The organism is Microbacterium sp. 1.5R, from assembly GCF_007667425.1.
GTDB lineage: Bacteria > Actinomycetota > Actinomycetes > Actinomycetales > Microbacteriaceae > Microbacterium.
Map to the genome: position 1 here is coordinate 337390 of NZ_VDRC01000001.1, position 57439 is coordinate 394828.

The 57439-nt window shown below is 68.6% G+C and carries 54 protein-coding genes (2 of these 54 running past the window's edge); 10 read left to right on the top strand and 44 right to left on the bottom strand.

All coding sequences use genetic code 11. The features are described from left to right. From ctaD to FSY98_RS01720, 4 genes are all read right to left on the bottom strand, one after another. Positions 1–1135, bottom strand: the 5' portion of a protein-coding gene (gene ctaD, locus FSY98_RS01705; protein WP_186307518.1) for a cytochrome c oxidase subunit I. It extends 599 nt beyond the left edge of the window; 1135 of the gene's 1734 nt are visible here — the first part of the coding sequence; it begins with the start codon at positions 1133–1135; its stop codon lies beyond the left edge, outside the window. 3 nt (positions 1136–1138) lie between these two features. Continuing rightward, on the bottom strand, positions 1139–2041 hold the full coding sequence (gene coxB / locus FSY98_RS01710; RefSeq protein WP_144873290.1) for a cytochrome c oxidase subunit II: 903 nt from the start codon (positions 2039–2041) through the stop codon (positions 1139–1141). A 97-nt stretch (positions 2042–2138) separates the two neighbouring features. After that, the gene (gene erpA / locus FSY98_RS01715; RefSeq protein WP_144873293.1) at positions 2139–2504 is read right to left on the bottom strand and encodes an iron-sulfur cluster insertion protein ErpA; all 366 of its coding nucleotides are present in this window, start codon (positions 2502–2504) and stop codon (positions 2139–2141) included. A 108-nt stretch (positions 2505–2612) separates the two neighbouring features. Next, positions 2613–4034 (bottom strand): dipeptidase, encoded by a 1422-nt coding sequence (locus FSY98_RS01720; RefSeq protein ID WP_260857210.1) that lies wholly within the window; start codon positions 4032–4034, stop codon positions 2613–2615. Between the two features lie 47 nt (positions 4035–4081). Here FSY98_RS01720 and FSY98_RS01725 point away from each other — a divergent pair, with 47 nt between their 5' ends. After that, on the top strand, positions 4082–4669 hold the full coding sequence (locus FSY98_RS01725) for a DUF3043 domain-containing protein (RefSeq protein WP_144873296.1): 588 nt from the start codon (positions 4082–4084) through the stop codon (positions 4667–4669). A 63-nt stretch (positions 4670–4732) separates the two neighbouring features. Here FSY98_RS01725 and FSY98_RS01730 read toward each other — a convergent pair whose 3' ends face one another. From FSY98_RS01730 to FSY98_RS01850, 25 genes are all read right to left on the bottom strand, one after another. Continuing rightward, positions 4733–5761, bottom strand: a complete 1029-nt coding sequence (locus FSY98_RS01730; protein ID WP_144873299.1) for a quinone-dependent dihydroorotate dehydrogenase — start codon at positions 5759–5761, stop codon at positions 4733–4735. A gap of 10 nt (positions 5762–5771) precedes the next feature. After that, positions 5772–6242, bottom strand: a complete 471-nt coding sequence (gene nrdR / locus FSY98_RS01735; RefSeq protein WP_144873302.1) for a transcriptional regulator NrdR — start codon at positions 6240–6242, stop codon at positions 5772–5774. Between the two features lie 10 nt (positions 6243–6252). Next, the gene (gene hisD, locus FSY98_RS01740; protein ID WP_144873305.1) at positions 6253–7557 is read right to left on the bottom strand and encodes a histidinol dehydrogenase; all 1305 of its coding nucleotides are present in this window, start codon (positions 7555–7557) and stop codon (positions 6253–6255) included. Between the two features lie 2 nt (positions 7558–7559). Beyond that, positions 7560–8882, bottom strand: a complete 1323-nt coding sequence (locus FSY98_RS01745; RefSeq protein ID WP_144873308.1) for a hypothetical protein — start codon at positions 8880–8882, stop codon at positions 7560–7562. Positions 8883–8992: 110 nt separating this feature from the next. Further along, positions 8993–12511 (bottom strand): DNA polymerase III subunit alpha, encoded by a 3519-nt coding sequence (gene dnaE, locus FSY98_RS01750; RefSeq protein ID WP_144873311.1) that lies wholly within the window; start codon positions 12509–12511, stop codon positions 8993–8995. Between the two features lie 9 nt (positions 12512–12520). Continuing rightward, the gene (locus FSY98_RS01755) at positions 12521–13150 is read right to left on the bottom strand and encodes a GNAT family N-acetyltransferase (protein ID WP_144873314.1); all 630 of its coding nucleotides are present in this window, start codon (positions 13148–13150) and stop codon (positions 12521–12523) included. A 39-nt stretch (positions 13151–13189) separates the two neighbouring features. Next, the gene (locus FSY98_RS01760) at positions 13190–14110 is read right to left on the bottom strand and encodes an RluA family pseudouridine synthase (protein ID WP_144873317.1); all 921 of its coding nucleotides are present in this window, start codon (positions 14108–14110) and stop codon (positions 13190–13192) included. A 2-nt stretch (positions 14111–14112) separates the two neighbouring features. Beyond that, the gene (gene lspA / locus FSY98_RS01765) at positions 14113–14682 is read right to left on the bottom strand and encodes a signal peptidase II (RefSeq protein WP_396652310.1); all 570 of its coding nucleotides are present in this window, start codon (positions 14680–14682) and stop codon (positions 14113–14115) included. 96 nt (positions 14683–14778) lie between these two features. Beyond that, on the bottom strand, positions 14779–15381 hold the full coding sequence (locus FSY98_RS01770; protein WP_144873321.1) for a DivIVA domain-containing protein: 603 nt from the start codon (positions 15379–15381) through the stop codon (positions 14779–14781). A gap of 153 nt (positions 15382–15534) precedes the next feature. Then, positions 15535–15831: a YggT family protein gene (locus FSY98_RS01775; protein WP_144873324.1), complete on the bottom strand. Its 297-nt coding sequence runs from the start codon at positions 15829–15831 to the stop codon at positions 15535–15537. A 3-nt stretch (positions 15832–15834) separates the two neighbouring features. Next, positions 15835–16308 (bottom strand): cell division protein SepF, encoded by a 474-nt coding sequence (locus FSY98_RS01780; protein WP_144873326.1) that lies wholly within the window; start codon positions 16306–16308, stop codon positions 15835–15837. A 43-nt stretch (positions 16309–16351) separates the two neighbouring features. Beyond that, on the bottom strand, positions 16352–17032 hold the full coding sequence (locus FSY98_RS01785; protein ID WP_144873329.1) for a YggS family pyridoxal phosphate-dependent enzyme: 681 nt from the start codon (positions 17030–17032) through the stop codon (positions 16352–16354). Beyond that, positions 17029–18186: a cell division protein FtsZ gene (ftsZ, locus tag FSY98_RS01790; protein ID WP_144873333.1), complete on the bottom strand. Its 1158-nt coding sequence runs from the start codon at positions 18184–18186 to the stop codon at positions 17029–17031. Before ftsZ ends, FSY98_RS01785 begins: the two co-directional genes overlap by 4 nt. 177 nt (positions 18187–18363) lie before the next feature. Then, the gene (locus FSY98_RS01795) at positions 18364–19275 is read right to left on the bottom strand and encodes an FtsQ-type POTRA domain-containing protein (RefSeq protein WP_144873336.1); all 912 of its coding nucleotides are present in this window, start codon (positions 19273–19275) and stop codon (positions 18364–18366) included. Positions 19276–19278: 3 nt separating this feature from the next. Continuing rightward, on the bottom strand, positions 19279–20676 hold the full coding sequence (murC, locus tag FSY98_RS01800; protein WP_144873339.1) for a UDP-N-acetylmuramate--L-alanine ligase: 1398 nt from the start codon (positions 20674–20676) through the stop codon (positions 19279–19281). Positions 20677–20729: 53 nt separating this feature from the next. Next, the gene (locus FSY98_RS01805) at positions 20730–21806 is read right to left on the bottom strand and encodes a glycosyltransferase (RefSeq protein ID WP_144873342.1); all 1077 of its coding nucleotides are present in this window, start codon (positions 21804–21806) and stop codon (positions 20730–20732) included. Next, on the bottom strand, positions 21803–23035 hold the full coding sequence (gene ftsW / locus FSY98_RS01810) for a putative lipid II flippase FtsW (RefSeq protein WP_144873345.1): 1233 nt from the start codon (positions 23033–23035) through the stop codon (positions 21803–21805). The genes FSY98_RS01805 and ftsW overlap by 4 nt, the downstream gene beginning before the upstream one ends. Further along, a complete protein-coding gene (gene murD, locus FSY98_RS01815; protein WP_144873348.1) occupies positions 23004–24542 on the bottom strand; it encodes a UDP-N-acetylmuramoyl-L-alanine--D-glutamate ligase in 1539 nt (512 codons plus the stop codon). The genes ftsW and murD overlap by 32 nt, the downstream gene beginning before the upstream one ends. Next, positions 24532–25644, bottom strand: a complete 1113-nt coding sequence (gene mraY / locus FSY98_RS01820) for a phospho-N-acetylmuramoyl-pentapeptide-transferase (RefSeq protein ID WP_144873351.1) — start codon at positions 25642–25644, stop codon at positions 24532–24534. Before mraY ends, murD begins: the two co-directional genes overlap by 11 nt. Then, positions 25641–27053, bottom strand: coding sequence for a UDP-N-acetylmuramoyl-tripeptide--D-alanyl-D-alanine ligase (murF, locus tag FSY98_RS01825; protein WP_144873354.1), 1413 nt, complete (start codon positions 27051–27053; stop codon positions 25641–25643). Before murF ends, mraY begins: the two co-directional genes overlap by 4 nt. Positions 27054–27080: 27 nt before the next feature. Next, positions 27081–28868 carry a penicillin-binding protein 2 gene (locus FSY98_RS01830; protein WP_144873357.1) on the bottom strand — a complete coding sequence of 596 codons (1788 nt, stop codon included), beginning with the start codon at positions 28866–28868 and terminating at the stop codon, positions 27081–27083. 28 nt (positions 28869–28896) lie between these two features. After that, positions 28897–29469, bottom strand: a complete 573-nt coding sequence (locus tag FSY98_RS01835; protein WP_144873360.1) for a hypothetical protein — start codon at positions 29467–29469, stop codon at positions 28897–28899. Next, a complete protein-coding gene (gene rsmH, locus FSY98_RS01840) occupies positions 29466–30401 on the bottom strand; it encodes a 16S rRNA (cytosine(1402)-N(4))-methyltransferase RsmH (protein ID WP_144873363.1) in 936 nt (311 codons plus the stop codon). The genes FSY98_RS01835 and rsmH overlap by 4 nt, the downstream gene beginning before the upstream one ends. Positions 30402–30516: 115 nt before the next feature. Further along, positions 30517–30948 (bottom strand): division/cell wall cluster transcriptional repressor MraZ, encoded by a 432-nt coding sequence (gene mraZ / locus FSY98_RS01845; protein WP_144873366.1) that lies wholly within the window; start codon positions 30946–30948, stop codon positions 30517–30519. Between the two features lie 264 nt (positions 30949–31212). Next, positions 31213–31587, bottom strand: a complete 375-nt coding sequence (locus tag FSY98_RS01850) for a DUF3040 domain-containing protein (protein ID WP_144873369.1) — start codon at positions 31585–31587, stop codon at positions 31213–31215. A gap of 97 nt (positions 31588–31684) precedes the next feature. Between FSY98_RS01850 and FSY98_RS01855 the strand changes: the two genes are divergently transcribed. Then, positions 31685–32773 (top strand): polyprenyl synthetase family protein, encoded by a 1089-nt coding sequence (locus tag FSY98_RS01855; RefSeq protein ID WP_260857214.1) that lies wholly within the window; start codon positions 31685–31687, stop codon positions 32771–32773. A gap of 36 nt (positions 32774–32809) precedes the next feature. On the opposite strand, the gene FSY98_RS01860 is transcribed toward FSY98_RS01855, so the two are convergent. Next, positions 32810–33181 carry an Rv2175c family DNA-binding protein gene (locus tag FSY98_RS01860; RefSeq protein WP_396652313.1) on the bottom strand — a complete coding sequence of 124 codons (372 nt, stop codon included), beginning with the start codon at positions 33179–33181 and terminating at the stop codon, positions 32810–32812. Between the two features lie 133 nt (positions 33182–33314). On the opposite strand from FSY98_RS01860, the gene FSY98_RS01865 reads away from it, so the two are divergent. Then, on the top strand, positions 33315–34508 hold the full coding sequence (locus FSY98_RS01865; RefSeq protein WP_260857215.1) for a LysM peptidoglycan-binding domain-containing protein: 1194 nt from the start codon (positions 33315–33317) through the stop codon (positions 34506–34508). 79 nt (positions 34509–34587) lie between these two features. Then, positions 34588–36534, top strand: coding sequence for a Stk1 family PASTA domain-containing Ser/Thr kinase (pknB, locus tag FSY98_RS01870; RefSeq protein WP_144873383.1), 1947 nt, complete (start codon positions 34588–34590; stop codon positions 36532–36534). A gap of 78 nt (positions 36535–36612) precedes the next feature. Here the strand turns inward: pknB and FSY98_RS01875 are convergent, their stop codons facing one another. Together FSY98_RS01875 and FSY98_RS01880 are read right to left on the bottom strand one after the other, a co-directional pair. After that, complete coding sequence (locus FSY98_RS01875) at positions 36613–37953, bottom strand: class II 3-deoxy-7-phosphoheptulonate synthase (protein WP_144873385.1); 1341 nt, start codon at positions 37951–37953, stop codon at positions 36613–36615. A 38-nt stretch (positions 37954–37991) separates the two neighbouring features. Continuing rightward, positions 37992–38690: a 1-acyl-sn-glycerol-3-phosphate acyltransferase gene (locus FSY98_RS01880; protein ID WP_144873388.1), complete on the bottom strand. Its 699-nt coding sequence runs from the start codon at positions 38688–38690 to the stop codon at positions 37992–37994. A 227-nt stretch (positions 38691–38917) separates the two neighbouring features. Between FSY98_RS01880 and FSY98_RS01885 the strand changes: the two genes are divergently transcribed. Beyond that, positions 38918–40750, top strand: a complete 1833-nt coding sequence (locus FSY98_RS01885; protein ID WP_144873391.1) for a long-chain fatty acid--CoA ligase — start codon at positions 38918–38920, stop codon at positions 40748–40750. An 89-nt stretch (positions 40751–40839) separates the two neighbouring features. On the opposite strand, the gene def is transcribed toward FSY98_RS01885, so the two are convergent. The 3 genes from def to FSY98_RS01905 all read right to left on the bottom strand — a co-directional run bounded on the left by def (position 40840) and on the right by FSY98_RS01905 (position 46956). Continuing rightward, positions 40840–41331, bottom strand: coding sequence for a peptide deformylase (gene def, locus FSY98_RS01890; protein ID WP_144873394.1), 492 nt, complete (start codon positions 41329–41331; stop codon positions 40840–40842). Further along, a complete protein-coding gene (locus tag FSY98_RS01895) occupies positions 41331–43481 on the bottom strand; it encodes a MinD/ParA family protein (RefSeq protein ID WP_260857216.1) in 2151 nt (716 codons plus the stop codon). The genes def and FSY98_RS01895 overlap by 1 nt, the downstream gene beginning before the upstream one ends. Before the next feature lie 67 nt (positions 43482–43548). Next, positions 43549–46956, bottom strand: coding sequence for a pyruvate carboxylase (locus FSY98_RS01905; RefSeq protein WP_144873397.1), 3408 nt, complete (start codon positions 46954–46956; stop codon positions 43549–43551). A 93-nt stretch (positions 46957–47049) separates the two neighbouring features. Between FSY98_RS01905 and FSY98_RS01910 the strand changes: the two genes are divergently transcribed. After that, on the top strand, positions 47050–47862 hold the full coding sequence (locus tag FSY98_RS01910; RefSeq protein WP_144873400.1) for a ParA family protein: 813 nt from the start codon (positions 47050–47052) through the stop codon (positions 47860–47862). 80 nt (positions 47863–47942) lie between these two features. Here FSY98_RS01910 and FSY98_RS01915 read toward each other — a convergent pair whose 3' ends face one another. From FSY98_RS01915 to FSY98_RS01925, 3 genes are all read right to left on the bottom strand, one after another. After that, positions 47943–48488, bottom strand: coding sequence for a MerR family transcriptional regulator (locus tag FSY98_RS01915; protein WP_144873403.1), 546 nt, complete (start codon positions 48486–48488; stop codon positions 47943–47945). Between the two features lie 99 nt (positions 48489–48587). Continuing rightward, the gene (locus tag FSY98_RS01920) at positions 48588–49271 is read right to left on the bottom strand and encodes a MerR family transcriptional regulator (RefSeq protein ID WP_144873406.1); all 684 of its coding nucleotides are present in this window, start codon (positions 49269–49271) and stop codon (positions 48588–48590) included. Further along, the gene (locus FSY98_RS01925; protein WP_144873409.1) at positions 49271–49756 is read right to left on the bottom strand and encodes an FHA domain-containing protein; all 486 of its coding nucleotides are present in this window, start codon (positions 49754–49756) and stop codon (positions 49271–49273) included. Before FSY98_RS01925 ends, FSY98_RS01920 begins: the two co-directional genes overlap by 1 nt. 100 nt (positions 49757–49856) lie before the next feature. Between FSY98_RS01925 and FSY98_RS01930 the strand changes: the two genes are divergently transcribed. Together FSY98_RS01930 and lpdA are read left to right on the top strand one after the other, a co-directional pair. Further along, positions 49857–50543 carry a copper resistance CopC family protein gene (locus FSY98_RS01930; RefSeq protein ID WP_144873412.1) on the top strand — a complete coding sequence of 229 codons (687 nt, stop codon included), beginning with the start codon at positions 49857–49859 and terminating at the stop codon, positions 50541–50543. 9 nt (positions 50544–50552) lie between these two features. Then, a complete protein-coding gene (gene lpdA / locus FSY98_RS01935) occupies positions 50553–51950 on the top strand; it encodes a dihydrolipoyl dehydrogenase (protein WP_144873414.1) in 1398 nt (465 codons plus the stop codon). 57 nt (positions 51951–52007) lie between these two features. Here lpdA and FSY98_RS01940 read toward each other — a convergent pair whose 3' ends face one another. The 6 genes from FSY98_RS01940 to FSY98_RS01965 form a co-directional block, all read right to left on the bottom strand. Further along, positions 52008–52730 carry a methyltransferase domain-containing protein gene (locus FSY98_RS01940; protein WP_144873417.1) on the bottom strand — a complete coding sequence of 241 codons (723 nt, stop codon included), beginning with the start codon at positions 52728–52730 and terminating at the stop codon, positions 52008–52010. Continuing rightward, entirely contained in the window at positions 52727–53884 is a 1158-nt protein-coding gene (locus FSY98_RS01945; RefSeq protein ID WP_144873420.1) for a type III polyketide synthase, read from the bottom strand. Before FSY98_RS01945 ends, FSY98_RS01940 begins: the two co-directional genes overlap by 4 nt. Before the next feature lie 52 nt (positions 53885–53936). Further along, positions 53937–54572, bottom strand: coding sequence for a CYTH domain-containing protein (locus FSY98_RS01950; protein ID WP_144873423.1), 636 nt, complete (start codon positions 54570–54572; stop codon positions 53937–53939). Continuing rightward, positions 54565–54780 carry a response regulator gene (locus FSY98_RS01955; protein WP_144873426.1) on the bottom strand — a complete coding sequence of 72 codons (216 nt, stop codon included), beginning with the start codon at positions 54778–54780 and terminating at the stop codon, positions 54565–54567. Before FSY98_RS01955 ends, FSY98_RS01950 begins: the two co-directional genes overlap by 8 nt. Before the next feature lie 35 nt (positions 54781–54815). Then, positions 54816–55286 carry an A24 family peptidase gene (locus FSY98_RS01960; protein ID WP_144873429.1) on the bottom strand — a complete coding sequence of 157 codons (471 nt, stop codon included), beginning with the start codon at positions 55284–55286 and terminating at the stop codon, positions 54816–54818. A 64-nt stretch (positions 55287–55350) separates the two neighbouring features. Continuing rightward, on the bottom strand, positions 55351–55641 hold the full coding sequence (locus tag FSY98_RS01965; RefSeq protein ID WP_144873432.1) for a DUF1905 domain-containing protein: 291 nt from the start codon (positions 55639–55641) through the stop codon (positions 55351–55353). Between the two features lie 114 nt (positions 55642–55755). Here FSY98_RS01965 and FSY98_RS01970 point away from each other — a divergent pair, with 114 nt between their 5' ends. Continuing rightward, entirely contained in the window at positions 55756–56547 is a 792-nt protein-coding gene (locus FSY98_RS01970; protein WP_144873435.1) for a hypothetical protein, read from the top strand. Next, on the top strand, positions 56544–57439 hold the 5' portion of the coding sequence (locus FSY98_RS01975) for a DNA polymerase Y family protein (RefSeq protein WP_144873438.1). 643 nt of this gene lie beyond the right edge of the window; the window shows 896 of its 1539 coding nt (coding positions 1–896); the start codon lies at positions 56544–56546; the stop codon falls past the right edge of the window. The genes FSY98_RS01970 and FSY98_RS01975 overlap by 4 nt, the downstream gene beginning before the upstream one ends.

Here is a 57439-nt window from a genome sequence, read left to right on the forward strand (position 1 = left end):
GGAAGCCGAGGGCGAAGACCATCGGTGTCTCGAAAGTGACGGAGCCTCGCCAGAGCGTGCCGATCCAGTTGAAGATCTTCACACCCGTCGGCACCGCGATGAGCATGGTCATCAGTGCGAAGAACGGGAGGAGTACCGATCCGGTGACGTACATGTGGTGAGCCCACACGGCCACGGAAAGGGCCGCGATGGCGATCGTCGCGTACACGAGGGTCTTGTAGCCGAAGATCGGCTTACGGCTGAAGACCGGGAAGACCTCGGACACGATGCCGAAGAACGGCAGCGCGATGATGTACACCTCGGGGTGACCGAAGAACCAGAACAGGTGCTGCCACAGGAGCACACCGCCGTTCTGCGGGTCGTAGATGTGGGCCCCGAGGACTCGGTCGGCTCCGGCGGCGAAGATCGCGGCGGCGAGCACCGGGAACGCCATGAGGATCAGGAGGCTCGTGATGAGCGTGTTCCACGAGAAGATGGGCATGCGCCACATCGTCATACCGGGAGCGCGCATCGTGATGATGGTGGTGATGAAGTTCACCGCACCGAGGATCGTCCCGAAGCCGGAGATTCCCAGACCGAGCATCCAGAGGTTTCCGCCGGCGCCCGGCGAGAACGAGGCGCTCGCGAGGGGCTGGTACGCGAACCAGCCGAAGGATGCCGCGCCCTGCGGCGTGAGGAAGCCGGCGACGGCGATGGTCGAGCCGAACAGGAACAGCCAAAAGGCGAACGCGTTCAGACGCGGGAAGGCGACGTCCGGCGCACCGATCTGGAGCGGGAGGATCGCGTTGGCGAACCCGGCGAAGAGCGGCGTCGCGAACATCAGCAGCATGATCGTGCCGTGCATCGTGAAGAGCTGGTTGTACTGCTCCTTCGTCGGCACGATCTGCATGCCGGGGGCGAAGAGCTCGGCACGGATGACGAGGGCCATCACGCCGCCGAGGAGGAAGAACAGCACCGAGGCGATGAGGTACATGTACCCGATCGTCTTGTGGTCGGTGGAGGTGATCCACTTGACGACGATGTTGCCCTTCTGCTCGACGCGCGACGAGCTCATGAGAGCGGCCTGACGCGCGGGCAGAGTGGTGGGACGGGAGCGAGGGGCCTCGTCGGTGCGGGGTGCTTCAGTGGTCGACATGGCTTACTCCTCTCCTTCCTCGGAGTCGTTTTGGCCGGTGGTCCCGGGCAGGTTCGACAGACGGTCGTAGGCGTCCGTGATGTCGCCGGTGTTGCCTTCCTCCTCGAGTGACTGGAGGTAGGCGTCGTACTCGTCCTGCTCGACGACCTTCACGTTGAAGAGCATCATCGAGTGGTACTCGCCGCAGAGCTCGGCGCACTTGCCGGCGTACTCTCCGACTCGGGTCGGGATGAACGACCAGGAGTTGTCCTTGCCGATGTACATGTCCTTCTTGTACAGGAAGTCGATGATCCAGAAGGAGTGGATGACATCACGGGACTGCAGGTTGATGGTGACCTTCTGGTCGACCGGCAGGACCAGGGTCGGGAGCTGATCCTGATCGATGTTGCCCGCGGCGTCCGGCTGAGCCTGGATGCCCATGGTCCACACGGCGTCGGAGTTGTCCTCCTGCTCGCCGTCGTACTGGAAGTCCCACGCCCACTGCTTGGCGATCGCGGTGATCTCGACGTCGGGGTCGTCCCACTTCGTCTCGATCGCGGCCTGGTCACGGGCGGTGAAGAAGAACATGCCCAGGACGAGGATCAACGGCACGATCGTGTAGAAGATCTCGATCGGCATGTTGTAGCGCATCTGCACCGGCAGGCCGGACTGCCCCTTGCGACGACGGTAGGCGATCGCTGCCCAGGCCATGAGGGCCCAGGTGATCACGCCGACGGCGAGGAGGACGATCCACGAGTTGACCCAGAGGGACGAGACGCGCTCGGTCTGGTTGGTGACGGCCGGCTCACCCTCCACGAAGCCCGGGAGGTAGCCGTTCAGCTCGGTGGCAGTACATCCCGCCAAGGCCACGGCTGTCGCGACTCCCAGGGGGAGAGCGACCCAACGAAGGCGGCGTTTCGAGGGCACGATGCACCTTTCAGATTGCGGACAGGGCACACCCCAAGTCTAGGGCAACCTCACACCTGATTCATGCCAACCGTGCAGGTTGACGAGGTGGATCCGATCAGTGGAAGCTGTCGCCGCAGGCGCAGCTGCCGGCCGCGTTCGGGTTGTCGATCGTGAAGCCCTGCTCCGAGATCGTGTCCTTGAAGTCGATCGATGCGCCGTCGAGGTACGGCACGCTCATGTTGTCGACGATGACCTCGACGCCGTCGAACTCGACGGTCTCGTCGCCCTCGAGGAAACGCTCGTCGAAGTACAGCTGGTAGATGAGACCGGAGCATCCGCCGGGCTGCACGGCCACGCGCAGGCGCAGGTCGTCCCGGCCCTCCTGCTCGAGCAGGTTCTTGACCTTCGTCGCGGCGGCATCGGTCAGCTTCACGCCGTGCGCCTGGGTGGTCTCTGCGGGGGTGAGTACGGTGTCGCTCATGTCGCTCCTTGTGACGGGCCGTGCTCGCACACGGCTGGTGACTCGATTTTACCTTCGCCTCGGCCCGGGCGGGTCGGTTTCGCCGGGCCGTCGGCATCTCGCACCGGCTCAGATGACGATGTCGTTCATCCGCGACAGCAGGAGCGCCTCCGTCGCCACTGCGTGGCGGAACGTGTCGAGGTGCAAGGACTCGTTCGGGCTGTGCGCGCGCGAGTGCGGGTCTTCGACACCGGTGACGAGGATCTGCGCCTCGGGGAACTCCCGCACGAGATCTGCGATGAAGGGGATCGATCCACCGACGCCGAGGTCGATCGGGGCGACGCCGTAGCCATCGCGCATGGCATCCCGCGTGAGGGAGACGGCCCAGCCGCTCGTGTCGACGAGGAAGCCGTTGCCGAGGTCCACATCCGAGAACGTCAGCTCGGCGCCGTGCGGCACGTGCGCCCGTAGGTGCGCCTCGAGCGCGGCGTAGGCGTCCTCGGCGGACTGACCGGGCGCGACACGGGCGCTGATCACGACCGTGACTTCGGGCAACAGGGTGTTGGATGCTGCGGCGACGCTCGTCGCATCGATCCCGATGACCGTGACCGACGGCTTGTTCCAGATGCGGCCGAGGATCGAACCGTCGCCGACCGGCGTGGTGCCTGGCAGCAGACCCGCCTCGTCGCGCAGCGTCTCCTCGGTGTAATCCGGGGTGGGGGTGTCGCGCTCGGTCATCCCCTCGACCGCGACGGAGCCGTCCTCGTTCCAGAGGGTCGAGAGCATGGCGATCGTGGTCATCATGGCGTCGGGCACCGCTCCCCCGAACATTCCGGAGTGCGAGGCGTGGTCGAGGGTGCGGACCCGCACGGTGAATCGCGCGTTGCCTCGGAGCGAGACCGTCAGCCCGGGGGTCACGGAGTCCCAGTTGCCCGAATCGGCGACGACGATCGCATCGGCGCGCAGCGCCTCCTTGTTGTCGGAGAGGAACTGCGCGAAGGAGCGGGAGCCGTACTCCTCCTCGCCCTCGATGAACATGGCGATGCCCAGCTCGAGGTCGTCGCCGATCACATCGGCCACTGCGCGGATCGAGGCGATGTGGGCCATGATGCCCGCCTTGTCGTCGGCCGCGCCTCGTCCGTACAGGCGCCCGTCGCGGACGGTCGGCTCGAACGGGGGCGTCTCCCAGAGCGCGTCGTCGCCCGGGGGCTGCACGTCGTGGTGGGCGTAGAGGAGGATCGTCGGCTTGCCGCCTCGGGCGGCGCGCGTGGCGAGCACCGCGGGCTGGCCCACCTCGTCGGTTCCGGGGATCGCAGCCCTGAGGACCCGCACGTCGTCGAATATCCCCGTTCCTTCAGCGAGGGATGCGACGGCTTCGGCGCTGCGCTCGAGCTGGCTCTGATCGAAAGCGGGCCAGGCCATGCCGGGGATGCGGACGAGATGACCGAGGTCGCTCAACGCGGCCGGGAAGCCGATCGCCGCCGCCTCCAGGAGTGCAGGCTCGCGGTCGCTGGACAGGTTCTGATCGCCGGGCTGGGCAGGAGATGTCATGCGAGTAATCTTAAGGTGATCCGTTTTCACCCGAACCGAGGAATCTCGTGGCCATTTCCCCCGCATCCCCTCCGACGAACGACGACGCCGCCGACAGGACGAGCGCAGGCAAGGGACGCGCGACGCCGACCAGGGCGGAGCAGGAGGCTGCCCGACGGCGCCCGCTGGTGGCCAACACCAAGGAGGCGAAGGCCGCGGCTCGTGCCGAGCTCAACGAGCGCCGTGCCCGCGCGCAGGCCGGTCTCGCCGCCGGTGAGGAGAAGTTCCTTCCCGCTCGCGACCGGGGCCCGCAGCGCCGCTGGGTCCGCGATTACGTGGACGCCGGATGGCACCCCGCCGAGTTCGTGATGGGCGTCATGGTGCTCGTCATCCTTGTCTCGCTGCTTCCGGCCAACCTCGCGATCGGCGGGTTCGCGGTCGCCGGTTGGGCGTACCTCGTGATGATGGCGTACCTCGTCCTCGCCATCGGCGGCATGATCTTCCTCGCCGTCCGCGTCAAGCGCAAGGTGTCGGCGAAGTTCGGCGCGGAGCGGATGGAGCGCGGTCTCGGCTGGTACGCGGCCATGCGGTCGCTGCAGATGCGGTTCATGCGTCTGCCCAAGGCGCAGGTCAAGCGCGGCCAGTACCCCGCCTGACCGATCCACGACGTGATGAGGGCCTCCCGCCGATCGGCGGGAGGCCCTCATCGTCGACGGCGGTCAGCGGCGGGTGCGTTCGAGCCCTCTGTTGATCTCCCGCCCCCACAGAGGTCCGCGGTAGAGGAAGGCCGTATACCCCTGCACCAGCGTGGCTCCGGCGTCCAGGCGCTCCCGGACGTCGTCTGCGGTCTCCACTCCCCCCACAGCGATGACGCAGAAGTCCGACGGGACGACAGTGCGGATGAGTCGGAGCACCTCCAGCGAGCGTCCCTTGAGCGGTGCGCCGGAGAGTCCCCCCGCACCGGCGGCCTCGATCGTCGCCTCGTCCGTGACGAGGCCGTCGCGGCTGATGGTGGTGTTGTGCGCGATGATGCCGTCGAGGCCCTCCGCGACCGCCAACTCTGCGATGGCGGTGATCTCCTCATCGGGGAGGTCGGGGGCGATCTTGACGAGCAGCGGAGTGGCGTCCGAGGCGTCCCGCACCGCGCGGAGCAGAGGGGCGAGGGTCTCGATCGCCTGGAGACCGCGGAGACCGGGCGTGTTCGGCGACGAGACGTTCACCGTGAGATAGTCGGCGAGGGGCGCGAGGCGCTTCGCAGAGGCGACGTAGTCGTCGGTGGCGTTCTCGACGTCGACGACACGGCTCTTGCCGATGTTGACGCCGATCACCGTGTCGGGGGCGCCTCTGCGCAGTCGAGCGAGACGACGGGCCGCGGCATCCGCTCCCCTGTTGTTGAACCCCATGCGATTGATCACTGCGCGGTCGGCGACGAGGCGGAACAGGCGGGGCTTCGGATTGCCCTCCTGCGGGATGGCCGTCACCGTACCGACCTCCACGTGGCCGAAACCGAGAGCGGCGAGCCCCCGCACCCCGACGGCGTTCTTGTCGAACCCGGCGGCGACGCCGAACGGGGAGGGGAAGGTGAGCCCCAATGCCTCGACCCGCAATGACGGATCCGGCTTCGTCAGGGCACGCGTGATACCCGCGAGCGGCCTCGTACCGAGCACGCGGATCACCGCCATGCCGGCGTGGTGGGCGAACTCGGGATCGAAGCGCGTCAGGACGACGCGGAAGAGCAGCGGATACATCCCTGCCAGATTACCGGTCGACGGTCTGCCGCTCCGCGTGATCCGCACGGAGGTCGGTGATGGCGCTCTCGAAGTCGTCGAGAGAGTCGAAGGCCTGGTAGACGCTGGCGAAGCGCAGGTAGGCGACCTCGTCGAGGTCGCGGAGGGGCCCCAGGATGGCGAGGCCGATCTCATTGGTGTCGAGCTGCGAGACGCCGGTCTGTCGGACGGCCTCCTCGACACGCTGCGCGAGGATCGCCAGGTCGGCCTCTGTGACCGGTCGTCCCTGACATGCCTTGCGCACGCCTGAGATCACCTTCTCGCGGCTGAACGGCTCCATGACCCCGGACCGCTTGATGACGTTGAGGCTCGCGGTCTCGGTGGTCGTGAACCGGCCACCGCATTCCGGGCACTGGCGACGCCGTCGGATGGAGAGACCATCGTCGCTGGTGCGCGAATCGATGACTCGCGAGTCGGGGTGTCGACAGAAGGGGCAGTGCATCTGACCGATCCTACGCGGTGAAGCGCGCCTCGACGGCCTCACCGTGTGCGGGCAGCACCTCGGAGTTCGCGAGCGCGACGACACCCGACCGCACGGCCGCGAGGGCCTCGCGATCGTAGGTGATCACCTGCTGCGGACGAAGGAACGTATAGGCCCCGAGCCCGGGTGCGTAGCGCGCCTGTCCGCCGGTCGGCAGCACGTGGTTGCTGCCGGCCATGTAGTCGCCCAGACTCACCGGTGTCTGGTCTCCCACGAAGACGGCGCCCGCGCTGGTGAACGATGCCGCGGCCGCCTCGGCGTCCGTGAGATGCAGCTCCAGGTGCTCGGGCGCGTACGCATTGCTGAAGGCTGTGGCCATCGCACGGTCGTCGACCAGCACGATCGCGGACTGAGGGCCGGAGAGCGCGGCGGCGACCCTCGTCGCGTGGCGGGTCGCCGAAGCCTGTCGCTCGACTTCTCTCGCCACCGCTGCAGCGAGTTCGTCGGAGTCGGTGACGAGGACGGCGGATGCCTGTTCATCGTGCTCGGCCTGGCTGACGAGGTCGGCCGCGATGAGTCGCGCGTCCGCCGCGCCGTCGGCGACGACGAGGATCTCGGTGGCCCCCGCCTCGGAGTCGGTGCCGACCACGCCTGCCACTGCCCGCTTGGCGGACGCGACGTAGTTGTTCCCCGGTCCGGACACGACGTCGACGGGGTCGAGGGCGAGGTCGACGACGCCGTGGGCGAAGGCACCGATCGCGCCCGCGCCACCCACCGCATAGATCTCGGTCACGCCGAGGAGTCCTGCGGCGGCGAGGATCGTGGGGTGGATCCGGCCGCCCTGGTCAGCCTGAGGCGGCGACGCGAGGGCGATCTGCGCGACCCCCGCCACCTGTGCGGGGACGACGTTCATGATGACGCTCGACGGGTAGACGGCCTTGCCTCCCGGGATGTACACGCCCACTCGGTGCACGGGCTGCCATCGCTGCGTGATCGTCGCCCCCTCGCCGATCCGGGTCGTCCGAGACGCCGGCACCTGCGCCTCAGAGGCCAGACGCACGCGACCGATCGCCTCATCGAGCGCGGACCGCACCTCGGGCGCGAGGTCAGCGAGCGCTTCCTCGATGTGGGAGGCGGGCACGCGGATCTCGTGGCCGGTCACGCGGTCGAAGGTCTCGGCCTGCTGGCGCAGCGCCGCCTCGCCGCGCTCCCGCACGTCGTCGACGATGCGGGCCGCAGTGTCGAGGGCTTCCGCGCGCGCCTGGGTGGCTCGAGGGACGGCAGCGAGCATGTCGGCGGGCGAGAGCTCGCGCCCCCGCAGATCGATCGTGCGCACGGTCAGCCTTTCGTGATGTCGGAGATGTCGTGCAGGTAGCCGATCCGTCCGTCGTCGTGGCGGACGACGTATGCTCCCCCTCGGTCCTCGATCACGAGAGCCCAGGCGGACGGGCCGACGCGGAAGATCGGCTCGCCTCTCTCGTCATGGACGTCGCGCTCGGTGGGAGCCAATACCCAGAAGGGCTGCTGCACGGGATCCACGTCGCGGGGGTTCGTCGCGTCGAGATCCGGGTCGTCGATCGCCGGGAACGCCTGAGTCCGAGGCGCCGCGTCGACCTCCTGCGCCCGGGCACCGAGCATCGCCTCGATGCTGCCCGTGTCGGAGACGACCTCCGGCTCACGCTCCCAGGAGCTTCGGGCATACGAGGGCGTGTACGCCTCGTCGGCCGTGGCCTGCTCCGTTCCCGTGCCGCCACCCGAGGCGTGGGAGGAGAGAGGCACCTGGCTGGCGAGATCGAGTCGCGCGACCTCGTCGGTCGCCTGCTGACCCGACAATTCGGTGTCGAGCCCGTCGGCAGGCACGGTGATCTGCGAGTCGGAAGCCGATGGTGCGGAGTCGGACGGTGCGGAGGCGGACGGTGGCATCTGCGCATCGAACGCGGATGGCGCGGGCACGTGATCCGCAGGTGCTGCCCCCTGCTCGGTCGTCTGCTCAGCCGGCGAGTGGGCGGGCGTGTCGTCGGCGGGCGTCTCAGCGGGTCGCTCCGGCCGGGGGCGGGCGATGACAGGACGGACCGGGTTCGCGTTCCGGTGGGCGAGCGTCACGAGACGGCCGTGGAAATCCTCCTTGATCCCGGGGATCAGCGGAGCGAAGACAGTCAGCGCGACGAGGGCGAGAGCGACGACGAACTGGACCCAGGGCACCCAGACGATCGCGTCGAGGTCGGCGCGGATGACGAGCGCGACGTAGTCCCAGATGACCTGAGCCCACCACACCGCTGCGACCGAGAACGCCACCGACGCGAACTGATCGATGCCCAGAGAGCCGACACGGCGGATGCCGTCGGGCGACAGACGGCGGAGCACGATCAGGAACACGGCCACGGTGGGCACGCCGACGGGCAGGATCCACGAGATCCCCTGTGTCCACAGAGAAGGCGACCAGCCGAGAGGGAGGAAGGAGAGGACGAACAGGACCACCCACGCGCCGACGATGATCAGCTCGCGCAGGGTGAAGCCGAGGATGCCGTACTCCGGCGTCACGTCGTCGTCGTACAGCACGCCGTCCTCGTCGGTGAAGTCATCGTCGACGGAGGGGACGGCGGACGCCGGGGTGGCGGCATCCGCGGGATCACTGCTCAGGAAGGGGGATTCCGTGCTCATTGGCGGTCCTTTCGTCACGGTGCGGAGTTCGGACGCCTCGCACCCAACGGGTCATGATCCTACCCGGTGGGTCGGGGAGGAAAGCAGGGAGCGACGCTCGATGACGGCCGTCAGCCGAGGCAGGCCGGCCCGAGCAACGACTTGAGGTCACCGAAGAGGTCGGCCGACACCTTCACCGGCATCGGCACGTCGAAGACCTTGGCCGTACCTCCCCGATGCACGCGGAGCATCACCTCGGTCTCCCCGCTGTGACGTCGAAGGATGTCGGCGAGGTCCTGCATGACCCGTTCGGTCGCGCGCTGCTCGGCGAGCACGAGCGCGAGCGGCCCCGCCGCATCGAACGATCCGACATCGGGAGAGAACGCCGACTGGGCATGCAGGTTGAGTCCGTCGTCGCGCCGCGAGACGCGACCGCGGACCGCCAGTATGGAGTCCTGCTGCAGAGTGTGCTGGAACTCGGTGTAGGTCTTGCCCATGAACATGACCGTCACCTCGCCGTTGAAGTCTTCGACCGTGATCATGCCGTAGGGGTTTCCGCTGGCCTTGGCCACGCGGTGCTGCACGCTGGTCACGAGCCCGGCGACCGTCACCTGGTCGCCATCCTGCAGGTCCTCGGAGTTGTTGAGGTCGTGGATGGAGATGGAGGCATGCTTCGCGAGCGGAACTTCGAGACCTGCCAGCGGGTGGTCCGACACGTACAGCCCGAGCATCTCGCGCTCGAAGGCGAGCTTGTCCTTCTTGATCCACTCGGGGCGAGCGGGGACCTTCGCCGGCGCAGCTTCGTCCATGCCGTCGTAGAGACTGTCGAAGTCGAAGCCGATCGCACCCTGGGCTTCGTTGCGTTTCCGATCGACGGCCGCTTCGACGGCGTCCTCGTGGATCTCCATGAGAGCCCGCCGGGTGTCTCCCATCGAGTCGAAGGCCCCCGCTTTGATGAGCGACTCGACCGTGCGCTTGTTCGAGACGTGCAACGGCACGGTGTCGAGGAAGTGGTGGAACGAGGTGAAGCGCTCGTCCTTGCGGGACTGCACGATGCCGTCGACCACGTTGGTACCGACGTTGCGCACCGCCCCGAGACCGAATCGGATGTCGTCGCCGACGGCGGCGAAGTAGTTGATGGATTCGGACACATCCGGCGGGAGCACCTTGATGCCCATGCGACGGCACTCGTTGAGGTAGAGGGCCATCTTGTCCTTCGAGTCTCCGACGCTGGTGAGCAGCGCCGCCATGTACTCGGCCGGATAGTGCGCCTTGAGGTAGGCGGTCCAATAGGACACGACGCCGTACGCCGCGGAGTGCGCTTTGTTGAAGGCGTAGTCGGAGAACGGGAGCAGGATCTCCCAGAGCGCATTCACGGCTCCGTCGGAGTACCCATTGGCGTGCATGCCCGCCTGGAAGCCCTCGAACTGCTTGTCGAGCTCGGACTTCTTCTTCTTGCCCATCGCTCGGCGGAGGATGTCTGCCTGACCGAGCGAGAATCCGGCCACGCGCTGGGCGATGGCCATGACCTGCTCCTGGTAGATGATCAGACCGTACGACTCCTCGAGGATGTCCGCCAGTGACTCGGTGAACTCGGGGTGGATCGGCGTGATCGGCTGCATGCCGTTCTTGCGCAGCGCGTAGTTGGTGTGCGAGTTGGCGCCCATGGGGCCGGGACGGTACAGCGCGATGAGTGCCGAGATGTCACCGAAGTTGTCGGGTTTCATCAGGCGCATGAGCGAGCGCATCGGCCCGCCGTCGAGCTGGAAGACACCCAGGGACTCGCCACGGGCCAGCAGATCGTACGCACCGCGGTCGTCGAGCTCGAGGTGCTCGAGGTCGAGCTCCTCCCCCCGGTTCATGCGGATGTTGTCGAGTGCATCGGAGATGATGGTGAGGTTGCGAAGCCCGAGGAAGTCCATCTTGATGAGCCCGAGGGACTCGCACGACGGGTAATCGAACTGCGTGACGATCTGGCCGTCCTGCTCCCGGCGCATGATGGGGATGATGTCGATCAGCGGCTCGGACGACATGATGACGCCTGCCGCATGCACTCCCCACTGGCGCTTGAGGCCCTCGAGGCCGAGCGCTCGGTCGAACACCGTCTTGGCCTCGGGGTCGGTCTCGATGAGAGCGCGGAACTCGCTTGCCTCCTTGTAGCGCTTGTGCGCGGAGTCGAACATGCCGCCGAGTTCCATGTCCTTGCCCATCACGGGCGGCGGCATCGCCTTCGTGAGGCGCTCGCCCATGCTGAAGGGGAAGCCCAGCACCCGCCCGGCGTCCTTGAGCGCCTGCTTGGACTTGATCGTGCCGTAGGTGACGATCTGGGCCACGCGCTCCGACCCGTACTTCCGGGTCACGTACTCGATGACCTCTCCGCGTCGACGGTCGTCGAAGTCGACGTCGAAGTCGGGCATGGAGACGCGGTCGGGGTTGAGGAACCGCTCGAAGATCAAGCCGTGCTCGAGCGGGTCGAGGTCGGTGATCTTCATGGCGTACGCCACCATCGATCCGGCTCCGGAGCCTCGACCGGGACCCACGCGGATGCCGTTGTCCTTGGCCCAGTTGATGAAGTCGGCGACCACGAGGAAGTAGCCGGGGAAACCCATCTGCAGGATGATGCCGGTCTCGTACTCGGCCTGCTTGCGCACCTTGTCGGGGATCCCGCTCGGGTAGCGGTAGTGGAGTCCGGCCTCCACCTCTTTGACGAGCCAGCTGTCTTCGGTCTCGCCCTCCGGCACCGGGAAGCGCGGCATGTAGTTGGCTGCCGTGTTGAACTCTACCTCGCACCGTTCGGCGATGAGCAGCGTGTTGTCGCACGCCTCGGGGTGGTCGCGGAAGAGCTGACGCATCTCGGCGGCGGTCTTGATGTAGTAGCCGTCGCCGTCGAACTTGAAACGGTTGGGGTCGTCGAGGGTCGAGCCCGACTGCACGCACAGCAGCGCCTCGTGTGCATCGGCCTCGTGCTGGTGCGTGTAGTGGGAGTCGTTCGTGCCGACGAGCGGGATGCCCAGATCCTTGGCGAGACGGATCAGGTCGGTCATGACCCGACGCTCGATCGAGAGCCCGTGGTCCATGATCTCGGCGAAGTAGTTCTCCTTGCCGAACAGATCCTGGAACTCCGCCGCGGCGGCACGAGCCGCGTCGTACTGACCGAGCCGCAGTCGGGTCTGGATCTCACCCGACGGGCAGCCTGTCGTGGCGATCAGGCCCTTCCCGTAAGTCTGCAGGAGCTCGCGGTCCATGCGCGGTTTGAAGTAGTACCCCTCCATGCTCGACAGGGAGCTGAGGCGGAACAGGTTGTGCATGCCCTGGGTGGTCTCGCTCCACATGGTCATGTGCGTGTACGCCCCCGAGCCGGACACGTCGTCGCTCTTCTGATCCGGGGAGCCCCACTGCACGCGCGACTTGTCGCTGCGGTGCGTACCCGGCGTCACGTAGGCTTCGAGACCGATGATCGGCTTGATGCCCGCGGCGTTGGCCGCCTTGTAGAACTCGAAGGCCGCGAAGGTGTTGCCGTGATCTGTCACGGCGATCGCCGGCATCCCGTAATCGGCGGCGGCCTGGGTCATCGATGCGATCTTCGCCGCGCCGTCGAGCATCGAGTATTCGCTGTGCACGTGCAGGTGGGCGAAAGAGTCTGATGCCATGATCCGAGTCTACGTTCGCCCTCCGACATCGCGCGTCGGTGCGCCCCGTCCCGGAACGCCGCCGTCGCGCAGGTCGAGTCTCATCAGCACTCTCGGGAAGCCGTCCAGTACGGAGCCGGTCTCTGCGGCCTGCTCGAATCCGGCGTCCTCGAACAGTGCGCGCGTGCCGACGTACGCCATCGTCGGGTTCACCTTCTCGCCGCGGTTGTCGACCGGATAGCCCTCGATCGCGGGCGCACCGCGTTCCCTCGCATACGCCACGGCCCCGTTCACGAGAGCGTGCGATATCCCCTGCTTGCGGTACCCGGGGCGCACACGGAAGCACCACAGCGACCAGACGTCGAGGTCGTCGACGTTCGGGATGAGCCGATTGCGGGCGAAGCTCGTCTCGCTCCGCGGATGCAGCGCCGCCCACCCCACCGGCTCATCGCCGAGATACGCGATCACGCCGGGAGGCGGGTCCGAGTGGCACAGCTCGCGGACGCGCTCCGCCCTCGCCGAGCCCCGGAGCGCGACGTTCTCTTTATTGCCGATCCGATAGCTCAGGCAGAAGCACACGTTCGATGTCGGCTTCTTCGGGCCGACCAGCATCGCGACGTCGTCGAACTCGGTCGCGGGTCTCACCTCGATGACGCTCATGCGCACAGTCTGCCGCGAGCCGCCGACGTTCTCCCCCGACTACTCGGCGCGCAGGACGTCCAGAGCGTGACGGAAGTCCGCCGGATACGGCGAATCGAACTGCACCCACTCCCCCGTGGCCGGGTGCGAGAAGGCGAGCTGGTGCGCGTGCAGCCACTGCCGGGTGAGCCCCAGGCGAGCCGAGAGCGTCGGATCGGCGCCGTAGAGGGGGTCGCCGACGCACGGATGCCGATGCGCGGCCATATGCACGCGGATCTGATGTGTACGGCCGGTCTCGAGGTGGATCTCGAGCAGGGAGGCACCGGGGAACGCCTCGAGCGTCTCGTAGTGCGTCACGGACGGCTTGCCGTCGGGGACCACGGCGAACTTCCAGGAGTGGTTCGGGTGGCGCCCGATCGGCGCGTCGATGGTTCCCGCGAGCGGATCGGGATGCCCCTGCACCACGGCATGGTAGATCTTCTCGACCGTGCGCTCCTTGAACGCCCTCTTCAGCGCGGTGTAGGCCCGCTCGGTCTTCGCGACGACCATGAGGCCGCTCGTGCCGACGTCGAGGCGGTGCACGACACCCTGCCGCTCAGGCGCGCCGCTCGTGGCCACCCGGAAGCCGGCGGCCGCCAACGCCCCGACGACGGTCGGTCCTTCCCAACCGAGCGACGGGTGGGCCGCGACACCCGTGGGCTTGTCGACCACGACGATGTCGTCATCGTCGTAGACGATGCCGAGCTCGGGGACGGCGATCGGCACGATCCGAGGCTCCTCCTTGGGCTGCCACTCCACCTCGAGCCAGCCGCCTCCGCGCAGGCGATCCGACTTGTCAAGGGTGACGCCATCGAGACGCACTCCCCCGGCTGCCGCGACGTCAGCGGCGAACGTGCGCGAGAACCCGAGCATCTTCGCGAGTGCCGCGTCGACGCGCACGCCCTCCAGCCCGTCCGGCACGGGGAGGGTCCGGAACTCCACGGTCAGCGCCCGTCGGCGGTCGTGCTGCCGGAGGACGGCTCGACCGGCTCGTCCGACGGCGCGGCGACGGCGGTCGCGCGATCGTGCTCGGCGGCGTCGGCGATGGCAGCCGCCTCGGCTTCCTCTTCCGTCTCGACGACCGCGTGGTCTCGTTCCCGCGACCCGTCGAAGCGCAGACCGAAGACGACGAGCAGCGCCACCGAGATCATGCCGGTGACGATGAAGATGTCGGCGACGTTGAAGATGGCAGGCATCATCCACGGCATGGAGATCATGTCGACCACGTGCCCCATGGGGAAGCCGGGGTCACGGAAGAGCCGATCGGTGAGGTTGCCGAGCACGCCGCCCAGCAGCGCGCCGAGAACCACGGCCCACAGACGGGACCGCAGGCCGAAGGCCTTCCACACGATCACACCGGCGACCACGGCGAGTGCGATCGTGAAGATCCAGGTGACATCCGAGCCCAGCGAGAAAGCGGCACCGGGGTTGCGGACGTAGTACAGCTGAAGGAACTCGCCCAGGACCGGAACCGGCTGCTGAAGGGGCAGGTTCTCCGTGGTGAGGTACTTCACAAACTGATCGGCGGCCAGCACGACCACTGCGAGAATCGCAACGATCGCGCCGGCCGCCGACCGACGAAGAGGACGGCGTCCTGGCAAGAGGACGACCTACAGTCCGATCGCGGAGACCGGGGTCGAGTCCGTCGACGCCGACTTCTCATCGAGGTCGCGGAGCTGACCCTCGATGTAGCCGCGGAGCTGCGAGCGGTAGTCGCGCTCGAAGTTGCGGAGCTCGGTGATGCGGGCTTCGAGCGTGTTGCGCTCGCGCTCGAGACGAGCGGACTCCTCGCGCTGCTTGGCCTCGGCCTCGGTGCGAATGCGGTTGACCTCGCCCTCCGCCTCGGCGATGAGCTGGTCGCGCTTGGCTTCACCCTCGGCGACGTGCTCGTCGTGGAGACGCTGAGCGAGCTCGATGATGCCCGCAGTCGCGGTCGCGGATCCCGACGGCGTCGGCTCGGCAGCAGGGGCCTCGGCGGCGGGGGTCTCAGCGGGCGCCGCAGCCTCGGCGGCAGGTGCAGGGGCGGCGGCCGGGGTGGCACCCGACTCGTACGCGGCCAGCTTGGCCTTGAGCTCGGCGTTCTCCTCGAGGGCCTTGCGCCACTCGATGACGATCTCGTCGAGGAAGTCGTCGACCTCGTCCGGGTCGAAGCCGTCCTTGAAGCGGACGTGCTGGAACTGCTTGGTGACGACGTCATCCGGGGTAAGTGCCATGGTGGCTCCTTCGATGAGTTCGGTTGCCAGTTTCGAGAATGGCGCGGTCGTGATGTGGCGCGAACCCGGGGCGCGCACCTGGGAGCCAAGCATAGTCCCCGAGCCTGTCCGTCGCGACGCCGCGACACCCGTACCCGATGAACTGCCGGGGTGTCAGCGGAAGATGCCCACGATGTTCATGAGGATCAGCACGATGAGGATCGTGAGGGAGAATCCGAAGTCCAGCGACAGCGATCCGATCCGCAACGGCGGGATGATCCGCCGGAAGAACCGGACGGGAGGATCGGTGATCGTGTAGACGACCTCAGCAGCCACGAGGCCCGCCCCCTTGGGGCGCCATTCGCGATTGAACATCGGGATGTAGTCGAGGATCAACCGCGCGAACAGGACGAGCAGATACAGCAGCAGCGCCGTGTGGACGATGCTCGCTACGACGGAGACGAGCCCCACGGGTTACGACTGGTCGAAGCCCGCGGACTCTGCGTCCGCGTGCGCGATGCCGCCGTGACCCGAGATGTTGATGTTCTCCGGCGAGAGGAGGAACACCTTCGAGGTCACGCGCTCGATGCGACCGTACAGCCCCAGGGAGAGGCCGGAGGCGAAGTCGATCAGACGGCGTGCGTCCGCGTCGCTCATCTGCGACAGGTTGATGATGACCGGCACACCCTCGCGGAAGCTCTCGGCGATGAGCTGCGCATCGCGGTACTGCTTGGGGTGCACGGTGAGGATCTCGTTCACGGCCCCTCCTGCGGGCTGTCGCACCGCGACGGGACGACGCAGTGGGGTGATCGGGGCGGGAGCCGGCTCTTCGCGCTCGCGGTCGCGCTCCCGGTGGGCACGGGCCGGAGCCTGCTGCTCCTCCTCGTAGACCTCTTCCTCGTCGGCGAGGCCGAGATACACCATGGTCTTCTTCAGCGGGTTACCCATCGTGTCCTCCGGATCGAACGTGTCGGGCGGGTCTGGTTAGAGGTTAACCCCGGTCGGGGCGGGGCCCTGTGATTGCCGAGCCGATCCGAAGGTGTGTCGCACCTGCGGAGATCGCCTCGACGAAATCGCCGGTCATTCCGGCGGAGATCCAGGACGCGGCGGGGTCCACCGTGCGCACGTCCTCGGAGATCGCATGCAGCCGCGCGAAGGCGGCCGCGGGTTCCTCGTCGAGCGGGGCGACCGCCATCACTCCGCGCAGCCGCAGGCTGGGCAGGGTGAGCACGTGCTCGGCCAGCGCGCGCGCCGCATCGGGCGCGATTCCTCCGCGGCCCGGATCATCGGTGAGGTTCACCTGGACGAGAACGTCCAGGATGCGGTCGCTCTCCGCGGCCCGGTGCAGAGCATCCGCAAGACGGTCGCGGTCGACGGAGTGCACGGCATCCGCGCTCCGCCTGATCGCCGAGGCCTTGTTCGTCTGCGCCTGACCGATGAAGTGCCATCGCACGTCGAGGTCGTCGAGCTCGGCCGTCTTCGCCGAGATTTCCTGCTGACGGTTCTCCCCCACGTCTGTGACGCCGAGGGCCGCCAGCTGCCGCACGAGCGATGCGGGATGGAACTTCGTGACCACGATCCGCAGGATGTCCCGCGGATCGCGCCCGGCTGAGCGCGCGGCGTCGGCGATCCGCTCATCGATCGCCGACAGCCGTGCGGCCAGGTCGGTCACTTCAGGAATTCGGGGATGTCGATGTCGTCGTCGGCGAAGGCCGGCTCGATGCTCGTCGCGGTCACCCGCTGGGGTGCCGACTCGGTCTTCTGCGACGACTCGGGCGCCGCAGGCGCGGGCTGCTCGTCGGCCGGAAGAGCGACCTCCGGCAGCGTGCTGGCCGCGGCGGGGCGCGTGACGACCATCGGGTCGAGGCGCAGTGAGGGCTCTCCGCCGTCGAATCCGGCCGCGATCACGGTGACGCGCACCTCGTCGCCGAGGGTGTCGTCGATGACGGTTCCGAAGATGATGTTCGCCTCCGGGTGCGCCGCCTCCTTGACGAGGTCGGCGGCGTCGTGGATCTCGAAGATACCGAGATTCGACCCACCCTGGATCGAGAGCAGCACGCCGTGCGCCCCCTCGATGCTCGCCTCGAGCAGCGGCGACTCGACCGCCAGCTCGGCCGCCTTGATCGCCCGATCGGCCCCGCGGGCGGATCCGATGCCCATGAGCGCGGAACCCGCGCCCTGCATGACGGACTTGACGTCGGCGAAGTCGAGGTTGATGAGGCCCGGGGTGGTGATGAGGTCGGTGATGCCCTGCACACCGGCGAGCAGAACCTGGTCGGCCGTGGCGAAGGCTTCGATCATCGAGATACCGCGATCGCTGATCTCGAGCAGACGATCGTTGGGCACCACGATGAGGGTGTCGACTTCTTCCTTGAGCTTCGACACGCCGGCTTCCGCCTGGCTCTGGCGTCGGCGCCCCTCGAAGGAGAACGGCTTCGTCACGACACCGATGGTGAGCGCGCCGATCGACTTCGCGATCCGGGCCACGACGGGTGCACCGCCGGTGCCGGTACCACCGCCCTCGCCCGCGGTGACGAAGACCATGTCGGCGCCGGTGAGGGCCTGCTCGATCTCTTCGGCGTGGTCCTCTGCGGCACGGCGGCCGACCTCGGGATCCGCGCCGGCACCGAGTCCGCGCGTGAGCTCGCGGCCCACGTCGAGCTTGACGTCGGCGTCGCTCATGAGGAGCGCCTGGGCGTCGGTGTTGACGGCGATGAACTCGACGCCGCGGAGGCCGAGTTCGATCATGCGGTTCACGGCGTTGACGCCGCCACCGCCGACGCCGACGACCTTGATCACGGCGAGGTAGTTCTGGTTCTGGCTCATGGCCGGCCTCCGAAATTCGAGCCTGTCTGATGGAGAGTCACTTCGCCGGACTGAACCTTAAACCTCAACTAGAGGTGTAAAGTATTTCCCGGTATCGGTTTCTCTTGTTCGAAGGTAAGCGCCGCACGAGCGCGCACTCGCAGCGACACGGGCGTGTCGTGTGTTTGCCGAGAGAAGTCAGCCGACGACGACCGCGTGGGGCGAGGTGACGTCGATCGACGTCGCCCCCGGTGCCGAGATCAGCGTCTTCGCGAGCACCTCGCTCTTCATGGGAGAGTTCTCGGAATCGCCCCAGACGATCCGCAACCCCGTGTCGAGCGTCAGGGTCACGTCATCAGGTGTCGTCGCCGAGACCCCCACGAGGGCGGCGCGCACGTCGGCGGGGACGGAGCGCACGACGAGACCGGCGGTCTCGAAGGCGGCGGAGTCGGTGCCGCCCGCGATGTCGAGGACAGGCTGCCCTGCGGGCTGGTCCGAGGTCGTCGACAGCGCGACCCCCGCGGCATCCACCAGAGTGTAGCCCGCATCCGAGCGGATGACCCCGACCGGAGTGCGTTCGACGATGCGCACCGTGAGGTCGTGCGGCGGGTTGGCCTCGAGGGCATAGGTCTCGATCAGCGGAAACGCCAGCAGGGAGGCCTTCACCTCGCTCGAGTCCACGAGAGCCAGCGGCGTGCCCAGCTGGTCCGCCAGGGCGGTCTCGACCGAGGCTGCGTCGAGAGTCGTCGCACCGACGACGGTGATCTTCTCGACCGCGAACAACGGACTGTACGCCGCGGCGACGCTTCCGCCCACGAGGAGCACCGCCGCTCCGATCGCGCTCAGCCAGACGATCCTGCGGCGACGTGACCGCTGGGTGAATCGCCGGATCTCCGCCCGCAGCGCCTTGCGCCGCGCTCGCGCGGCGCGCCACACGTCGCGAGCCGACATCTCGCGGTCCGCGTCGCCGACGGCATCCACCACGGGCGATCCGGTCGCCGCGCTCGACTTCTCTCTGCCTCCACCGTCGCCCGGATCACGGCGACGCCGCGCGGGGGTGTCCTCCGCGGACTCGCCGGCGGGCGTCGGGAGCGGGGGCGGACGGCGCATGCCCTACTCCCCGGTGGTCCGCAGAGACTCGAGCACCTGCGGGATGATCTGGTACACGTTGCCGCACCCGAGGGTGACCACGTAATCGCCCTCACGAGCGACGGATGCCGTGTAGTCGGCCGCCTGCTGCCAATCGGCCACGAAGTGCACATGGGACGGGTCGCGGAACGCTCCGCTCACCAGCTCACCCGTGACCCCGGGAACCGGATCCTCGCGGGCGCCGTACACATCGAGCATCACCGTGTGGTCGGCGTAGGTCTCGAGCACGTCGGCGAACTCGCGGTACATGTGCTGAGTCCGCGAGTAGGTGTGGGGCTGCTGGATCGCGATGATCCGACCGCCGCCCGAGATCGAGCGCATCGCCTCGAGCGCCGCTCGTACCTCGGTGGGGTGATGCGAGTAGTCGTCGAACACCGCGACCCCGCGCTCGACCCCGTGCTTCTCCAGACGTCGGACCGTGCCTGCGAAACCCTCGACCGCTCGTGCGGATTCCTCGAGGCCGAAGCCCAGCGAGCGCAGCACGGCGACGGCACCGGCGGCGTTCACCGCGTTGTGCACGCCCGGTACGGCCAGCTGCAGCCGCACGCTGTCCGAGCCGTGCGTGAGCGTGGCGGCCACCGGGCCCTCGGCGACGATGTCGGTGATGCGGAGGTCGGCGTCGTCCGACTGGCCGAAGCTGATCACGTTCGGGTGCGACAGACCGGCTCCCACACGCAGGGCGCCCGCGTCGTCGCTGGAGATGACGACGGCTTCCGTCGCGGCGTCGGCGAAGCGCACGAACGCGTCGTGGAAGGCCTCGTCCGAGCCGTAGTGGTCGAGGTGGTCCGGGTCGACGTTCGTGATCAGGGCGATCGCCGTGTCGTAGAGCAGGAAGGTGCCGTCCGACTCGTCGGCCTCGATCACGAAGAGCTCGCCCGATCCCGTCGCGCTGGAGACGCCGAGCTGCTCGATCACGCCGCCGTTCACGAAGTGGGGGTCGGCACCGAGCGCCTGCAGAGCCGTCACGATCATGCCCGTCGACGTGGTCTTGCCGTGCGCGCCTGCGACCGACACGAGACGACGCGACCCGATGAGCCAATGCAGCGCCTGCGAACGGTGGATGACGTGCAGACCGCGCTCCTTGGCGGTGACGAACTCGGGGTTCTCCGGCCAGATCGCACCGGTGTGCACGACGGTGTCGGCGTCGCCCAGATGTGCGGCGTCGTGCCCGACGTGGACGGTCGCGCCGGCGGCGGCCAGGGCGCGGAGGTTGTCGCTGTCGGCCCGGTCGCTGCCCGAGACTCGGATGCCCGCGTCGAGGAACATGCGCGCGAGGCCGCTCATGCCGGAGCCGCCGATGCCGATGAAGTGCGCGGAGGAGATCGTCTCGGGGATCGGGAGGGAGAGGTCAGGTCTGATCATGTCTGGTTCAGTCTACTTTTTGGGTCGGACGGAACGGCGCAGCGCGACGCCGGTCACACGGAGGCGAGCGCGCGATCGACGAGGGCGATGACGTTCTCGGTGCCGCTGCGGGTGCCGACCTTCGACGCGGCGTCCGACATCGCCGCCAGTCGCTCGGGGTCGCCGAGCAGCGGAACCACGAGGCGGCGCACCGCGTCACCGTCGAAAGTGGCGTCGTCGAGGAGTCGTGCGGCCCCGGCGGCGACCGCTGTGGCGGCGTTGAGGCGCTGCTCGCCGTTGCCGACCGAGTAGGGCACGTACAGCGCCGGGATGCCGAGGGCGCTGACCTCGCTGACCGTCGCCGCGCCGGAGCGCGACACGATGAGATCGGCCAGCGCGAAGGCGAGGTCCATGCGGTCGACGTACCGCACGAGCGCGTAACCGGGAACGCCCGGGTCCGACAGGTCGCTGCGCTCCCCCGTGACGTGCAGCAGCTGCCACCCCGCGGCGAGCACGTCACCCCAGGAGTCGGCCAGTGCCTCGTTGAGACGCTGGGCTCCGAGCGATCCGCCGAAGACGAGGAGCACCGGTCGAGATGCGTCCAGGCCGAAGTGCTGGGCGGCCTCGTCACGGGCAGCGGCGCGGTCGAGCTCGATGACCTCACGGCGCAGGGGCATGCCGACCACCTCTCCCCCGCGCAGCGGCGTTCCGGCGAAGGCCAGACCGGTGGCGGCGGCCCTGCGAGCGCCGAGGACGTTCGCGAGACCCGGACGCGCGTTCGCCTCGTGCACGACGAACGGCACTCCCTCCCGGCGCGCAGCGACGTAGGCCGGGGCCGACGCGTAGCCGCCGAAGCCCACCACCACGTCCACGTCGTGCGCCCTGATGTGGTCACGCACCTGCGCCACGGCCCGCCGGAACCGCAGCGGGAACCGGGCGGCCTGCGCATCCGGTCGTCGGGGAAAGGGCACCTTGTCGACGATGAGCAGCTCGTATCCGCGCGCCGGTACCAGACGGGACTCCAGCCCCTCGGCCGTGCCGAGAACCAGGACTGCGGATTCGGCGTCGCGGGAGCGCAGTCCGTCGGCGACGGCGAGCAGGGGGTTGACGTGACCGGCGGTGCCACCGCCGGCGAGCAGGTACGTGGTCACCGTGCGACCCTACCCCGCCCCGTCGAGGGCGACCGCTCAGTCGACCGGGCCTCGGCGGCGGGGATGGTCCTGGCGAAGGCCAACAGCACGCCGCAGGCGATGAGCACGGCGAGCAGAGCCGTACCGCCCTGCGACATGAAGGGCAGCGGCACCCCCATGACCGGGAACACGCCGATGACGACGCCGATGTTCAACACGGCCTGTCCGGTGATCCACACCGTGACGCCGCCTGCGGCGATGCGGATGAACTGGTCCGAGGTCTTCCGGATGATATGGAAGGCGCCGACCGTGAACAGCGTGAACAGCGCGAGAACCACCACGCAGCCGATCAGCCCGAGTTCCTCGCCCACGATCGCGAAGATGAAGTCGTTGCCCGCCGCGGGCAGCCATCCGTACTTCTCCTGGGAGTTGCCGAGCCCGACTCCGAAGACCCCGCCCGACGCCATGCCCCAGATGCCGTGGATCGACTGATAGCAGTCGCCCGTGTACGCGGACATGTCGGTGCACGTCGCGGTGATGCGGCGCATCCGGTCGGGACTGGTCACGGCCAGCGCGATCACAGAAGCGACGCCGAGCAGCACCGGGAGGATGAACAATCGCAGCTTCACGCCGGAGAAGAAGAGGCAGCCGAGCAGCACCAGCACGAGGACCATGGCCGTACCCAGGTCTTTACCCGCGAGCACTGTGCCGATCGCGAGGGCGCCCACCGGCACGACGGGGATGAACACCTGGTGCCACGTGCCGAGCATGGTGTGCTTGCGCATCAGCACGTAGCCGATCCAGAGGGCGAGCGCGAGCTTGAGGAACTCCGAGGGCTGCAGGGTGAACCCGGCGATCTTGATCCAGTTCCGGTTTCCCCCGTCCTCGATACCGAGGGGCGTGAAGACCAGCAACTGCAGCGCGACCGCTCCGAAGAGGGCGGGCCACGCCATGCGCTTGAGGAAGCGGATCGGGACCCGTGAGATCAGGAACATCAACGGGATGCCCAGCACGGCGAACACGCCCTGGCGCAGCGCGCCGTCCATGGGGTTCTCGCCCCGCGAGACGGCGGTCGCGCTGGTGGCGGACAGCACCATGACGAGGCCGAAGATCGTCAGCAGCAGTGCCGCCGACGCGATCATCAGGAACTCGGTCGAGAGCGGTGTGAACCGGCGGCCGAGCGAGACACGAGCGGCGAGTCCGCGGGGAGGATCGGGCTCAGAGCGCGGGGGGCGTGCGACCTGTGTCATCGGCGCTCCCCCGGTCGATCCATTCCTGCACCGCTTCGGCGAAGCGGCGGCCACGATCCGCATAGCTGGTGAACTGATCGAAGGATGCCGCGGCGGGAGCCAGGAGTACCGTTCCCTCGCCGTCGACGATCCCCGCTGCGATCTCCACGACGCGGTTCATGACCTCACCAGTCTCGCCAGCATCCACCTCGAACACCGGCACCGCGGGCGCGTGTCGCTGGAATGCCGTCACGACCTCCGCACGCTCCACGCCGATGACGACGGCGGCACGGGCGGTCGCCCCCGCTGTCGCGACGAGCTCGGTGATGTCGACGCCCTTGAGATCTCCACCGACGACCCACACGGCACCGGGATACGCACGCAGCGACGAGGCTGCGGCGTGCGGGTTGGTCGCCTTCGAATCATCGACCCAGGTGACGCCGCCGTGGCGCGCCACGACCTGGATGCGATGCGCGTCGAGGCGGAAACCCTGGAGCGCCTGGTGGATCGCCTCGGGGGCGACCTCGAGCGAGCGCGCCAACGCACTGGCCGCGAGCACGTTCTGCACGATGTGCGGCGCCGCGAGCCCCGCGCCCTCGAGATCGGCGACCGTCGTCAGCTCGAGCGCGCTCCGGGCGCGGTCGTCGAGGAAGGCGCGGTCGACGACGAGCCCCTCGACGACCCCCAGATCGCTGGGACCGGGGATGCCGAGGTCGAAGCCGATCGCGCGCGCTCCGTCGACGACCTCCGCGTCCTCCACCATCAGCCGGGTGGCCTCATCGCCCTTGTTGTAGACGCAGGCGACGCGGGTGTTGCGATAGACGAGCGCCTTCGCGTCGCGGTACGCGCGAGCACTGCCGTGCCACACGAGATGGTCGTCGGCGAGATTGAGGCAGACGGACGAGTACGGATACAGCTGGCCCTCGGGGGCGGCGAGTCCCAGATACCAGAGCTGGTGGCTCGAGAGCTCGACCACCAGCACGTCGAACCCCGACGGATCCCGCACGGCGTCGAGCACCGGCACGCCGATGTTGCCGCACGGCGCTGCGCGGAGTCCCCCACCGGTGAGCAGGGTGGCCGTGAGCTGGGTCGTGGTGGTCTTGCCGTTCGTGCCGGTGATGAGCACCCAGTCGGCAGGGGTGCCGTCGGCGCGGACGACCTTGTCGCGCACACGCCAGGCGAGTTCGACGTCGCCCCACAGGGCGATGCCCGACTGCTGGACCCAGCGGATGACGGGGTGCGACGGCGCGAACCCCGGCGACGCGATCACCACCTCGGCGTCGAAGTCGACGAGCGCCTGCGGAACCTCGCCCAACGACCCGAGCTCGAGTCTGGCACCGACCACGGGGACGAGCTTCGCGTACTCCTCGTCGGCCGATTCGCTGAGCACGAGCACCTCAGCGCCGAGCTCGGTGAGCGTGTCGGCGACCGAGAACCCGGTCATCGACAGGCCGAGCACCGCGACGCGGAGCCCCGACCAGTCGGCGTTCCAGCTGGTGAGCGAGGCGAGACGGGACTCAGTCGACACGGGTCAGCCACTCGACGTAGAAGAGCCCGACAGCGGAGACCGCGAGCAGTCCGGCGATGATCCACATCCGCACCACGATCGTGACCTCCGACCAGCCGCGCATCTCGAGATGGTGATGGAAGGGACTCATGAGGAAGAGCCGCTTGCCTCGCGTGACCTTGAAATACGCGCGCTGCAGGATCACGGAGCCGGAGGCCAGCACGAACACGCCGGCGATCACGAAGAGCAGGAGCTCGGTGCGGGTGAGGATCGCCATCGCGGTGATGACGCCACCGATGGCCATCGAACCGACGTCGCCCATGAAGACCTTCGCCTTGGGCGCGTTCCACCACAGGAAGCCGATGAGGCTGGCAGCGAACGAGGCGGCGACGATGGCCAGGCTGAAGGGATCGCGTACCTCGTAGCATCCGCCGAGTGCCGCCTTCTCGACGCCTTCTCCGACGCACGACTGCTTGAACTGCCAGAAGGCGATCAGGCTGTATGCGCCGACCACGATGACGCCCGCGCCGGCGGCGAGGCCGTCGAGCCCGTCCGTGAGGTTCACGCTGTTGGAAGTGGCCACGCCGATCACCGAGATCCACAGCAGGTAGAGGATCCAGCCCACGACGATCGTGAACGCGAACAGGTTCAGCCACGGGATGTCGCGGAACAGCGAGATCGATCCGGATGCCGGAGTCTGGTCGAACTTGTTCGGGAAGTTGAGCGCGACGATGCCGAACGGGATCATCACGATCAGCTGGCCGATGATCTTGCGCCATCCGGAGAGCCCGAGGCTGCGCTGGCTGCGCACCTTCATGTAGTCGTCGATGAATCCGACCGCACCGAAGCCCACCATGAGCCAGATCACGAGGATCGCCGACAGCGCGGGCGTGCCGCCACCGACGAACACGCCGGTGAAGTACCCCACCATCGTGCCGACGATGAAGATGACGCCGCCCATGGTGGGGGTGCCGCGCTTGGCCTCGTGACTCGGATTCTCGATCGCCTCGGGGGTGCGGATGACCTGACCCCATCCCCACTTGCGGAAGAGCCGGAGGAAGACGGGAGTCAGGAAGAGTGTGAAGGCGAGCGAGATGGCCGCCGCCATGATGAGTGACCTCACGAGAACAATTCTCCCAGACGATCGCCGAGGTGCCGGAGGCCCACCGAATTCGAGGACTTCACGAGAACCCGGTCGCCGTCGCGCAGCTCATCGCGCAGGTACTCGAAAGCGGCGTCGTGATCGGCGAAGAAGACGGCCTCGCTGTCCCACGAGCCCTCGCCGATCGCCGAGATGTAGAGGCGACGCGCTTCGGGCCCCACCACGACGATGCGCTGGATGTTCAGCCGAACCGCGAGCAGACCGATGCGGTCATGCTCCTCCCCTGCGGTCTCGCCCAGCTCGCTCATGGCGCCGAGAACGGCCACCGTGCGCTCGTCGGGCCCCGTGATCTGCGCGAGCGTGCGCAGCGCCGCCGCCATCGAGTCCGGGCTCGCGTTGTAGGCGTCGTTGATGATGCGGACCCGGTCGTTGCCGAGGGGCTGCATGCGCCAGCGCTCGGCGATCTCCACCGTCTCGAGTCGGGCGACCGCGTCGGCCGTCTGCACCCCGAGCACTCCGGCGGCGGCGATGGCGGCGAGGGCGTTGTTGATGTGATGCGCTCCGAGCACGCGGAGGTGCAGCGACACGCGCGCGCCGGCCGCCTCGATCACGCAGGAGGTGCCGGATGCCGTCACCTCGAGGTTCTCCGCGCGGACCTGGGCCCCCGCGGTCTGGCCGAATCCAATGACGTTCATCCCCCGCGAGTCCGCGAGCTCGCCCATCGCCGCGACCCGCGGGTCGTCGACGTTCAGGACCGCCGTCCCGGTGGGCGTCGCCGCCGCCACGAGTTCGGACTTGGCCCTGGCGGTGGCTTCGATCCCCCCGAAACCGCCGGCGTGCGCCATGCCGACCATGAGCACGACCGCGATGTCCGGCTCCACGAGTCCGGCGAGGCGCGCGATGCTGCCGGGGGCGTCCGCTCCGAACTCGCTCACGAGGAAGCGTGTGTCGTAGGTGACGCGCAGCATGGTGACCGGAGCGCCGACTTCGTTGTTGTACGAGGCGATCGGAGCGACGGTCTCGCCCTCGTCGGAGAGGATCCGCGCGAGGAAGTTCTTCGTCGTCGTCTTGCCGTTCGAGCCGGTGATGCCGACGATTTTGAGCGATCCGGCCGCGCGCACGCGAGCGACGACCTCGCGTGCCAGGTCGGCCAGGGCCCGCACGGCGTCCGGCACGACGATCTGCGTGATCTCCTCGTCGACCGGACGCTCCACGATCGCGAGGGCCGCTCCGGCACTGCGGGCGGATCCGACGAAGTTGTGGCCGTCGGTCGCCGCACCGGGCTTCGCGACGAAGATCGTCCCCTGACCCATGTTCCGCGAATCGGTGTCGACGACCCCGTCGACGACGGTCTCGGCCGTGGCGTCTCCGACGAGCCGCAGATCACCCCCGAGGACGGCGGCGATCTCAGCAAGCGACAGGGCGATCATGACAACTCCAGGCGCACGGCGCGCCGATCATTCGAACTTGGGAAGCAGTGCGTCCATCGGGGTGGAGGACGGCATCACGCGGTACGTCTTCATGGTCTGGGTCATCGCCTTCTGGAAGGCCGACGCCGTCGCCGCGGATGATGTAACTCTAGTCGGCTCGTCGAGAGTGACCACGACGACGTACTGCGGGTCGTCGACGGGCGCGAAGCCCACCATGCTCGTGTAGTAGACGCCCTGCTTGTAGCCGCCGTTGCCGTCCGGAATCTGCGCGGTACCGGTCTTGCTGGTCACGCGGTACCCGGGAACCTGGATGCGTTCGGCGTTGCCGCCCTGCACGGCGACGTTCTCCAGCATCCGGGTGAGGTCGGCCGCCGTCTGCGGCTGGATGATCTGCTCATGACTCGGGGCGTCGGGAGTGACGACGCTGCCGTCGGGCGCCGTGCACGACTCGATGAGCGACAGCCCGATCTTCTCTCCGCCGTTCGCGATCGCCTGGTAAGCGCCCGCGAGCTGCGGGGCGGTGACGGTGAAGTACTGGCCGAACGTCGTCGTGTAGAGAGACTGGTTGTCCCACTGGTCGGTCGGGTGCAGGAGACCCGACGCCTCGTCGGGGAAGCCGACCGTGGTCTCGCCGACGCCGAAGCGCTCGAGGTAGTCGTGGCGCACGTCCGGGCTCACCATGGTGCCGAACTTCGACAGGGCCACGTTGGACGAGTCGATGAGCGCGCCGGCGAGCGTGTACTGGAAGGTCGGGTGCACGAACGCGTCGTTGATGACGGCACCGTTCGGGAACTTCTCCTTCGAGGATGCCGACACCGTCGGACTCGTCATCGTGACGCCGCCGTTCTCCATGACCGCTGCGGCCGTGACCGCCTTGAAGGTCGATCCCGGCTCGAACGGGTAGGTGAAGAGCTTGCTCCCCCAGGTGTCGGAGCTCGAGGCGTTCAGGTCGTTGGGGTCCATGGTCGGCCACTCGGCCGCCGCGCGGATTTTGCCGGTGGACGTCTCGACCACCATGACCGTGCCGCCCTTCGCACCCTGCGCCTGGGCCTCTTCGGCGATCATCTGCTGCATGTACCACTGCAGGTCGCTGTTGATCGTCAGCTGCACCGCACCGCCGTCGACGGCATCCGTGCGGCTCTCGCTCCCGGGGATGATGACACCGTCCTTGCCCGTCCGGTAGCTCTCCTCGCCGTTCGTCGGTGCGAGGCACCGGTCGTCCATCTTCTCGATGCCGGCCTGCGCCTCGCCGGTGCCGTTCAGGAACCCCACGATGTTGCCGGCGACCGCGCCGTTCGGGTAGACCCGGGTCTCGCGCTGCTCGAAGTGCAGGTACTTCACCCCGTCGGCCTTCAGCTCCTTGAGCTGGATGTACTGCTCCGCATTGAGTCCGGTCTTCACCTGGTACCACTGCGACTCGGGATTCGCCGCGTGCTGCTCTTCGACTCCGGTGCGCAGCGCCTCAGCATCCACGCCGGTGATCTCGGCGATGCGCTGGGCGGCCTCAGCCCACGGGATCTCGGGCGGGTTCTTCTCGTCGGTCTCGAGCAGGTTCATGACCTTCGGGTCGACGTTGGCGTCGTAGACCGCCACGCTCTCGGCCAGCACGCTGCCGTTCGAGTCGACGATCGAGCCGCGGTCGCCGTAGATCGGGGTGCCGTGCGCGATGAACTCCAGCGACTGCGACACGTGCTCATCGGCCCGGACGATCTGGATGTCCACGAGGCGCACGACGAACGTCGCCAGGATGGTCAGGATCACGGCCAACGCGACGACGGTGCGTCGACGCGGCGTCCGGGTGGCTCGTGTGGTCATGCACTCTCTCCGTCGGATCGGTGTCGGTTCAGCGCGTAGTGGGGCTGGGGAGGCCGTCGGTGATCGCCGGCGGGAGCTCCTGCTGCGGCTGTCCGGCCGCAGGGTCCGCCGCGTCATCCGCAGTGGTCTCGGCGATCGGTGCCTGCAGCAACGCGTTCCCCACCGCTCCGGCTCCGTTGGGGTCGATCGTCGACGTGCCGCCTGCGCCGGTTCCCTGCCCGAAGACGGCCCCGTCGCTCAGGCGCAGGTATGAAGGGGTGCCGGCGACGACCATGCCCAGCGATGCCGCGCCCGCCGCGAGTGCCTGCGGCGAGCTGAGGCCGGTGAGGTCCTCCTGCAGCGCATCGGTGCGGAGGTCGAGGTCGTGCTGCTGCGAGCTGAGGCTCGCGAGGAGGAACGAGTCCTGGGTGATCGCGAGGGAGAGTCCGATCTGGGCTGCGCCGATCGCCATCGCCCCGGCGAGTGCGACGAGGGCGTAGGCGAGCTTCGGCTTGCGGCGCCGTGGTGTGCTCGTGACCGGCTGGAGCTGTCTGCGTGGCGATCGTGCCGGCGCGTCGTGCTCGGTGCTCCGCGTCGTGCGGGCTGCTGCGGTGAGACTCATGCGTCACGCACCTTCTCCGCCGCCCGAAGGCGCACGGGGATCGCGCGGGGGTTGCGGGCCCGCTCGTCGTCATCGGCCAATTCGGCTCCGCGCGTGATGGTGCGGAACCGGGGGGCGTGCTCGGGCAGCTCCACCGGGAGGCCCTTCGGCGCGGTGGAGGCAGCGCCGGCCGCGAAGGCCTGCTTCACGAGCCGGTCCTCGAGGGACTGGTAGGACATCACGACGATCCGACCGCCCACCGTCAGCGCATCCATCGCCGACGGGATGGCGTCGGCGAGCACGCTGAGCTCGGTGTTGACCTCGATGCGCAGCGCCTGGAACACCCGTTTCGCCGGGTGCCCGGCCCGCTGCGCAGCGGCGGGGGTCGCTGCGATGAGGATCTCGACGAGCTCTCCCGACCGGGTGATCGGCTTCTGCTGACGCGCGTCGATGATGAACCGGGCGTAGCGCCCGGCGAGCTTCTCTTCTCCGTACCGCTCGAAGATGCGGCGAAGGTTGCCCTCGCTGTAGGTGGCGATGACCTCAGCGGCCGTCACCCCCTTGGTCTGATCCATGCGCATGTCGAGCGGGGCATCCTTCGAGTACGCGAATCCGCGGTCGGCCTCGTCGAGCTGCAGCGACGAGACGCCGAGGTCGAAGAGGATGCCGGACGCCCCCTGCGCGTGGAGTCCGATCTCGTCGTAGACGGTGTGGACGAGAGTGACGCGGTCTCGGAAGCGCGCGAGGCGCTCCCCGGCGATCCGCAGCGCGTCCGTGTCGCGGTCGAGCCCGACGAGCCGGGTGTTCGGGAAGCGCTCGAGCAGCGCCTCCGAGTGGCCGCCCATGCCGAGAGTGGCATCGACGAGCATCGCGCCGTCGGCCTGGAGGGCGGGGCCGAGCAGCTCGATGCAGCGCTCGAGGAGGACCGGGGTGTGGATGTCGCGGAGGTTCATGATCTTTCTCGGGTGACCTCTGTATCGGTGACCAGGGCTCTGATCCCCCTCCGCTTCTCGACCCGGCACCGGGGAAGTGTGTCGGGGCGGGAGCGGCGGGGCATCACAGCCGTGGTCAGAACAGTCCCGGAATCACCTCCTGCTCCAGGTCGGCATAGGACTCCTCGCCGGCGGCGAGGTAGGCGTTCCAGCTCTCCGCGTCCCAGATCTCGGCGTGGGCGCCGACACCGGTGACGATGAGCTCCTTCTGGAGGCCTGCGTACTGACGCAGGTGCACGGGGATGGTGATGCGGCTCTGGCTGTCGGGCATCTCCGCACTGGCACCGGAGAGGAACAGGCGCATGAAGTCGCGCGCCTGCTTGTTGGCGAGAGGCGCCTGACGGATCCGCTCGTGCATCGCCTCGAACTCGGCCGTGCTGAACACGTAGAGGCAGCGTTCCTGACCGCGTGTGACGACGATGCCGCCACCGAGGTCTTCGCGGAACTTCGCGGGGAGGATGACCCGCCCTTTGTCGTCCAGCTTCGGAGAGTGCGTACCCAGCAGCATCGGCCATCACCCCCTCTTCGTCCGGCCAACTTCGAGGTAACCCCACTTTACTCCACTTTCCTCCACAAACCTACGGTCAATTGCCATCAAACATCGTCAAGGCGCACTCGATTGCTCATCGCGCGGCCGATTCGCCCGTAACGACGGGGAGGAGCGGAGGTGGAGCGGGGTGGAGGAGAAGTGGAGGAACTTCCCACGATCGACCCCGGAAACGCCGAAGGCCCGGATGCTCAGAGCATCCGGGCCTTCGTGAAGAAGAGGCGGTCAGCGGCCGTCTTGGCGGCGGTCCCAACGATCGTTCATGCGATCCATGAAGGAGGCGGAGCCGCGCTGCGGCTTCGGCTCGCGCTGCGGCGGCGTCGTCGAGGCGCTGCGACGCACGGGGGTCACCGCGAGCATCACTCCGCCGAGCATCGCGGCGAAGCCGACGACTCCGACGACCACTCCCCAGACGTCGCCGAGGATGACGCCGACGATCAACCCGCCGACACCGGCGAGGAGCAGAAGCGCTCCGTACACGAGATTGCGATAGCTGAGTGCTCGGTCGCCTGATGGCGCACTCACGACATCGGCGTCGTTGTGGAGGAGATGGCGCTCCATCTCATCGAGCAGACGCTGCTCCTGTTCGGAGAGTGGCATTTCGTCCCCCTCGGGTATGGTCTCCTCATTCTACGCGCGGTATGAGGTCGTGGGCTAGTGATGAGAGGCTCCGTTCGCTTTACGTATGCTGGGAGTCGTGCCGACTTCCTCCCCCGTGCCCGAAGCGGTCGCAGCCCGCCTGCAGCTCTTCCTCGATCGGATGCGCGCAGAGGCGACGGCATACGGACCGGATGCCGCGGCCCTCGTCGAATCGGGAGCCGACACGCTCGTCGGCGGCAAGCGTCTGCGTGCGCGGTTCTGCCACGCCGGATGGCGCGCAGTCGCCCATCACCGCGATCGTGGTGCCGCGGAGGCCGAGCCGCTGTGGGACATCTGCGCAGCGCTGGAGATCTTCCAGTCGGCCGCCCTCGTGCACGACGACATCATCGACAACTCCGACACCCGACGCGGACGGCCCGCCGCACACCGTGCCCTCGAGGCGTCGCACCGCGACGCCGGATGGACCGGTGACGCCGCCGCGTTCGGTCGTTCGTCTGCGATCCTGCTCGGCGACCTGCTGGTCGCCTGGAGCGACGACCTGCTCGAGGAGGCGGTCGCCGCGCTCCCGCACGCGGCGAGCGTCCGCCGAGAATACGCTCGCATGCGCCGCGACGTCACGGTGGGCCAGTTCCTCGACATCGCGGAGGAGTCGGCCTGGAGCGTCAATGCGACCGAGTCGCATGTCGAGCGAGCGCTGCGCGTCGTGTCCCTGAAGTCCGCGCGGTACAGCATCGAGCAGCCGCTGGTGCTCGGCGCTGCGATGGCGGAGGCGGACGAGGAGCAGCTGCGCGCCCTCCGCCGTTTCGGCCACCCCGTCGGCATGGCGTTCCAGCTCCGCGACGACGTCCTCGGCGTCTTCGGAGATGCCGCGGTCACGGGGAAGCCCGCGGGCGACGACCTCCGCGAAGGGAAGCGCACGGTGCTCGTCGCTCTGACTCGCGAGAAGCTTGACTCCCCCGCCCGCAACCTGTTCGACGAGATGCTCGGAGACCCGGAGCTCACGCCTGAGCAGATCGCCTTCTTGCAGGCCACCATCTCAGGATCAGGCGCACTCGACCGCGTGGAGTCGATGATCGCCGACTACGCGAGGGAGGCCGACCGGGCGCTCTCGGGCGCGGGGCTCGACAATGCGGCGGTCGGCGATCTGCGCGACCTCGCCCGCGCGGCGACCGTTCGCGCGTCCTGACGTCGCGCGAGGGCGACGCCCCTCGCGACCGGACTGTCAGGCGAGAGTCCGCGCGACGCGGCGCACTTCGCTCTTGTGGCCGGCGAGCAGCGCGGCGATGGGCGCTCGGCCGAGGGTCTCATCGTCGGTGAGCAGCCAGTCGACGACCTCGTCGTCGGCGAACCCGGCGTCCTGCAGGACGATGATGGTGCCGCGCAGTGACGAGAGGGGGGCGCCGTCGACGAGGAAGACGGACGGCACCGCGAAGACGCCCGACCGACGCGACCCGATGAGATAGTGCTCGTCGATGAGGCGGCGGACACGACCGAGGGGCTCTCCGAGCGCCTCGACCAGGTCGGGCATCGTCAGCCAGTCGGTGGGAGTCGATCCGACGTTCTCGGACGGGAGGTTCTCAGACTGCTCAGACACCGTCTCACTATGTCATCTCCCCGACGCGTTCGCACTTCGGGACGCGGTGACCACATTCGTCACATACGTCACTCCTGTTGACATCCGTCTACTTGCGTGTCAGCGTGGGCAGACGCCGAACAAGGGGGAAGCCTTGAGACAGCCACTCGCACGCCGTCGCGCCCGATATCTGCAGATCGGGGTGCCCGCAGCCGTCCTCGGATCCCTCACCGGGCCGCTGGCGGTGGCACCGGCCGTCGCCGACGCCACGCCGTCCGTCGAACGGATGCAGGCCGCGCCCCCCGCCCGGCTCGTCCCCACCGCGACGACCCCGGCCGGTTATGTCGTGCAGCCCGGCGACACCGTCTCGTCCATCGCGAGGCAGTTCGGACTGCGGACGGTCGACGTGCTCGCCTGGAACGGCCTCAGCTGGCGCTCCGTGATCTACCCGGGCCAGTCGCTGACCCTGTCCGGGGCAGCCGCGGCACCCGCGGCTCCGGTCGCGGTCACGACGCCACCCCCGACGGCATCCCACGTCGTCGCCGGCGGCGACACCGTCTTCGGCATCGCCCGCAAGTACGGCACCACGGTGGACGCGGTGCTCGCCGCGAACGGCCTCACGCGGACCTCCGTCATCTACCCGGGGCAGACGCTCTCCGTCTCCGGACCATCCGCGGCCGCGGTTCCCACGACAGCGCCCGCTCCCGCAGCCGCCGCTCCGGCGGCCGCCGCGCAGTCGCATGTCGTCGCCGCCGGGGACACGCTCTTCGGCATCGCGCAGAAGTACGGAACGAGCACGTCGTCGCTCTACGCGCTGAACGGGCTCGCGGCAGGGTCGATCATCTACCCGGGGCAGAGCATCGTCGTGGGCGGTGCGCCCGCGACGGCGCCCCCTGCCGCGCCGGCCCCCTCTCCTGCCGCACCGGCGCAGTCCTTCGCGTCGCTGGATGCGGAGCAGGCCGGCAACGCGGCGCTCATCATCGGCATCGGCAGGCAGCTGGGACTCTCGGACCGCGCGATCGCGATCGGGCTCGCCACCGCGATGGTCGAGTCGAGCATGCGCAATCTCTCATGGGGCGACCGTGACTCGCTCGGTCTCTTCCAGCAGCGCCCGAGCACCGGGTGGGGGCAGCCGGAGCAGATCCTCGATGCCGACCGCAGTACTCGCGTGTTCTTCGGCGGTGCCGGCGATCCCAACGGACCCTCGACGCGCGGACTGCTCGACATCCCCGGCTGGGAGTCGATGGCGTTCACGGATGCGGCTCAGGCCGTGCAGATCTCCGCCTACCCCGAGCGGTACGGACTGTGGGAGACCCAGGCGTACCAGTGGCTGGGCCAGTACGGATGACAGGGTTCCTGGCAAACGCGCAGGCAGCGAGGGCGAGCCGCTCCCGAAGCTTTCAGGCAGTCCTCAATAGAATCTTGACGTGACGACCAATCAGCAGGCCGACCCCCTCATCGGGCGGCTTGTCGACGGTCGGTACCGCGTTCGTGCGCGGATCGCCCGCGGAGGCATGGCCACCGTGTACGTCGCCACCGACCTGCGCCTCGAGCGTCGCATCGCACTCAAGGTCATGCACGCGCACCTCAGCGACGACTCGTCGTTCCAGAGCAGGTTCATCCAGGAGGCGAGGGCGGCCGCCCGCCTCGCCGACCCGCACGTCGTCAACGTCTTCGACCAGGGGCAGGACGGCGAGCTGGCGTACCTCGTGATGGAGTACCTCCCCGGCATCACGCTGCGCGAGCTGCTCCGTGAGCAGAAGCGGCTGACGGTCCCCCAGACCATCACCATCATGGATGCCGTGCTGGCCGGCCTCTCCGCCGCGCACCGCGCAGGCATCGTCCACCGCGACGTGAAGCCCGAGAACGTGCTCCTCGCCGAGGACGGCCGCATCAAGATCGGCGACTTCGGCCTGGCGAGGGCGACGACCGCCAACACGGCCACCGGTCAGCAGTTGCTCGGCACGATCGCATATCTGGCCCCCGAGCTGGTGACCCGCGGCACGGCCGACGCGCGCAGCGACATCTACGCCTTGGGCATCATGCTCTACGAGATGCTGGTCGGCGAGCAGCCCTATAAGGGCGAACAGCCCATGCAGATCGCGTTCCAGCATGCGACCGAGTCGGTGCCGCGTCCGAGCGTGCGCAATCCGGCCGTGCCCGAGCCTCTCGATGAGCTCGTGCTGTGGGCGACCGAGAAGTCACCGGACGAGCGACCGGACGACGCCCAGCAGATGCTGGAACGTCTGCGCGACATCGAGCGCGATCTGGGCATCGCCCCCGCGGTCGCCGCTGCCACCGCCTCGCAGCGCTCCCAGGCCGACTCCGCCGAGCTCACCAAGATCATGCCGAGCACGATGGTGCTCACCGACCCGACAGCGCCGGCCGCGCCGTCGATCGACAACGCGACGCTGCTGCGGCGCCGCTCGTCGCGGCGCCGTGCGCGTGGCGCCCTGCTGCTCACGCTGGTGCTGCTCCTCGCCACGGTCGCGGGCGGTGTCGGCTGGTGGTTCGGCTCGGGGCCGGGATCGCTCGTCGCCGTGCCGGATGTCGCAGGCCTGTCATACGACGAAGCGGCATCCGCTCTCGCAGACGAGGGGTTCGTCCCCGTTCGCAGCGAGGAGAACTCCATCCAGGTCGCGCGAGATGAGACGATCCGCACCGACCCCGAAGACGGCGAGAGACTCGACAAGGGCGCCGAGGTCACGGTGTTCGTCTCGATCGGCCCGGCGAGCCACACAGCCGAGGCGCTGAACGGGAAGACCGAGCAGGAGGCGCGCGACTATCTCGGCGACATCGAGGTCAACGTGACGGAGCAGCCGGTCGTGCTGTTCTCGGACGCGGAGGCCGGACGGGTCATCAACGCCTTCGTGACTCCGCGCGGCGGAGGCGAGGTGTACGGCTGCGGCGATGGCTGCGAGCTGCTCGAAGACGACTCCGTCGAACTGTACGTGTCCGCGGGAGGCTTCCCCGACGTCAGCGGGATGTCGGTCGATCAGGCCACGACGACACTCACCGACAAGCAGCTCCAGGTCTCGCCCGAGATCGTCTACGCCTTCAGCGAGGAGCTGCAGAAGGATCTCGTGATCGGCGTGTCTGACCGCGCGGAGGAGGGCAACTGGCGTCCGGGCGACACGGTCCAGCTCATCGTCTCCAAGGGCCCCGAGCTCTTCCCCGTTCCCGATGTGACGAACAGGACCCTGGTCGAAGCCAAGCGCATCATCGAGAACGCCGGTTTCACCTCGACGTACGCCGCCTGGGGCGACCTGCCCGGTTTCGCGGAGCTGGCGAAGGTCACCGGTCAGGACCCCGGCGCCGACAAGCAGCTCCCCCGCGGCGGCACGGTCAGGCTCTCGATCCAGCTCAGCGGCTGACCGGCATCCACCCCACACGCCGCTCATGATGAAGGCCCTCCCCGATCCCGGGCAGGGCCTTCATCGTCGTTGCCGCCGTCAGCGCTTCTCGAGCTCCTCGGCGACGAGGAAGGCGAGTTCGAGCGACTGCATGTGGTTGAGGCGAGGGTCGCAGAGGCTCTCGTAGCGAGTCGCCAGGGCGGCCTCGTCGATGTGCTCGGAGCCTCCGAGGCACTCGGTGACGTCGTCGCCCGTGAGCTCGACATGGATGCCACCGGGGAAGGTCCCGACCGCGCGGTGCGCTTCGAAGAAGCCACGCACCTCGTCGACCACGTCGTCGAAGCGGCGGGTCTTGTAGCCGTTGGGCGTCGTGATGCCGTTGCCGTGCATGGGGTCCGTGACCCAGAGCGGCTGGGCACCCGAGTCGCGGACCGCCTCGAGCAACGGCGGCAGGGCGTCGCGGATCTTGCCGGCGCCCATGCGCGTGATGAACGTCAGACGTCCGGGCTCCCGGTTCGGGTCGAGCTTGTCGATGAGAGCGAGCGCCGTCTCGGGTGTCGTCGTCGGGCCGAGCTTCACACCGATCGGGTTGCGGATCTTCGAGAAGTAGTCGACGTGCGCTCCGTCGAGCTCGCGAGTGCGCTCGCCGATCCAGAGGAAGTGCGCCGACGTGTTGAACGGGGTGTCAGTGCGGGAGTCGATCCGGGTCATCGGTCGCTCGTAATCCATGAGCAGGCCCTCGTGACCGGTGAAGAACTCGACGCGCTTGAGCTCGTCGAAGTCCGCGCCAGCTGCCTCCATGAAGTCGATGGCACGGTCGATCTCGGCCGCCATCCGCTCGTAGCGCTGGTTGGCCGGGTTCTGTGCGAAGCCCTTGTTCCACGAGTGCACTTCGCGGAGGTCGGCGAAACCACCCTGCGTGAACGCCCGGATGAGGTTCAGAGTGGACGCTGCCGTGTGGTACCCCTGCAGCAGCCGGCCGGGGTCGGCCTGGCGGGAGCCCTCGGTGAAGTCGTAGCCGTTGACGATGTCACCGCGGTACGCGGGCAGCGTGACGTCGCCACGGGTCTCGGTGTCGCTCGAGCGAGGCTTGGCGAACTGCCCGGCCATGCGCCCCATCTTGACGATCGGCATCGACGCGCCGTACGTCAGCACGACCGCCATCTGCAGAACAGTCTTGATGCGGTTGCGGATCTGGTCGGCGGTGGCGCCGGCGAATGTCTCGGCACAGTCGCCGCCCTGCAGCAGGAAGGCCTGCCCGGAGGCGGCGCGTGCGAGCCGATCGCGGAGGTTGTCGACCTCACCGGCGAACACCAGGGGCGGGAGCGCCGCGATCTGAGCGGAGACCTCGGCCACGCGCTCGGCGTCGGGCCACTGAGGCTGCTGCTTGATCGGGAGCGAACGCCACGCGTCGAGCGCGTCGGTGTGGTGCTGGAACATGGCTCCCAGCCTACTGGGCGCGACGAGACGCCGAGGCCTCAGCGCCGTCGTGTGACACGCACCGGCAGGCGGTCCTTCACGGTCGACGCGTACACGTCGTCGTACTCCTGCTCACCGAGCCGCTGCAGGGCCACCATGATCTCGTCTGTGACGGACCGGAGGATGTACCTGTCGTTCTCCATCCCCGCGTAGCGCGAGAAGTCCAGGGGTTCCCCGATGACGATACCGACGCGCACGATCCGCGGCAGACGCTGTCCGATCGGCATCGCTGTGTCCGTGTCGACCATGATCACCGGGATCACCGGCACCTTGGCCTCGAGCGCCATGCGAGCGAGCCCCGTGCGGCCCCGGTAGAGCTTGCCATCAGGGCTGCGCGTGCCCTCCGGGTAGATGCCGAGGAGGTCGCCTCCTCCGAGCACCTGGAGACCGGTGTTGAGCGACGCCTCCGACGCCTTGCCGCCCGAGCGGTCGATCGGTATCTGGCCGGTCGCCTTCATGAAGAACTTCGTGGCCCAGCCCTTGAGGCCGCGCCCGGTGAAGTAGTCGCTCTTGGCGAGGAACGACATCGATCGGTCGATCATGAGCGGCAGGAAGATCGAGTCCGCGAAGGAGAGATGGTTGCTGGCGAGGATGGCGGCGCCGGCGCGCGGCACGTTGCCGCGCCCCACGATCCATGGACGGAACACCGCCTTGACCACGGGGCCGATCACGACGTACTTCATCAGCCAGTAGAACATCGATGTGAAGTCTAGTGCCGTGCGCGCGTTCCACCAGCGAGAGACTCCCCCGTCTCGTCTGCGGCGCGTGCGCGACGGCTGTGCGGCGATTGCCCGACGGCTGCGCGGCGACTGCCAGACGGCTGCGCGGCGACTGCCCGGCGACTCAGTTCCACCAAGCGTGCGACCGGGTCTCATGCCCTAGACTCGGAGGGACACCGTGCCCGACCGGTACCGAAGGAGCTGCCGTGGTCCAGTTTGAAGTCCCCGCCGTCGTCCCCGCCGACCCCGACGCGAACATCTCAGATCTGCTGGTCGAGCGCGTCAAGGCCACCCCCGACCGTGCGCTGTTCGCGGTCCCGGAGAACGGCGGGTGGCGCGACATCTCCGCCTCCGACTTCCAGTCCGCGGTGATCGCACTGGCCAAGGGCTTCGTGGCCGCCGGCATCCAACCGGGCGAGAAGGTGGGCTTCCTCGCGCGCACCACGTACGAGTGGTCGCTCGTCGACTTCGCCCTGTTCTACGCCGGTGCCGTGATGGTGCCGATCTACGAGACGAGCTCCCCCGCCCAGATCCAGTGGATCCTCGAGGACTCGGGCGCCATCGCACTGATCGTAGAGTCGCCGGAGCACTTCGCTCGTGTCGACGAGGTCCGCGGAGACCTGCCACTGCTGCGCGAGATCTGGCAGCTGCACCTCGGCGCGATCGACACGCTCAGCGGGCAGGGTGCGTCCGTGACTGATGAGGAGATCGAGCGACTTCGCAGCATCGCCGTGAGCTCGGACATCGCCACCCTCATCTACACCTCCGGATCCACCGGACGCCCGAAGGGGTGCGTGCTGACGCACAGCAACTTCGTCGAGCTCTCCCGCAACTCCGCCAAGGCGCTCGACGAGGTCGTGCAGACGCCCGGCTCCTCTACCCTGCTGTTCATCACGACGGCGCACGTCTTCGCGCGATTCATCTCGATCCTCAACGTGCACGCCGGAGTCCGCACCGGACACCAGCCGGATACCCGTCAGCTGCTCCCCGCGCTCGGGTCCTTCAAGCCGACCTTCCTCCTCGCCGTCCCCCGCGTGTTCGAGAAGGTCTACAACTCCGCCGAGCAGAAGGCCGAGGCGGGCGGCAAGGGCAAGATCTTCCGCGCCGCGGCAGAGGTCGCCATCGAGCACTCGAAGCTCGTCGAGCAGGGCAAGAGCATCCCGTTCGGCATGCGCCTCAAGTTCGCCCTCTTCAACAAGCTCGTCTACGGGAAGCTCCGCGAGGCGATGGGCGGTCGGGTCGAATACGCGGTCTCCGGATCCGCTCCCCTCGGCTCCCGCCTCGGTCACTTCTTCCACAGCCTCGGCGTCGTCATCCTCGAGGGATACGGCCTCACCGAGACCACTGCACCGGCGACCGTCAACCTGGCCGACAAGTCGAAGATCGGCACGGTGGGCCCCGCCCTTCCGGGTGTCGGCGTCCGCCTCGCCGACGACGGCGAGATCGAGGTGCGCGGCATCAACGTCTTCCGCGAGTACTGGAACAACCCCGAGGCGACGGCCCAGGCCTTCAGCGACGGGGGCTGGTTCCGCACGGGTGACATCGGCAGCTTCGACTCCGAGGGCTTCTTGACCATCACGGGCCGCAAGAAGGAGATCATCGTGACGGCGGGCGGCAAGAACGTCGCCCCGGCCGCGCTCGAAGACCCGATCCGCGCCAACCCGATCATCGGCCAGGTCGTCGTCGTCGGCGACCAGCGCCCCTTCATCTCGGCACTCGTCACGCTGGACCCCGAGATGCTGCCGACCTGGCTCGCGAACAACGGCCTCGACAAAGACATGCCGCTCGCCGAGGCCGCCACGAACGCCGCCGTACGCGCAGAGGTGCAGAGCGCCGTGGATGCCGCGAACACCCGCGTCTCGCGCGCCGAGTCGATCCGTAAGTTCACGATCCTCGACAGTGAATGGACGGAGGCCTCCGGTCACCTGACGCCGAAGCTCTCGATCAAGCGGAACGTCATCATGAACGACTTCGCCGACGAGATCGCCGCGATCTACGACGAGCCGGTCTCGACGACGAACGTCGCCATCGGCGGTTGAGGCCGACCCGGCAGCGAACATGAGAACGCCCCCTTGCGCGACAGGCGCAGGGGGGCGTTCTCGTACCCGCCGAGAGCACGACGGCGACGTCAGAACCAGGCGCTCTCACGCACCTCGCGCATTGCGCGCTTGCGGGTCTCTGCGTCCAATCGGGAGAGGTAGAGCTTACCGTCGAGGTGGTCGGTCTCGTGCTGCAGCGCCTGGGCGAGCAGCCCCTCGCCCTCGAGCACGACCGGCTCGCCGTCGAGATCGATCCCCTCGACCCTTGCCCACGGGTGTCGCAGCGCCTCGTGCCAGAGGCCCGGCACCGACAGGCACCCCTCGCCCGTCGCAACGGGTTCGCCGCGGACCTCGGTGAGCACCGGGTTGATCACGTACCCGATGTCGCCGTCGATGTTGTAGCTGAACGCACGCAGCGCGACCCCGATCTGGGGCGCGGCGACCCCCGCTCGGCCCGGCAACTCGACGGTGTCGACGAGGTCGGCGACGAGCGCGCGGACGCCGTCGTCGATCTCCCCGATCGGAGCGCAGACGGTGCGGAGCACGGGGTCACCGAATACGCGGATCTCACGAACGGTCATCAGGCCACCTTCGCCCGGAGTCCTTCGACGAGCAGCGCCGCGATCTCCCGCGCCGCCTGCCTCGTCGCCGGCTGCAGGTTCGCGAACACGATCGGGCCGCCGCCGGCGATCTGAGCGTCGTACGGCACGCGCACGACCTGCTTCACCCTCGTGCGGAAGTGATTCTCGAGCTCGTCGAGACGCACGAGCGGCGCACCGGGGTGCGACTGGTTGAGCACGACGACTGCATCCCTCGCCTGCTCGGCGTAGCCGTTCGTCTCGAGCCAGGTGAGGGTCTCCGACGCCAGCCGGGCCTCGTCGACGCTGAGCCCTGACACGATGACGATCTGGTCGGCGAGATCGAGCGTCGCCGCCATCACCGAGTGGACGATCCCGGTTCCGGTGTCGGTCAGGACCAGCGAGTAGTAGTGCGCCGCCACCTCGGCGACGTCGCGATAGTCGCTGTCGCTGAACGCCTCCGCGATCCGCGGATCCGAGTCCGACGCGAGCACGTCGAGGCGCGTCGCATCGCGTGAGACGATCGCGGAGATGTCGTGATACCCCTTGATGTCCTCATGGATGCGCACCAGGTCTCGCACCGAGCGATTGTGCTGCGGCCGCACGACACGGTCCGCGAGGGTACCGCGGTCGGGATTCGCGTCGACTGCGATGACGCGGTCGTCGCGGGCGTCGGCGAGCGCCATGCCCAGCAGCGTGGTGAGGGTCGTCTTGCCCACGCCCCCCTTGCGCGACAGGACCGGCACGAAGCGTGCACCACCCGAGAGCGGAGCCGCGATGCGGGTCGTCAGCGCCTTGCGCTCCCGCGCCCGTCGACCGTCGCCGATGTTGATGCGGCGACCGGAGACCGTGTAGAGGAAGTGGCTCCACGCCCCCTCCGGCTCGGGTTTGGCGACCCGGTGCGGATCGAGCAGGCGATCGGCCGTGAGCAGGTCGGCGCTCTCGCGCGACGTGTCGCTCAGGTCATCGAGACGCTTGGCGGTCAACTGCACCTCGGACCGTGCGGCGCGATTCGCCTGGCGCGTCTGTCGGGGCTTCTCGGGCTGCTCCACGGCTACCTCCTGCATCGGGCGGGCCGGCACGGCATCCGTGGAACGCGTGCGCGGGCGCGTGTCGAGATCTGCTCTGGCCTGAGCGACGAACGCCGCGGCAGCGGGCGCATCCGCTTCGTGCTCCGGCACTGGTTCGGATGCCGGTGTCTGTGCTTCGGGAGCCGCGACCGGTAGGTGATCGTCTCGTACAGGTCCGTGATGCTCCGACGCTGCGGATTCGGTGTCCGCCGCGGCGTCGCCGGCCTGCTCGGACTCGATGTTCGCGCCCAGCTCCGATGTCTCCGATGTCTCCTCGGCCCCGGCGACCTCGGCGGTCTCCTCGGCCCCGGCGAACTCGACGGGCTCCGCGGTCACGTCAGCCTCCGGGGCATCGTCGGACTCGGCGCGATCGTCCGCCTCGGCGGTCTCCTCGACCTCACCGGTCTCTTCCACCTCGCCGGTCACGACGGTCTCCGCCGCCGCATCAGCCTCCGGGGCATCGTCGGACTCGGTGAGCCCATCCGCCTCGGCGAACTCCTCGACCTCAGCGATCTCCTCGACCTCGGCGGTCACGACGGGCTCCGTGGCCGCGTCAGCCTCCAGGGCATCGGCGGACTCCGCGATCTCGTCTTCGGCGTCGACCTCGACGTCCGCCTCGGGCTCGATGTCCGCCTCGGACTCGACGTCGACCGTCGACTCCGTGACCGGCTCCGGGTCATCGACGACCTCGTCGTCCTCGATCGCGGCGACCGATTCGTCCACGACCTCGGCCTCCTGCTCGACGTGCGACCCGGCCTTCGCGTCGACCTCCGGTGCCGCGGGCCTCGCGGGCGTCTTCTCCGCGGGCAGCTCGATGATCATCGGGGTCGAGAGCGACACCTCGGAGATCTCGGCTGCCGCCTTCGCGGCAGCGACAGGCTCGTCGATGATGAGGTCGGCGATGACCTCCCCGTCGAGGACGCCGTCGTCTTCCAGGTCGTCGTCGTCGTCCTTCGGCATCTGAACGCTCACCTGAGCGGTATGCCCGAGGATGCCTATCCCCGTGGTGTCCAGGGACGCGGCGTCGTCGAGCACACCGCGGGACTCGTCGTCCGGCTGCTCTGCCAAATTCTTCGGGGTCACGTGGTCGCTCCAAGCTCGGTCGGGCCTCGGGAGCGCTGCAGCGAGCGCGGCCCTCGCCCGCACAAGATTAGTGCGCCGGACGGATCACGACCAAAAGGTCTCCTGCGTCGACCTGCTGCGTCCCTCCGATCGCGAGGCGCTCGACGAGACCGGCGACGGGAGCCGTGATCGCCGCCTCCATCTTCATCGCCTCGATCGACGCGACCGGTTCACCGGCGGATACGGACGTGCCGACCTCGACCTTCAGCGTCACGACGCCCGAGAACGGAGCCGCCACCTGGCCAGGAACCGAGGTGTCCGCCTTCTCGACATCGTGCGCGTCGACCGCCACCGAGCGATCCCGCACGAAGACCGGCCGGAGCTGCCCGTTGAGCGTCGTCATCACGGTGCGGATACCGCGTTCGTCGGCGTCGCCGATCGCCTCCAGCCCCACGTACAGCTGCACGCCGCGATCGATCTCCACGAGGTGCTCCTGCCCCTGCACGAGGCCGTACAGGTAGTCGCTCGTGTCGAGTACCGAGAGGTCGCCGAACAGCTCGCGGGTCTGCGCGAACTCCTGAGACGGAGCGGGGAAGAGCAGCGTGTTGAGTCGCTCACGCCGCTCGCCGCTCTCCCCGCCCAACGCGCGCTCGTCGTCCGCGGAGATGTCGGTGAGCCCCGTCCGGACCGAGCGTCCGGCCAGCACCTTCGAGCGGAACGGCTCCGGCCATCCGCCAGGCAGGTCGCCGAGCTCCCCCGCCATGAAGCCGACGACGGAGTCGGGCACATCGTACTTCTCGGGGTTGGCCTCGAAGTCAGCAGGGTCGGCCTTCACCGCCGCGAGGTGCAGGGCGAGATCACCGACCACCTTCGACGAGGGGGTCACCTTCGGCACACGGCCGAGGATGCGGTCCGCCGCGGCATACATGTCCTCGATGAGCTCGAAGTCGTCGGCGAGCCCGAGCGCCTTGGCCTGCTGGCGGAGGTTCGACAGCTGACCCCCGGGGATCTCGTGGTGGTACACGCGCCCCGTGGGTCCGGGCAGGCCGGACTCGAACGGGGCGTACTGGCGCCTGACGGCCTCCCAGTACGGCTCGAGGTCCGAGACGCCTGCGAGATCGATGCCGCTGTCTCGCTCGGTATGGGCGAGGGCTGCGACGAGTGACGACAGCGAGGGCTGGCTGGTGGTGCCGGAGAGCGGAGCGGATGCCGCGTCGACGGCATCCACTCCCGCGGCGCTCGCGGCTAGCAGGGTCGCGAGCTGTCCGCCCGGTGTGTCGTGGGTGTGCAGGTGCACGGGCTGATCGAAGCGCTCTCGGAGCGCGGTGACGAGCTTCGCGGCGGCGGCGGGCCGCAGAAGCCCCGCCATGTCCTTGATGGCGATGACGTGCGCACCGGCGTCGACGATCTGCTCGGCGAGATGCAGGTAGTAGTCGAGGGTGTAGAGGTCCTCGGCGGGGTTCAGCAGATCGCCGGTGTAGCACAGCGCGACCTCGGCGACCGCGGTGCCCGTGGCGCGCACGGCGTCGATGGCCGGCCGCATCTGGTCGACGTCGTTGAGCGCGTCGAAGATGCGGAAGATGTCGATGCCGCTCGTCGCGGCCTCCTGCACGAACGCCTCGGTGACCGCCGCGGGGTACGGCGTGTACCCGACCGTGTTGCGTCCTCGCAGCAGCATCTGGATGGCGATGTTCGGCAGAGCGGCTCGGAGCTTGTCGAGGCGTTCCCAGGGGTCTTCGCCGAGGAACCGCAGAGCGACGTCGTAGGTCGCCCCTCCCCAGGCCTCCACGGAGAGCAGTCCGGGCGTCAGCCGTGCGAGGTAGGGCGCGGCGGCGGCGAGATCGCGGGTGCGGACCCGGGTCGCGAGCAGCGACTGGTGCGCATCGCGGAACGTCGTATCGGTGACCGCGAGAGCGCTCTGCTCGCGCAGGCCGCGTGCGAATCCCTCCGGTCCGAGCTCGAGCAGCCGCTGCCGGGAACCAGCCGAAGGCTCCGCGGAGAGGTCTATCGCCGGAAGCTTGGCCCGCGGGTCGATCACGCCAGGATGCGCGCCGTGCGGCTTGTTGACCGTGACGTCGACGAGCCAGTTCAGGATCTTCGTGCCGCGGTCCTTCGACGCCCGCCCGCGCAGGAGTTCGGGGCGCTCGTCGATGAACGAGGTGCTGACGTCGCCCGCGATGAACGCCTCGTCGTCGAGCAGGGCCTGCAGGAAGGGGATGTTGGTCGAGACGCCGCGGATGCGGAACTCGGCGAGAGCGCGACGGGCTCTGGCGACCGCCGCCGGGAAGTCCCGTCCGCGGCAGGTCAGCTTCGCGAGCATGGAGTCGAAGTGCGGACTGATCTGCGCCCCCTGGTGCACCGTGCCGCCGTCGAGACGGATGCCGGCGCCGCCCGGTGAACGGTAGGTGGTGATCTTGCCCGTGTCCGGGCGGAAGCCCTGCGTCGGGTCCTCTGTGGTGATGCGGCACTGCAGCGCCGCTCCGCGCAGATGCAGGTCCTTCTGCTGCAGCCCGAGATCGGCAAGACTCTGCCCCGCCGCGATGCGCATCTGGCTCTGCACGAGGTCGACGTCGGTGACCTCTTCGGTGACCGTGTGCTCGACCTGGATGCGGGGGTTCATCTCGATGAAGACGACCTCACCGGTGCGCTCCCCCGCCGTCTCCAGCAGGAACTCCACGGTGCCGGCGTTCTCGTACCCGATCGACCGAGCGAACGCGACGGCGTAGCCGTGCAGGGCGGTGCGCACGTCGTCGTCGAGGTTCGGCGCCGGAGCGATCTCTACGACCTTCTGGTGACGGCGCTGCACCGAGCAGTCGCGTTCGAACAGGTGCACGGTCTCGCCGGTCTTGTCGGCGAGGATCTGCACCTCGATGTGCCGCGGCCTGACGACGGCCTGCTCGAGGAACATCCGAGGGTCGCCGAAAGCGCTCTGCGCCTCGCGCATCGCCTCGGCCAGCGCGGGTGCGAGCTGCCCGGCTGATTCGACGCGACGCATACCCCGACCCCCGCCGCCGGCGACGGCCTTCGCGAAGAGGGGGAATCCGATCCCCTCGGCCTGGGCGACGAGCGCGTCGACATCGTCGGACGCTTCGGTCGACCGCAGCACGGGCACACCCGCCTCGACCGCGTGCCGCTTGGCCTCGACCTTGTTGCCGGCCATCTCCAGCACGGACGCCGGCGGGCCGATGAAGACGATGCCGTTCGCCGCCGCCTTCTCGGCGAGGTCGGGGTTCTCCGAGAGGAAGCCGTATCCGGGGTAGATCGCATCCGCACCGGCCTCCCTGGCGACGCGGATGATCTCGTCGACGTCGAGGTACGCCCGGACCGGATGCCCCCGTTCGCCGATCTCGTAAGCCTCGTCGGCTTTCAGCCTATGGACGGAACCACGGTCCTCATGCGGGAAGACGGCCACCGTCCTCGCTCCGACCTCGACTGCCGCACGGAAGGCACGGATCGCGATCTCGCCGCGGTTCGCCACCAGGATCTTCTGGAACATGCACACCTCTGAGAGCTCGATGCGCGACGCAATCGGCGCGCATGGGGCGGGGCTGAGTGTGCACCCAGCCTAGGGGAAGGTAACGTGGAGTCCGTGCACGTACTCAGCGTCAGCTCTCTCAAAGGAGGCGTCGGCAAGACGACCGTGACACTCGGACTGGCCTCAGCGGCCTTCGCCCGCGGTGTTCGCACTCTCGTCGTCGACCTCGACCCCCAGTCGGATGTGTCCACCGGAATGGACATCCAGGTGGCCGGTCGGCTCAACATCGCCGACGTCCTGGCCAACCCCAAGGAGAAGGTGGTCCGTCAGGCGATCACGTCCAGCGGCTGGGCCAAGGTGCACCCCGGCACCATCGACGTGCTCATCGGCAGCCCGTCGGCCATCAACTTCGACGGTCCGCACCCGAGCGTCCGCGACGTCTGGAAGCTCGAGGAGGCTCTCGCCGCCGTCGAGCCCGACTACGACCTGGTCCTCATCGACTGCGCGCCGTCGCTCAACGCGCTGACCCGCACCGCATGGGCTGCCAGCGACCGCGTCATGGTCGTCACCGAGCCCGGCCTGTTCTCCGTCGCGGCAGCCGACCGCGCGCTCCGCGCGATCGAGGAGATCCGCCGCGGCCTCTCCCCCCGTCTCCAGCCGCTCGGCATCGTCGTGAACCGCGTGCGCCCGCAGTCGATCGAGCACCAGTTCCGCATCAAGGAACTGCGCGACATGTTCGGTCCGCTCGTCCTCTCCCCTCAGCTGCCGGAGCGCACCTCGCTGCAGCAGGCGCAGGGGGCCGCGAAGCCGCTGCACATCTGGCCGGGAGACTCCGCACAGGAACTCGCCGCCGACTTCGACTCGCTGCTCGACCGGATCATCCGCACCGGTCGCATCCCCGTCTCGGAGTCCGGCGCACAGGCCTGACCTCGGCAGCTGACACCGTCACACGCGAAACGCCCGCTCATCGAGCGGGCGTTCTCCGTATGGGCCGGTCTGAGGGCGGGTCAGGCCGAGCGCTTGGCGCGACGGGCACTGAGCTCGTCGACGGGGTCCGGCGCCGTGGGGTCGAACTCGACCAGTGTCGACTCGACCTCTCGAAGCACCTTTCCGACGGCGATGCCGAAGACTCCCTGGCCGCGGCTCACGAGGTCGATGACCTCGTCGTTCGAGGTGCAGAGGTAGACCGAGGCGCCGTCGCTCATGAGCGTGGTGCCTGCGAGGTCGCGGATGCCGGCGCGACGGAGCTCCTCGACCGCGGTGCGGATCTGCTGGAGGGAGATGCCGGTGTCGAGGAGGCTCTTGACGAGCTTGAGCACGAGGATGTCACGGAAGCCGTAGAGACGCTGCGAACCGGAGCCGCTCGCGCCGCGCACCGTGGGGACGACCAGTTCGGTGCGGGCCCAGTAGTCCAGCTGACGATAGGTGATGCCGGCGGCCCGGGCCGCGACCGCGCCGCGGTAGCCGACCTCGTCGTCCATGGCGGGCAGTCCGTCGGTGAAGAGGAGTTCGGTCACGAACCGCGGGTCGTCTGCACGCTCATCCGCATTCATCTGAATTCCTCTCTTGAGCCGTTACCTCCACGGTAGAGCAGGCCCCCGGCAGCGGCAACGACATCCGCGGCACCCCGAAGGTGTGTCGCAATCAGTTCGTTACGAAAGCAGTTTCGCGATCGCGTCCTTGACGAAGTGCGACCGCACCTCGTCGATCTTGGCGGCCAGATCCGGCGCCATCTCTCCCGCCTTGCCACGCGACGCGGCATCGGTCCGACGCAACAGCGCCGACAGCGCCGATTCGATGAGAGCCACCTCTCGCTCGGCGCTCTGACGCAGCGAACGCAGGTGACGCGGCTCGATGCCGTGCCGGTCGAGCGCGACGAGACCGCGGAGCAGCGTCACAGTGCTCTCGGGGTACAGCTCCTGCGCCGTCACGACGCCCGTGCTGATCGCATCGTTGAGCAGCTGCGGCCCTGCGCCCGCCGCCGAGAGCAGCTCGTCGCGGCGATAGCGACGCGGAGTCGGCGCGATCGACGGCGGTGCTGTCAGGGCGGACCCCCCGTCCGCCTCCGCCTCGTCGAGCTGATCGCGGATGACGCTCAGGGGAAGGTAATGGTCGCGCTGCAGCGTGAGACCGAGTCGCAGCCGTTCGATGTCGGACTGCGAGAACTTGCGGTACCCCGAGTCGGTGCGCGACGGGGTGACGATGCCCTGCACCTCGAGGAAACGCAGCTTGCTCGAGGTGAGGTCGGGAAACTCCGGCGTGAGCCTCGCGAGCACCTGGCCGATGCTCAGAAGCCCCGCAGACGTCGAGCGTTCGCGGGCGGCGGACGCCGCCATCAGGCGTTCGCCGCGACTCGATCGACCGGGGATACGAAGAAGTTCAGCCGGAACTTTCCGACTCGCAGCTCCGATCCGTCGACCAGCGTGCTGCGATCGACACGTTCGCCGTTGACGTACGTGCCGTTGAGGGAGCGCTGATCGATGATCTCGAAAGTCGACCCGCTGCGGGTGATCTCGGCGTGACGACGAGACACCGTCACGTCGTCGAAGAAGATGTCGGCCTCGGGGTGACGGCCGACGGTCGTGACGTCGGTGTCGAGGAGGTACCGGGCCCCCGCCAGGGCGCCCGAGCGGACGAGGAGGAGTGCCGAACCCGACGGCAGCGCTGCGATGGCCCCCTGCTCGACGTCGGTCAACTCCACACCGAACGGGACGAACGAGAGGTCGGAATCGTGCCCGAACGTCTGCGTCACGTCGTGCCTCTGCTCGCCGGAACGATGGATCGCGGCGTCTCCGGCCGGTCGGCTGTCGCTGTCTGTCACTGTGCCCTCCTGATCGTCCAGACTAACTGATCGGCGGGTGCTCGCGGGAGGGCCGATCGCCACTCAGCCCTCGTATATCGGCCGCTCGTAGGCTGAAGGTGTGAAAACAGCCGCCCGCCGTCGTCCCCTCGTCCCCGTCGCCCTGGCCGCCGCCCTGCTCGCGGCCTTCCTCCTCTTCGTCGCACCACTGTCGGCATCCGCCCACGACAGCATCCTCGGCTCGTCCCCCGAAGCGGACAGCACGGTCGACACGCTCCCCACGTCGCTGACCCTGACCTTCAGCGCCAAGCTCATCGACGGAGAGGGCGCGACAGAGGTGGTCGTCACGGACGCCTCGGGCGCGTCGGTCACCGATGGAGCCGCCACGGTCGACGGCGCCATCGTCACCCAGCCGCTCGTCGCAGAGGCGGCAGCGGGCGGCTATCACGTGATCTGGAAGATCGTCTCCAGCGACGGCCACCCCACCTCGGGCGAGTTCGACTTCACCGTCGCGAACAGCTCGATCGCCACGCCCACGGCCGGGCCGCGCGCCACACCCGAGGCGACGCCCGCGGAGCAGCCGGACGCGACAGCGACAGCGACAGCGACAGCGGCACCCGCACCCTCTGCGGCGCCAGACGATGACTCGGCGGCCTCGACGTGGATCTGGCTCATCGCCATCGCCGGCGTGCTCGCCGCCGCCGTCGCGGGGGTCGTCGTCGTCGCGCTGAGGGGCAGGGCGCGCGACGCCGAGACCGCCGCCGCAGACCCCTCCGATCCCGATTCCGACGCCCCGTCGGAGCGATAGGCTTGACGCATGCCTCACTACGATGTCGTCATCCTCGGTGCCGGTCCTGGTGGATACGTCGCCGCTGTCCGCAGCGCACAGCTCGGCCTCTCCACGGCCATCATCGAAGAGAAGTACTGGGGCGGTGTCTGCCTCAACGTCGGCTGCATCCCCTCCAAGGCGCTTCTCAAGAACGCGGAACTCGCGCACACGCTGAACCACAAGGCCGGCTTCTTCGGCATCTCGGGTGAGTTCACTATCGACTACGGCAAGGCGTTCGACCGCAGCCGCGTCGTCGCCGACGGCCGCGTCAAGGGCATCCACTTCCTGATGAAGAAGAACAAGGTCACCGAGTACGACGGCCGCGGCACGTTCACGGGTCCGAAGGCGATCTCGGTCGCCAAGTCCGACGGCACGACCGAAGAGGTCACGTTCGACAACGTCATCATCGCCACCGGGTCGAAGGTGCGACTCCTCCCGGGCGTGCAGCTCAGCGACAACGTCGTGACCTACGAGGAGCAGATCCTCAGCCGTGAGCTCCCGAAGTCCATCGTCATCGTGGGTGCAGGTGCCATCGGCATGGAGTTCGCCTACGTCATGACGAACTACGGCGTGAAGGTCACGATCATCGAGTTCCTCGACCGCGCGCTCCCCAACGAGGACGCCGACGTGTCGAAGGAGATCGCGAAGCAGTACAAGAACTACGGCGTCGACATCCTCACCTCCACCAAGGTCGAGAGCGTCGTCGACAACGGTTCGTCCGTCACCGTCTCCTACACCGGCAAGGACGGTCAGCAGGCCTCGATCGAGGCCGACAAGGTGCTCATGTCGGTCGGATTCGCACCCAACGTCGAGGGCTTCGGTCTCGACAAGACCGGCGTAAAGCTCACCGAGCGCGGCGCCATCGACATCGACGACCACATGCGCACGAACGTCGACGGCATCTACGCCATTGGCGATGTGACCATGAAGCTCCAGCTCGCGCACGTCGCGGAGGCGCAGGGCGTCGTGGCTGCCGAGACCATCGGAAAGGCCGAGACGCAGACGCTCGGCGACTACCGCATGATGCCCCGCGCGACGTTCTGCTCGCCGCAGGTGGCGTCGTTCGGCCTCACCGAGCAGCAGGCCAAGGACGAGGGGCGCGAGATCAAGGTCGCCACCTTCCCGTTCATGGCGAACGGCAAGGCGCACGGCCTCGGCGAGCCCGTCGGCTTCGTCAAGCTGATCGCCGACGCCGAGCACCTCGAGCTCATCGGCGCGCACATGATCGGCCCCGACGTCTCGGAGCTGCTGCCCGAGCTCACGCTCGCGCAGAAGTGGGACCTCACGGCGCTCGAGCTCGCCCGCAACGTGCACACGCACCCGACGCTGTCCGAGGCCCTGCAGGAGGGCTTCCACGGACTCGCGGGTCACATGATCAACTTCTGATCCCGACATCACGAAGGCCCGGCTCGCTCGCGCGACGCCGGGCCTTCGTGCGTCCGGTCAGTCGACCGTCGCTCGCGCCTCCCACCTCGCCTCGAGTCGAGCGGGGAGGCCGCCACGCACGCGCCATCCCGCCGGCACGATCGCCGCGAGCTCCCGCGGCGTATACGAACGGCGGATGCTGATGAGTCCATCGACCCGGATGAACGATCCACGGAAGAGCGAGCGGGCGAAAGGCCACGTCGCCGCCGCGAACAGCGCATAGGCTGCCGCGCTGCGGGCGATGTCGCGGTGCACGACGATCCCGCCCGGTGCGAGCAGACGCTGCGAGTCGTGGAGGACCCCCCGCAGCTCCGCGTCGTTGAGGTGATGCAGTACGTGGTTCGAGATGATCACGTCGAACTGCGCCCCCTCGGCGACGAGGTCGGACGACAGGGCGTGCCGGTACGCGATGCCTGCACCGCGGTCGTGCCGGGCTGCCCAGTCGATCGCCCGCGGATCGACGTCGAGCGCGGTGATGGTGCCGGTGAGCCCGTCGCGCCGCAGACGTCTGGCGATGAGGCGGCAGGCATCCGCTCCGCCGGCCCCGATGTCGAGGATCCGCACCGGCCCGCGCCGGGCGCGAAGACGGACGTCTCGCCGGTAGAGGAGCCCGGGCCGCGACACCAGTGCGTTCACCAGCCCGAACCGCTCGTAGGTGCGCTCGAGCATCTCGAGATCGGCGTCCGCCTCGTCCATGAGCTCGCGTGCCCAGGTGTCTCGGGCGGAGAGATCGCGAGTCATGCGACGTCTGGGGCGACGACCGTCATCAACGCGCTCTCGGCCGTGAGTCCCGGCCCGAAGGCCATCGCCGCCACCCGCTCGCCGTTCCGCGCTCCCTCGTCGAGGATCCGCTTGAGGACGAAGAGGATCGTCGCACTCGACATGTTGCCCTTCTCCCGCAGGGTCTCCCGCGCCGGCATCATCTGCTCGTCGCTGAGGTGCAACCGGTCCTGGATGCGATCGAGGATGCTGCGTCCCCCCGGATGGATGGCCCAGTGCGCGACCCGGCCGCCGACGAGGCCCTGGTCGAAGGCCTCCGCGAGGTCCTCATCGCGGGCGTAGAGGGGGCGGATGGCGCCGATGATCGTCTCGCCGATGATCTGCGGCACGGCCGTCGACAGGATCATCTCGAACCCGCTGTCGCCGATCGTCCACGCCATGTCCTTCTCGCCCTCCTCCGCGATGGCGGTGTGGAAGCCGTCGAGCACCACGCCTCGCTCCCCTGCCGGCATGTCACGTGCGGTGACGATGCCTGCGGCAGCGCCGTCCGCGAACAGCGAGCACGCCACGATGAGGTCGGGATCCTCCGACGACCGCAGGTGCAGGGTGCACAGCTCCACGCTGACGACCAGCACGACGGCCTCGGGATCCGCCGCACAGAACTGGCTCGCCGCCTTCAGCGCGGGCATCGCGGCGTAGCAGCCCATGAAGCCGAGGTGGTAGCGCTGGACACTGTCTCGCAGACCCAGTGCGCGCACGATCTCGTATTCCGGGCCGGGGGCGTGGAATCCCGTGCAGGAAACGGTGATGACGTGGGTGACATCGGCGGCCTGCAGCTCGGGGTCGGCCTCGAGAGCGCCGCGCGCCGCCGCGATGAAGAGAGGGGTCGCCTCCTGCACGTAGACCTCGTTGCGGGTCTTCGTGCCCGGCGCGAGGAGCAGGCCCGACCCCCGGTCGAAGAACGTGGGGTCGTCGATGCGGCTGGTCGGCGACAGCTCGGCGATCACCGTGTGGCGTTCGTCGATGCCCGACCCGTTGAACGACGCGCCGATGAGCCGCTGGCCGAGACGCCCGATGTCGGGCTGAGACGCGAACAGGTCGCGGATCCGGTCTTGCTGAATGACGGTGTCTGGCACGATCGTGTGCAGCGATCGGAGGACAGCGGGGCGACTCATCCTGTCACTCAAGCACGAGCCGTCCCGGAGCCGGAAGGGGGTTGCGCCACCCTCAGAATCCGAGCGCTCTGGCGAGCTTGGAGTCGGATGCCGCTGCGCGCCCACCCGCGGCGGCGATCGCCTCCTCGGCGGCGGCGAACAGAGCCTCGCGATCGACAGCGCCTGCGGGGGCGGCCGGGCCCAGCTCGAGCTCCCATTCGCGCCATTCGCGCTGCACGCCCTGGCGCAGATCCGTCGCTCTGACGTGGTCGTCGACGAACTCCGCGATCACACCGTCGGCGCCGGTGATCAGGTAGGCGGTGCGATGGTTCTCGATGCGCGCGAGCGGCGACAGGTCGTCCGTGGTCCAACGCGCGAGCGCGTCGACGATCGCCGGCGGCACCGAGGAGTCGTCGTCGCCGAGCGGCCAGCCCATCTCGAGACGCCCGTCGCCCTCTCTGGGCCCCTTGATGTGCCATCCGGCATCGGGGCCGCCGGTACGACGTCGGAGTGCGACGCCCGCACGTGACAGCGCGGCATCCGCGGTGTCGAGGTAGCGGGCGTCGAGCTCGCGCACCTCGCCATTCGACACCGCGATGACCCCGGGGAGGCTGCGCCACTCAGGCAGCGGCGTCTCCGGGTCGACGTCGTACTTGCGCTCGACCTCGACGGTGCGCGACGGCCCGTCGTGGCCGTGCGGGTCAGTCATCCGCGGAATTGATGTCCTCGAGGGACTCGTCGAACCAGTAGTCCAGCTCGGTGGGGCCGTCGGAGTCCCCGGTGTTCTGCGCGTCTCCGCGGCGGTTGTAGACCACCTGCGTCTCGCTGTAGGGGACGATCAGCTTGTCGTCGGATTCGTCGTCGATGGGGATGATCTGCCCGTCGAGCGGGCCTCCGTGGAGTCGTGCGAGTGCCATGCCCTCACCCTAGCCCCGATGCGTCCGTCCCGTTCTCAGCCCACGACGATGCCGAGGGCCGCGCCGACGATCATCCACGGCCCGAAGGCGATGTGCGTGGATCCGTTCGCTCGGCGGAGAAGCATCAGACCGCAGGCGAAGAGGGCGCCGAGGACGAAGGCGGCTGCGGCGCCGACGACGAGCTCCTGCCAGCCGTGCCAGCCGAGCAGCAGCCCGATGCCGGCGGCGAGCTTCACGTCTCCCCCGCCCATGCCGTCGCGGCTGATCAGTCGGAGGAGCGCGTAGAAGCCGCCGAGGACGAGCAGCCCCGTTCCGCCCCTGAGCAGAGCGGCTGTGTCGTGCGAGACGAGGGCGTCGACGGTGGCGAGAAGGAGCAATGCGCCGAGGGTGGGGAGCACGATCCGATCCGGCAGTCGGTGGGTTCGCAGATCGATCACGACGAGTCGGGCGGCGACGATGAGGAGGCCGAGATGCACGAGGACGATGAGCACGGGACGCGGATCCATCCGGGAAGGCTAGGGAACGCGCGGATGCCGTGCGCCGCGGTTGTGGATAACCGGGCGCGTGAGGTCAGAGGTCGATGATGTCGAGGTCGACGAGCACCACGTCGCCCTCGGAGATGCCCTGCGCGTCGCGGATCGCCCTCTTGAGCGGCAGTACGAACGCGGACCCGTCGAAGAAGATAGACGTGTTCCAGATCGATGCTCCGATGCGCGCGCGGACCCGCAACGATCCGAATCCGCGCTGCGGGGCGGGCAGCTCGCGGAGCTCGAGTGAGATCTCCGCCGGCATGGTCGCGAAGAACCAGTCGTCGACACGCTTCTCCCAGCGGGTGACGGCGCTCTCGAACTCGATCTGCATGGGTTCAGCGTAGCCACGACCTGCGACATGACAGTTCGCGCACCAATGTCGGGGGTTCGAATTATCGTGACTACTCCAGTTGATTTACTCGTACATATCTTCGAGGATGGATGCATGGCGATCGGACTCGATGCGATGTCGGCGATCTCCCCGGCGGGCGACTCCCGAGCCGGGGAGGTGCTCCGGCTGCGCCGGGAGATCAGCCGTATGCAGCGCCGACGCAGCGACCTCCCCCTGCTTCCGGTCGACGACGCCCTCGCCCCGCTGCTCCCCGATCAGGGGTTGCAGGCCGGCGCGGCGTACACGGTCTCGCCCTCTCCCAGTCTCGTGCTCGCCCTGCTCAGCGCCGCCTCCCGACGAGGCCTCTGGTGCGCCGTGGTCGGCATGCCCACTCTGGGCGTCGAGGCGGCCGCGGCGTTCGGGATCGAGCTCCCGCGCCTGATCCTCGTGCCTGACCCCGGCGATCGCTGGCTCGCGGCGACCTCCGCTCTCGCCGAGGTCGTCCCCCTGATCGCCGTACAGCCGGGAGGCCGTGTGCGAGATGCCGACGTCTCCCGCTTGAGCGCCCGACTGCGCGACCGTGGCAGCACACTGCTGGTCACCGAGTCGGAGTTCTCCGGCGCGTGGCCGCAGAGCGAAGGCGCCATCCGTCTGCATGATCAGCAGTGGGAGGGCATCGGCGAGGGCTGGGGGCTGATCGAGGGGTCGACGGCGACGGTCACCGCGCGCACCAGGCATACCCCGACAGGAGCGAGCGTACGGGTGCGCCTGCCGGGCAGCCACGGCGCCGTCGAAGCGATCTCCGAGCAGACGACCGCCGAGACGGTCGCCGAGCTCACCGCGCTGCCCGGCCTGCGCGGCGGAGACGTCGCCCCGCCCGAGTACCCGCTGGCGGTGGCCGGATGACAGCCCCCCTCCGAGTCCTCGTGCTGTGGTTCCCGGATTGGCCGTTGCGGGCGGCCCTGGGCGGAGCGCCGCCCCATCCACCCACCGCGATCGTGCATGCGAACACGGTGGTCGCCTGCACGGCGTCGGCGAGGGCGCACGGTGTGCGCGCCGGCCAGCGCCGCCGCGTCGCTCAGGGTCACATCTCGTCGCTGCGAGTGCTCCCCCATGATCCTGCGCGGGACGAGCGGGCATTCCTGCCTGTGCTGCAGCTCATCGAGAAGCACGCGCCGGGTGCCGCTCTCCTGCGTCCCGGACTGGCCGCGTTGCGGGCACGGGGCATCTCCCGCTATCACGACGGTGAAGCGGAGGCCGGCCATGCCCTGATCCGCGTCCTCGCAGAGGCGGGCTATCCCGAGGTGCGGGTGGGGATCGCCGACGGGCCGTTCACCGCCGAGCTCGCCGCGCGGGGTGCCGACCCCTGCACGGTGGTGCCCTCCGGACGCGCAGAGGAGTTCCTGCATCCGCTCCCCGTGGGAGTGCTGCGCGATGAGCAGCTCACCGGACTGCTGACCCGCCTGGGGGTGCGCACTCTCGGTGACTTCGCCCGGCTCGACGGCATCGAGGTGCGCGATCGCTTCGGCGAGCGCGGTGCTCGACTGCACGCCCTCGCGGCCGGCGCCGACTCCCGGGCGGTCGTGCCTCGACCACCCGATCCGGAACTCGTGCGCTCCATCGAGTTCGAGGCGCCCCTGGCCGGCGCCGATCAGGTGGCTTTCGCGGTACGGCAGACCGCGGATGCCGTGATGCTCGCCCTGGCCGACGCCTCGGTGGTGTGCACCGAGGTGCGGATCGACCTCACCGACGACGACGGGCGCGTGTACTCCCGCACGTGGCTGCATCCGACCTGCTT

What these genes read in the sequence shown, in the direction of transcription:
- FSY98_RS01720 (WP_260857210.1), bottom strand. Translation starts at nt 4,034, where the DNA reads ATGACATCTCCTGCCCAGCCCGGCGATCAGAACCTGTCCAGCGACCGC.
- FSY98_RS01770 (WP_144873321.1), bottom strand. Translation starts at nt 15,381, where the DNA reads ATGGCACTTACCCCGGATGACGTCGTCACCAAGCAGTTCCAGCACGTC.
- FSY98_RS01755 (WP_144873314.1), bottom strand. Translation starts at nt 13,150, where the DNA reads ATGAGCGTCATCGAGGTGAGACCCGCGACCGAGTTCGACGACGTCGCG.
- FSY98_RS01920 (WP_144873406.1), bottom strand. Translation starts at nt 49,271, where the DNA reads ATGGCGGCGTCCGCCGCCCGCGAACGCTCGACGTCTGCGGGGCTTCTG.
- FSY98_RS01780 (WP_144873326.1), bottom strand. Translation starts at nt 16,308, where the DNA reads ATGGGTAACCCGCTGAAGAAGACCATGGTGTATCTCGGCCTCGCCGAC.
- FSY98_RS01960 (WP_144873429.1), bottom strand. Translation starts at nt 55,286, where the DNA reads ATGGATCCGCGTCCCGTGCTCATCGTCCTCGTGCATCTCGGCCTCCTC.
- FSY98_RS01745 (WP_144873308.1), bottom strand. Translation starts at nt 8,882, where the DNA reads ATGAGCACGGAATCCCCCTTCCTGAGCAGTGATCCCGCGGATGCCGCC.
- murC (WP_144873339.1), bottom strand. Translation starts at nt 20,676, where the DNA reads ATGATCAGACCTGACCTCTCCCTCCCGATCCCCGAGACGATCTCCTCC.
- FSY98_RS01830 (WP_144873357.1), bottom strand. Translation starts at nt 28,868, where the DNA reads ATGACCACACGAGCCACCCGGACGCCGCGTCGACGCACCGTCGTCGCG.
- dnaE (WP_144873311.1), bottom strand. Translation starts at nt 12,511, where the DNA reads ATGGCATCAGACTCTTTCGCCCACCTGCACGTGCACAGCGAATACTCG.
- ftsZ (WP_144873333.1), bottom strand. Translation starts at nt 18,186, where the DNA reads ATGAGCCAGAACCAGAACTACCTCGCCGTGATCAAGGTCGTCGGCGTC.
- nrdR (WP_144873302.1), bottom strand. Translation starts at nt 6,242, where the DNA reads ATGCACTGCCCCTTCTGTCGACACCCCGACTCGCGAGTCATCGATTCG.
- FSY98_RS01850 (WP_144873369.1), bottom strand. Translation starts at nt 31,587, where the DNA reads ATGCCACTCTCCGAACAGGAGCAGCGTCTGCTCGATGAGATGGAGCGC.
- FSY98_RS01795 (WP_144873336.1), bottom strand. Translation starts at nt 19,275, where the DNA reads ATGCGCCGTCCGCCCCCGCTCCCGACGCCCGCCGGCGAGTCCGCGGAG.
- ftsW (WP_144873345.1), bottom strand. Translation starts at nt 23,035, where the DNA reads ATGACACAGGTCGCACGCCCCCCGCGCTCTGAGCCCGATCCTCCCCGC.
- mraZ (WP_144873366.1), bottom strand. Translation starts at nt 30,948, where the DNA reads ATGCTGCTGGGTACGCACTCTCCGAAGCTGGACGACAAAGGGCGGGTC.
- murF (WP_144873354.1), bottom strand. Translation starts at nt 27,053, where the DNA reads ATGATCGCCCTGTCGCTTGCTGAGATCGCCGCCGTCCTCGGGGGTGAT.
- FSY98_RS01875 (WP_144873385.1), bottom strand. Translation starts at nt 37,953, where the DNA reads ATGTTCCAGCACCACACCGACGCGCTCGACGCGTGGCGTTCGCTCCCG.
- erpA (WP_144873293.1), bottom strand. Translation starts at nt 2,504, where the DNA reads ATGAGCGACACCGTACTCACCCCCGCAGAGACCACCCAGGCGCACGGC.
- FSY98_RS01915 (WP_144873403.1), bottom strand. Translation starts at nt 48,488, where the DNA reads ATGAATGCGGATGAGCGTGCAGACGACCCGCGGTTCGTGACCGAACTC.
- FSY98_RS01880 (WP_144873388.1), bottom strand. Translation starts at nt 38,690, where the DNA reads ATGTTCTACTGGCTGATGAAGTACGTCGTGATCGGCCCCGTGGTCAAG.
- FSY98_RS01955 (WP_144873426.1), bottom strand. Translation starts at nt 54,780, where the DNA reads ATGGCACTCGCACGACTCCACGGAGGCCCGCTCGACGGGCAGATCATC.
- FSY98_RS01950 (WP_144873423.1), bottom strand. Translation starts at nt 54,572, where the DNA reads ATGACTGACCCGCACGGCCACGACGGGCCGTCGCGCACCGTCGAGGTC.
- FSY98_RS01905 (WP_144873397.1), bottom strand. Translation starts at nt 46,956, where the DNA reads ATGTTCCAGAAGATCCTGGTGGCGAACCGCGGCGAGATCGCGATCCGT.
- rsmH (WP_144873363.1), bottom strand. Translation starts at nt 30,401, where the DNA reads ATGAACCTCCGCGACATCCACACCCCGGTCCTCCTCGAGCGCTGCATC.
- def (WP_144873394.1), bottom strand. Translation starts at nt 41,331, where the DNA reads ATGACCGTTCGTGAGATCCGCGTATTCGGTGACCCCGTGCTCCGCACC.
- FSY98_RS01730 (WP_144873299.1), bottom strand. Translation starts at nt 5,761, where the DNA reads ATGTATCCGCTGCTCTTCCGCGTCGTCCTGACGCGCTTCGATCCCGAG.
- FSY98_RS01945 (WP_144873420.1), bottom strand. Translation starts at nt 53,884, where the DNA reads ATGAGTCGCCCCGCTGTCCTCCGATCGCTGCACACGATCGTGCCAGAC.
- FSY98_RS01965 (WP_144873432.1), bottom strand. Translation starts at nt 55,641, where the DNA reads ATGCAGATCGAGTTCGAGAGCGCCGTCACCCGCTGGGAGAAGCGTGTC.
- lpdA (WP_144873414.1), top strand. Translation starts at nt 50,553, where the DNA reads ATGCCTCACTACGATGTCGTCATCCTCGGTGCCGGTCCTGGTGGATAC.
- FSY98_RS01940 (WP_144873417.1), bottom strand. Translation starts at nt 52,730, where the DNA reads ATGACTCGCGATCTCTCCGCCCGAGACACCTGGGCACGCGAGCTCATG.
- FSY98_RS01970 (WP_144873435.1), top strand. Translation starts at nt 55,756, where the DNA reads ATGGCGATCGGACTCGATGCGATGTCGGCGATCTCCCCGGCGGGCGAC.
- FSY98_RS01835 (WP_144873360.1), bottom strand. Translation starts at nt 29,469, where the DNA reads ATGAGTCTCACCGCAGCAGCCCGCACGACGCGGAGCACCGAGCACGAC.